This is a genomic window from Polaribacter sp. HaHaR_3_91, assembly GCF_019278525.1.
GTDB lineage: Bacteria > Bacteroidota > Bacteroidia > Flavobacteriales > Flavobacteriaceae > Polaribacter.
In genome coordinates this window covers 2,152,059-2,209,729 of sequence record NZ_CP058986.1, presented here as the reverse complement: position 1 = coordinate 2,209,729, position 57,671 = coordinate 2,152,059, and the positions used below count along the sequence as shown (strand labels likewise).

Sequence of the window (57,671 nt, the reverse complement as noted above, 5' to 3'; positions counted from 1 at the left end):
AGAAAAAAATGTATGTCCGTTAAATTATACTATGAATTTAATAGGTACCAAATGGAAACCTTTAATTTTATTCCATTTATTAGAAGGAGGTTTGCGTTCTGGAGTGTTGCAAAAACACATTATAGGTATTTCTAACAAAATGTTTACACAAACGGTAAGAGAGTTAGAAAAAGACGGGCTTATTTCAAGAAAAGTATATCCTGTTGTTCCGCCAAAAGTAGAGTATACGCTAACAGAAAGAGGGCAATCTTTAGAAGCAATTCTAAGAAGTTTAGATGCTTGGGGACTTAAAGATATTGAACAATAATTATAAAGATTTTGTTTTATTTATTTTAAAACGCAAAATACTTAAAGTAATTATTAATAGTCACTGTATGCAATCTGAGTTCAATAAAAAATTATGAAAATCATTACTTCACTTCTGTTATTTTACAAAAAACTAATAGTTCCTACATTTTTGATGTCTATTTTAATTGGGTTTCTTCAGAAATATATTTTAATTTTATTAGGAAATTCAGGTGATACAATCCCTATCTTTTCTTCTGAAGCCGCTGCTGGATCATGTTTTGTTTTTTCATTATTCTTTCAATACATTATTTACGAAACAAAAAATCCAAATGAATACTATTTTTATTACAACCTTGGGTTAAGTAAATATATATTATGGTTTAGTAATTTTATTTTTAGTTTAATATTGTCAATATTAATTGTTTTTTTATGAAGAAATTACATGTTGATAGTGTCTTAAAAACATACGGAAATAAACAAATATTAACGGATATTTTTATAACCTGTAAAAAAGGAGAAATTGTTGGATTGCTTGGTAGAAATGGAGTAGGGAAGTCAACATTATTAGAAATTATTTTTGGTTCCATAAAAGCAGATCATAAATTTGTAAGAGCAGATAGTAAATTAATAAAAGGAATCCTAGACACCCTAAATTTAATAAAATATTTACCTCAAGAAAATTTCCTCCCTAATCACATCAAAATTAGCACAATTATAAAACTGTTCTGCGATAAAGAAAATGCTTCTACAATATTTAATAATCATTTAATAAAACCACTTCTTAATAAGAAAAGCAAACAACTAGCTGGAGGAGAAAAGAGAGTTGTAGAAATATTTCTAATCGTTTTATCTAACGCTAAATATATTTTAATGGATGAACCTTTTAATGCAATTGCACCTATTTATAAAGAAGAAATAAAGAATTTGATAATTGAACAATCTAAATACAAAGCTTTTATTATTACAGACCATGATTATCGAAACATTTTAGATATTGCAACTAGAACAGTAATTATTAAAGATGGTTCTGTAAAAGAAATTAAGACAAATGAAGAGTTGATAACGTACGGATATATTCGTAATTTGAATTAAGATACGTATTAACTTAAAGCCGCTAATAAATACATTAAAAAATCAATGTACTTATTAGCGGAGAAAAATTATAGTGAACTATAAGACTTTATTTAAATTTCGTATTGTCTTAAATAATTTAGATAAACAATAAAATAAGTGTTAGGATAATTCCGCCAGCCGTAAAATACATTCCTTTTTTAAATACAGGCATTTTAGGTGTATACATCCAAAAAGCAGAAAAAACAAAAAACAATAAAGCTGCCCCAAAAAAGATGTTTAAAAAATACAGCGGACTGTTAGTGTTTGCTTTATGAAGATGTTCCATTTTATCAAGAATAAAAGGAAGCTCCATTTTTTTTATGATAGCAATACCTGTTTTTTTATTATAATTTCCATTTTTAAGATATACAACGTCACCTTCTTTTTTTAACACTTCTGCACCTTTCTTAAAAATAGGCTTTAATTGACGGTCGTTTAAGTTTGGAGCTAATTTTTTCTCGGTAACAACTTCGGTTTTTAAGAAGTCTGTGTTTCTGTACACCATTATAATTCCGCTTAAAGCATACACAAACATAATTCCGGATAAAAAATAACCTAAATATCTGTGAATAATTCTAACTTGAAGTGATGCTGGTGTCTTTCTTTTTGCCATGATTGTTTTATTTTAAAAATCTATTATATAGACTTTAATGTTAGTTAAAAGTTTAATGTTAATTGTGTGTTTTTTTTAAGTAATGTTATTTGCTTGGTTTCATGTGAATATCCATTTGTGGAAAAGGGATAGCAATATTATTTTCAACAAATTTACGCCTTATAACTCTACGTATATCACTTTTCATTCTATCGGATCTAAAAATGGTACTACTATAAAACAATACTTGAAAATTTAAAGACGATTCTCCAAAACTCAGTAATCTTGCTTCTACCTTTTTATTTATACTAACTTCCGCGTGTTCTCTAGCGCTTTCTTCTAGAATTTTAATTACAAATTCTACATCACAATTGTAAGAAACTCTAATATCAATTCTAAAACGATTCAAGTTAGCTTGATGACTCCAATTAATCACTTTATTAGCAGTGATTAAAGAGTTGGGGATAATAATAGAAATATCGTCTGTATTTAATCCTTTTGATGTTCGCAAACCAATCTCTTGTATTTTTACAGTATCTCCATCAATTTCTAGAACATCAGAAACTCTAATAGACCTTTCTGAAAGTAAAATAATACCAGAAATAACATCATTGAACGTTTGTTGCAAACCAAGTCCAACTCCAACTAATAATGCTGCAGAACCTGCAATTAGAAGAGTTACTTCAATACCTAAAGCCTCTAACATAAAACCAAATGAAAGAACCCAAATTATATATTTGATAATTTGAAATAAAGAATAAGTATTTCCTTTACTAAACTCATCTACACTTTTATTTCTAAATAAAGATTTTTTTAACAACCACAAAACTACTTTTGTTACTAAGTAAATTAGTAACACTAGGAATAAAGCACCTAACTTTAGGCTGTATTCTTCAAAACTAAAAAGTTCGAATTCTAAAATTGTCTTTAACAACTCCATTTAATTTTTATTAAAATTATAAAACATACTTTTCAAAAATATCCTTTAATTCTCCTTCAGGATTTTCGCACAAACCAGGATGCGTTTTAGAACTCTGTATAATGGTGCTTCTACAAGCCGCCAACCATCTAAAGCGATCTGATATTTCAAATTCACCAATTTTACCACCAGCAGCATTTCCTTCGCAAATTAATTTCCAAGCATTTAAATAATCATTTAAAAAATCTAACTCTAATTCTGGTGCTAGTGCTTTTAGTTTATCTTCATTTATCTTGTATTTTATCCCTAAGAATTTTTTACGTTTCGAAAACAGAATTACGCCCACGTTAAAGAATTCTTCACGTTCTACTTTTGGTACCAATCTAATAATGGCGTATTCGAATGTAACTTTATCTTGCATCTTCCGCTTCTTTAACTAATTGATCAATCATAGAAAGTTTTGCGTTTAAAAATTGAATATACGCTGCTCTAATTTCATTTGACGTTAAAACTTCTCCTTCATTTAATAACCAATCTTCTGGAATGTTTGCAACAATTTCATGTATTACATCTGCATTTATCACTTTTTTAATTGCTGATGAAGCTTCTTGTAAATTTGTTGCTTTAGGTAAAAGCACATGATCTTTAATTAAAGGAAAGGTTCTTGTTAAATGATTTTGCCAAGTTGCCCAATTATGATGAAAATAAAAACTAGCTCCATTATCAATAACCCAAAGTTCATTATTCCAATTTAAAAGATTGGTGTTTTTTGCAGTCCTATCTATATTACTAATTAAACTATCTAAAATAACAACTTTAGAAGCTGTTAATGTATCTACAGTAGAAACCAAAGGATCATACGTAATTGCGCTCGATAAGAAATGTAATCCTAAATTTAAACCTACACTAAATTTTAATAAATCCTGAATTTCTTCATCTGGTTCTGTTTTACTAAAAGAATCATCTAAATTCATAAAAACCAATTCTGGTACATGTAAGCCAATTGCTCTAGCAAGTTCTCCTCCAATAAATTCTGAGATTAATGCTTTTTTACCTTGGCCTGCACCTCTAAACTTAAGTACATATAAAAAACCATCATCTGCTTTTACGATTGCAGGCAAAGATCCGCCTTCTCTTAAAGGTTGTAAATATTGTACAACATTTACGGTTCTAATATCAATTGTATTCATAAATACTAAATTATACTAATTCTATAACTTGAAGTTTAATAAGGAAAATTTGTTTTAAACAATCTGTGTTTATTTTATCATTTCTGATATTCATCAAAAGTACCATCAGAATAAAAAACGACAATACGCTGTATTTTTTTTCCAACTGTTTCAGATGAAGTATCATTAAAAAAAGTTGGAGCAGTAGTTGCCTTCGGTTCTGCATTTATAGGAAAACTACCTTTTCCGTTTAACAACCAATACATATCTACATCATTAAATTCTGTAGTTACTTTTAGAATAAAATCTAAACTTGGTTTATTTCTTCCGGATAGGATATGGGAAATACTGGAACGCTGTACACCAACTTTATCTGCAAACATAGAGGCAGATAACTGGTGAAATTCCATCACTTGTTTTAATCGTGTAGTAAATTCAGATATGTTTACCATTGTAATAACGTTTCTTTATACAAATGTATACAATCTAATGATAGCAGCAAAAGATATAATTGTAAACAGTTTAAATAGCGATATTTATAGTAAAGTAAAACTTTATGTAAATCATATAAATACCTTAATTATAGTATTTTAAATTTAACATATAGAATTTTGCTATCTAGTTTTACTTGAGAACAACACGAATAGTACTGATTACATAATGCAATTTACAAAAGTAACATACGTGTCCCGAAACTCAATTTACATTTGTAACAAGTAATGAATTTACAATTGTAACTTGTAAACTATTAACAATTGTAAATGCATAAATGATCATCAATTACTTAATAAAAAAATATTTTAAAACGACAATTCATGTAATCCTTAAACCTTCTTTTTTTATAAATAATTATGGATATGATTAAATTTAAATGATAGTTAACTTTTAAAAATTCTTTATTTTTGAAAAAAATATCAGCATACCATGAATACTTTACCAATCGATTTTTTAGAAAATATTTATTCCGCAGAAAAAGAAAACACACTACAAGGAAAATGGATTACCTATAAAGACATCGAAAACTTGTTTTCTAAATACGATTCAAAATTTGAAGTTTCTCTAATTGGTACATCCGAAGAAGACAGACCTATTCATCAATTAAAAATTGGTACGGGTTCTAAAAAAATATTATTATGGTCTCAAATGCACGGAAACGAAAGCACAGGTACAAGAGCATTATTTGATCTTTTTAACTGTATCTTAAATTCATCTGAGCGTACTTTTCATAAAATACTAGAAGAATGTACGTTGGTTTTTATACCAATGTTAAATCCAGATGGTGCATTAGCATACACTAGAGTTAATGCTAATAATGTAGATCTTAATAGAGATGCAGTAAATAGAGAAGCAAAGGAAAGTAAACTTTTACGCAGTATTTTAGAAGATTTCAATCCGCAGTTTTGTTTTAACCTACACGATCAGAGAACTATTTTTAGCGTAGAGGGAACCAAAAACCCTGCAACGATTTCTTTTTTAGCTCCTTCGGAAGAAATTACAAGAGGACTTACAAAAGGGAGAATAGCTACCATGGATGTGATTGTGAGTATGAATGCGATGTTACAAAACGTGATTCCTAATTTTGTTGGTAGATATACGGATGAATTTTATCCAACAGCTACAGGAGATAATTTTCAAAAATTAGGATACAATACTATTTTAATTGAATCTGGTCATTATCCGGATGACTACGACAGGGAAGAGTCGAGAAAATATACTTTCTTTTCTATATTACAAGGATTGCATCACATTGCAAATTCAACTTCATTTATCAATTACGAGGAATATTTTAATATTCCGAATAATGATAAAATTTTCTACGATATCATTCATAGATATGCTGATCCAAAACAAGACGTTGCATATCAGTATGATGACAAAATAATAGAAGGTAAATTTGTCTCAAAATTAAACAAAGTAGATGAAAATAGTTTAATTTCTAAGATTGGACACTGCGAAATCGTTTTCGAAGGTAAAAAAGTTTAAGTATTTGTTAGTTTTATGTTAGTTTAATTAAATTAAAATCATAAATTTGCGTAGTAATTTGAATAATACGTAAAAAATGAAAAAATTTATATTAGACGAAATTGATCATCAGATTTTAGATGTGTTAATTGAAAACGCAAGGACTCCTTTTACCGATATTGCAAAACAACTATTAGTATCTGCAGGTACCATTCACGTACGTGTAAAAAAGATGGAAGATGAGGGTATTATTCAAGGATCTACGCTTACTTTAAACTATGAGAAAATGGGGTATTCTTTCATAGCACATGTAGGTGTGTATCTAGAAAAAACCTCTATGACTCAGAATGTTATTGCAGATTTAAGAAACATTCCTAATGTTACTGTAGCTTATGTAACTGCTGGCAAATACAATATTTTTTGTAAAGTAAGAGCAAAAGGTACTAACGATGCAAAAGATATTATTTACAGAATAGACGATATTCCTGGAGTAAATAGAACAGAAACAATGATTGCTTTAGAAGAAAGCATCAATGATAAAAAAAGAATGATGCACGAAATTTTTCAACAATTGTAAGCTTCTTTTTTTTTAATACCATTTAAAACCTTATCAGTAAAATGATAAGGTTTTTTTTATGGATTATCCCTTTATCTGTATGTTTGTTAGCATAACCATAAAATCTACAATTTATGTCTTCAAAAATTGATTTTATTAAACCTTCTTCCATTCATAACGATACATTATTAAGCCTTATAAAAACATGCTAAAACCTCGCGCTAAATCGAGGAGAAAATACTGATTCTTTTAAGGCAAGGAAAAATATCTAAATGGTTTTCTGGAATCGGTCAAGAAGACTCGTTGTTTGGTAGAATTTTGAGCGATATCTCAGCTTTAATCAATTAAAACTGTTTTGAACACTTAGATACTCCCGTAAAAAGAGTCGTTAGTTTAGGAACTCTAATTCCGTTTGATAAAAATTTAGAAAATCAATATTTAGGAAAAAATAGATTAGAAAAAGCGATTTTAAATTTGATAGATTATTAAAATTTGCTATTTTTAGATCTTAAATACCTTCTAATGAACAACAAACAAATCACTTTAAAAAACCGTCCGATAGGAACACCTGACAAAAATACTTGGCAATTTGAAGAAAATCCAATTCCGGCTTTAGAGGAAGGAGAAATTTTAATTCAGCAACATTATATTTCTCTAGACCCAGCAATGCGTGGTTGGATGAACGATACCAAATCTTACATTCCACCAGTAGCATTAGATAGTGTTATGAGAGCCGGTGCTATTGGTAAAGTAATCAACAACAATAACAATCCTAATTTTCAAATTGGCGATTGTGTTTCTGGTTGGGGAGGCGTACAGCAATATGTTGTTTCAAATGGTGAAGGCTGTTTTAAGGTAGATGAAAAATTAGCTCCAATGCCAGCGTATCTCGGTATCTTAGGTATGCCCGGAATGACTGCTTATTTTGGTATTTTAGAAGTAGCGAATGTAAAAGAAGGAGACATTGTATTAGTTTCAGGCGCTGCAGGTGCTGTTGGTAGTATTGTTGGGCAGATTGCAAAAATTAAAGGATGTAGAGTTATTGGTATTGCTGGTGGTAAAGAAAAATGTGATTATATTGTAAATGAACTAGGTTTTGATGCCGCAATCGACTATAAGTCCGAAAACATTTACACTGCTTTAAAACAAAAATGCCCAAAAGGAATTGATGTTTATTTTGACAACGTAGGCGGAAAAATTTTGGACGCCGCTTTAAGCAAGCTGCGCATGAAAGCAACCGTAGTAATTTGTGGAGCAATTTCTCAATACAACAACAAATCTAAAGTAGCCGGACCAAGTAATTATCTGTCTTTACTAGTTACACGTTCTACAATGAAAGGTATGGTTGTTATGGATTATACAAAAGATTTTGGCAAAGCAGCAAAGCAAATGGCACTTTGGTTAAAAGAAGGTAAATTAAAGTCTCGTGAAGATATCTATGAGGGTATTGAAAATTTTCAAGAAACCTATAACAGACTATTTTCTGGAGATAAAAAAGGTAAATTAGTGCTAAAAGTAATAGAATAGTGGAAGTAGAGCATTTTTTTCAATGTCCACATTGTTGGGAAGAAATATCAATGATTTTAGACCAAAGCGTCTACCAGCAAACCTACATAGAAGATTGCGAAGTTTGTTGTAATCCTATAGAAATTACACCAATTTTTGAAGAAGGAGAATTGACTAGTTTTAGTGCACAATCTATAGATCAATAATTATTACTCAGAGATTTATAAAGATATTTTTGAAAAAAACTCCGTAAAACGCTGTGCTTTTTCTCTATGAATCTCTGCGAAACAACTTTTTTACCCAATGGGATTTACCCAAGAAAAAGCTTTAAATAAGCTAATCCAATCTTCAGGAAAAGAGGCTTTTAAGATAAGTTCTTCTTCCGTAAAAGGATGTTTAAACTCTAGTTTTCCTGCATGTAAAAACATATTTTTCCAACCAAAATTTTCCTCAAACATTACATCATGATTCTTGTCTCCATATTTTGTATCACCAATTAATGGGTGACTTATTTTATTAGAGTGCACACGTAATTGATGCATTCTTCCTGTTTTAGGAGATAATTCTACCAAGCTATAACGAGAAGAATCATACGGTTTTACAGGAATATCTAAAGTGACTTGCTCTAGAGTTCTTAAATGTGTTAAAGCCTCTTTGTGCACATTCGCATCTCTTCCTTTTACTGGAGAATCAATAATTTTTGATTCCGGAGAAAAACCACGAACCACTCCATAATACGTTTTCTGAATTTCATTAGCAGTAAACAAATCTTGAAACTTAGAAACAAAGTGTGTTTCCTTTGCTAACAGAATAATTCCAGATGTTTTTCTATCCAACCGATGAATCGGATAAAACTTACCACCAACTTGTTCATCTAAAAGCTGTAAAAGAGATTTTTCATCAGCAACATTTCTAGAATGATGTGCATGATGTACAAGTACATTATTAGGTTTAGCAACGCAAATAATAAACTCATCTTGATAAATTATAGGAATTTCCATACTAAAATATTATAATAATTTTTAAAGTTGATAAGCTAATATTTGGTTATTTTTATCTGCTATTTTTATATAAATACACGTCTATTAAAATTAATTTCTCCTTAACTTTAGAAGTAGAATTAACAAAAGAGCAATAGTACCACAAACAAAAAAACCAATGAATAGAGGTAAAGCGGTGTCCGTAATATAACTACCAATAAAAGTTGCAATTGGTACTGCCATTATAGTAGAAACAAAACCATTAATAGCTGCTCCAACACCTGCAATATGTCCTATAGGCTCCATTGCCAAAGCTCTAGTATTACCAAATAAAAATCCGATTGAAAAGAACTGCAAGCCAAAAAATATCAATAAAACATAAATATTAGGATTTGCATCTCCATAAAAAAAGAGAATGTAGATTAGTGAAACTACCGTAAACATTATTGTAAAAAAGGAAACTAGTTTAAACATTCCCATTCTTACTACGAGCTTCCCATTTAAAAAAGTAGCCATTCCAATACTAATTGCCAAACAAGCAAAAATAAAAGGAAACTCTTCTTCTAACTGATATTGTTCTACAAAAATATGTTGACTAGCACTTAAATATACCATAAAAGATCCTGTAATAAAACCAGAGAATATGGTAAAAATTACAGCATATTTATACTTTACAAATTCTTTAAGACCTTCTACAAAAAGTGCTAACTTAAATTTCTTTCTTTTTTCTACCACTAAAGTTTCAGGTTGTCTTTTCCAAACCCAAAGCATAATGAAAACTCCAATAATTAACTGACTGTAAAAAATAGATTTCCATCCGTAGGCATCTAATAATATTTTACCTAAAGCAGGAGCAATAACAGGTACTAAAAGAAAGATTACCGTAATAAAAGACATAACTCTCGCCATGTAATTACCGCTAAAACGATCTCTAACCATAGCAATACTTATGGTTCTTGGGGCAGATAAGCCAATTCCTTGTAAAAACCGACCAACAATCATCATTTCTAAATTAGTAGCAAAAAGACAAATAAAACTAGCAAGTACAAAAACACTAAATCCAACATAGATAATAGGTTTTCTACCAAAACTATCAGATAATGGTCCTGAAATAAGTTGCCCAAAACCAATTCCTAAAAAAATCATTGTTATAAATAACTGATTGTTTTTTGGGTCTATAATATGAATTGTTTCACTAATATCTGAAATAGCAGGTAATAATGCGTCTATTGCAAAAGCAACTAAAGACATTAATGAGGCCATTACAATAATAAATTCCGATTCTGATTTTTGTCTAATTTTCACAAGGCAAAAGTAGTTTTATTTAGGGGTTAAAGTTGAGAAAAATAAACAAAAAAAAAGGTTGCTAAATAAGCAACCTTCTATTGTATTTTAATATTTGAAAGGGTTATTCTCTACCTATTTCATTTATAGAAGCATTATTTCCAATTCCCTTAGGGTTTTCTCCCCATTTATTTGCACCAGAAACACTATCAGTACATAATATTACCAATAACCATATAGCACCAATTAAAGGTATTAGTCCAATTAAAATGAACCAACCACTTTTTCCGGTGTCATGTAATCTTCTAACCAGAACAGCTAAACTTGGTACTAAAACAGCCAAAGTATAAATATAGCTTAGACCTGCTAATAAAGGTGATTCTAAAGCAATACCGATCCCTGCAAACACAACACTTATTACAATAGAAATTATTGCATTAAATAATGTAAACATCCAATACTCCTCTCTTCTTGCTCTACCGTTAAAATCTGCGTAATGTTCTTTTACTACTTTTAAATACCAATTCATTTTTTTAATTTTTAATAATTATACTATTCTTGACCTATTTGATTAATTTCTGAGCTATTTCCTTCACCTTTTGGGTTTTCTCCCCATTTATTTTCGCCATTCTCACTATTTGTGCAAGCTAGATAAAAATTATAAAATGGTATTAACATATACCAACCACTTTTTCCAACATCATGCATTCTTCTTACTGTAACTGCTATATATGGCACTAAAACAGCTAAACTATAGAACGTTTCAAGATATCCATCTTCACCAAATTCTCCGTAATTTGTACCAAAAATTTTGTCCATAAACATGAAACCGATAGAAATAATTGAATTTATTAAAATAAACATCCAATATTCCTGACGTCTTGCTCTTCCTTTAAAGTCTGAATACTGTTTTATTACTTTTATATACCAATTCACTCTAAAAAGTTTAGTTTTTTTAATAAGCTTACAAATATATTATTTATTCTTTACCAACAGCATTAATCTAATTATTTTTACACATGTTTTAAGTGTTAGTCCTTATTAATTATGCATAATTGTTTTCCATAATACAATCTGTAACTAAAATAAGACTCATAAAAGTGATGAATTTTAGAAGCAATAATTACTCGATTAACTTAATCTATATCTGTCCTACATTAACGTTTTTATTTATGATTTCTAACCTAAAATAACCCCCTAGATTTTAACTCTAAATACTTGTTAATGGTATCTCCTGTTAAGTTTTCTGGTTTTGTTAAAACAGCTTGAATTCCGTATTTTTTGAGTTCTTTAACAATACTTTTCTTTTCGTACATAAATTTTTCTGCAATAATACTATCATACACCCCTAAAACATCTTCACTTTGTGTTGTGGTTAAAGCTTCTAATGCTATATTTTCAAAAAAGACCACCAATACCAAATGATTTTTAGCCAACGCCCGTAAATAGGGGAGTTGTCTCTTTAAACCATCCATAGTTTCAAAATTTGTATAAAGAATCAGTAAACTTCTTTGTGTAATTTTTCTTTTAACAACGGCGTATAACGTACTAAAATCCGATTCTGAGAAATCTGTTTTGATATTATGTAATGCTTCCGAAATTAAACTCATTTGAGAGTTTCTTTTTTCTGCAACCACCCAATCTTCCAACTTTGTTGAAAACGATAACATACCTGCTTTGTCTTGTTTTCTTAAAATAACATTGCTAATTGCTAATGTAGAATTGATTGCATAATCTAACAGGCTTAAATTATTGAAATGCATTTGCATGGCACGACCTTTATCGATAATAGCATAAACAGGTTGCGATTTTTCTTCTACATACTGATTGATCATCAACTGATTTCTCTTTGCAGTGGCTTTCCAGTTTAAAGATCGAATATCATCACCAGAAACATATTCTTTAATTTGTTCAAATTCTAAAGAATGCCCAATTCTTCTTACTTTTTTTGTTCCGTAAGAAACAGCATCATTGTTAAATGCTTTAAAATCGAATTCTCTCAACTTTAAAAAAGATGGATAGCATTTTACTTCTTTTCCTTCTCCTAAAACGTGTTTTTTAGTTGCTAATTGCAACGGAGAACTGGCGTACACATTTATATTTCCAAATAAATAAACACCTCGTTCTGTTGGAATTAAATCGTAATGAATTGTTTTTTCTTCTTTTTTTGATAGGACAATATTGAATATAAAATCTCTTTTTTGAAATTGAAATGGAATTTCTTCTATAATAGAAAGATGTGCTTTAAAACCATATAAACTTTCCAGTTGCATCGATATTTTATTTATATCTCCATTAGATAATCGCTCTGGTAAATAGCGATTCACCTTAATTGCATTTTTTGTATTGTATAAAATAAAAACATCAACCAATAGTAACACCACTAAAACAAAAAGCAACATTTTAGAAACTTCAAAAAAGAAAGGAATGAAAAAACCAACCACAAAAAGAGCTGAGATACTTCCTAAAATATAGAAAAATCGATTGTTTAAGAATAAAGTGTTGTAAAAATGTTTCAATATTTTATGTAATTGTTTATTTGTATTCGTTTTTTTTGTCATTGCGAGGTACGAAGCAATCTCTACTTAACAAAGAACTAAATAACAAACAGATTACTTCGTTCCTTGTAATGACGCGTGTTTTTATCAATATCAGTCTGCGCTTTATCGAAGACTTTCTACTTTTTTTTTACGGATAATTGATTACTGGTCAACAAGCACTACCTAGGAATTTCCACCGCTTCAATAATTTGCTCTATAATTTGTTTACTTGTTAAACCTTCCATTTCTCTTTCTGGTGTAACAATAACCCTGTGTTGCAATACCGGTATAGTGGCTCTTTTAATATCTTCTGGCGTCACAAAATCACGTCCTTCAATAGCAGCAAACGCTTTTGATGCACCTAAAATTGCAATACTTGCTCTTGGTGAAGCTCCTAAATATAAAAAGGAATTCGTTCTAGTATTCACCACAATATTGGCAATGTATTTTAATAGGTTCTCTTCAATTTTAATCTGGTTAACTAAATTTCTAAATTCATTTATTTTAGCTCCGGAAATAACCGTTTCAATTTTACTTGCTTTTGTCGTATTCTCTAAAGCTTGCTCTTTTAAGAGAATTTGTAACTCCTCGTCTGCATTAGGATAATCGACATTAATCTTGAATAAAAAGCGATCTAATTGTGCTTCAGGTAATCTATACGTTCCTTCTTGTTCTATAGGGTTTTGCGTTGCTAAAACTACAAAAGGCTCTTGTAACTTAAATATTTGTCCGTCTATAGTAATTTGCTTTTCTTCCATGACTTCAAACAAAGCAGCTTGTGTTTTTGCAGGCGCTCTGTTTATTTCATCAATTAAAATCATGCTCGAAAAAATAGGACCTTTTTTAAACTCAAATTCAGATGTTTTTACATTAAAAACCGAAGTTCCTAAAATATCTGAAGGCATTAAATCTGGCGTAAACTGAATTCTACTAAAGCCAACATCTATAGTTCTTGCTAGTAATTTAGCAGTAATGGTTTTAGCAACTCCAGGTACACCTTCTATTAAAACATGACCATCTGCAAGCAGTGCAACGATCAATAAATCCATCATGTCTTTTTGACCTACAATTACTTTTTGTAGTTCTTTTTTTATCTTAAAAACACTCTCTTGTAATTCAGATAAATCAATTCTATTTTCAAAAGAGATACCTTGTTGTACTTCTTCGTTATTCGGTGTTTCCATATCTTATTTATTTAAGAAATTTTCTATCATTTTATGCAATACAATTAATTCTTCTTCAAGACATTCCATCTTCTTATTTAAAGTAATAATTGTGTTTACTAAATACTTTGTTCTTTGCAAATCATTACCAGATTTAGAAGCTAATTTTTCTATAAAATCAGTATTTAAATTGCTGGTATCTAAAAGGTATTTAGAACGAACCTTCTCTAAAAAGTAGGCTATTTTTTTATCAACTAAATTCTTATGATCTTGTTCTTTTAAATACAAATTGGCAATAGTTTGAGTAAATTCTACTGTCGAATTTTGTAAGGGTTTTATAATAGGAATCGGACGTTGTTTTCTTCTTGCATTGAAAAGCATAAACAGCAATAACCCTATTGAAGAAACAAATAAAAACCATGTTAACGTTGGATGCTCTAAAAAGAATTTAAACACATTATTATCATCCTCTTTTTTATCTTCATATTTACTAGATTTTATCTGCGGATCCCAAATAACGTCTGCATTTGGTAAATACGAAAATACATTGGCTGCATACTCCTCTTTATTATTTAACAAATAGTAATTGGTAAAAGCAATGGGCTGTGTGTGTAAGTAAAAAGCTCCTTCTCCATAATGGATTTTAATAAAATTAGGCACTTTTTCTCCATCAACCGCAAAGGTTCCTAAAACACTTGTAGTGTTCTCATTGTATTGTAAAAAGTAGTTTCTCCTAATGTTTCTATCAAAAGAAAAAGATGTTTTAGAAAAAGTTTTGTTGTTCAATTCAAAAGTTCCTTCTAACTTTTTTAAACCCTTTACATCATATACGTCTTTATCTAAATTATTCGTAGTAAATTTTAAAGAGGATTTTAAACTGTCTTTAAAACTATTAAATGCTAAAAACACGTTATTTCCTTTAGCTACAAAGTCTAAAAGCTCTGTAACACCTGTATTTGTCAATTTATAACCACTATGTTTTATGGCAACATAATTGTGTTTTTTAGTGTTATCAAAATCTGAATTAAAAACTAAATAATCATATATATTTTCCTTTAACAAGGTTACTTTTTGATTCTTAAACAGCGTTTCAGATTCATTATAAATAATATAATTGCCAAACGGACTTTTCTCTTTCTCTTTAAAATTCTCGTTCCAATCTGTTTTATTACAACCAATTAGTAGAAACAAGAGCAGGAGAGGAGCGTATTTTTTTAAATGTTGTAGTATCATTTTTTTAAAGTGTTTTTAAAAGATTGATACTTGCTTTCTGCCAATTTAAAATTGGTTTCGTCTATCGGAAAATCTCCATACCATACATAAGAATAGACATACGATAAATATGAAAAATCAGTTCTTGTAGCGGTATTTTCAATTTCAAAAAGGTATTCTGAATTTGTTTTATCTTTATGATAATCTATCAGTTTCTTGTCTGATAGTGTTTTTAAAACCGATAAATAATAATAACGAATAGCCAATCGATATTCTTTATCTTGAATAGCATTTTGTAACAATCCGTCAATATCTGTTTCATGAATATCTTCATCTTCATAAATCAGTTTTTTGGCCACTATCTTTTTAGATTTTTTAAAATTCCAAAAATTGGTTTCTGTACCTAATAAGGTTTTTAAAATAATAAATATGATAATACCCCCTAATAAAAAAGGAAAAATAGTACTGATAAAAAATAAAAAGGCTCCAACAAATGCAGATTCTCCTGCAGAAGGTTTTTCTGGCTCTGTCTCTTCAATTTCTTCTTCTGTATATTGAAACTCTTTGTCGTTATACTTTTCTTTTATATTTTCTGTAAACGCTCTTTTTTGGGCATACTCAATAGAATTGTCATAATGAACAGTGTCTTTTTCAAATAAAATAAGACGGTCATTATCAACCTGTCCAAAACTAATGGAAGTAAAAATTAAGACGAAAAGAAATACCTTTTTTTGCATTAACGTAATTGATGTTTATTAGCTACCTTAAAAGGTAAAATTAAGTAGTAATAACTAATAGTAGCTAAGCTAAAACCAATGATTGCAAAACACAAAACGGTAGGCATAATATTAGAATATCGGGTAATATAACCTTCTAAAAAAGCTGCTGCTAAGGTAAACGGAATGGTGCTTATAAAAATATAAAACGCTGCTTTCATACCTATTTTAAAGGATTCGAAACGTTTGTATGCTCCTGGAAACAAAATACTAGCGCCAATAATATATCCTGCTGCTGCTTCTATGATCATGCTAAAAATCTCATAGGTACCATGAATCCAAATTCCTTTTAAACTGTCGAACAAACTATTATTTTGATAAAAGAATGCTTGAAAAACAGCCACCATTATAGCATTATATACCACGTAAAAACCAGTACCAATACCTATAAATAACCCAGATAAGAACATTTTTAATCCAACACGTTGGTTATTATCGTAAATACCAATAAAAGTACCCCAATTGCTACCTCCTTTATAAATTGCCATGGCATCGCCACTTTCTATATTTTCTAAGGTTTGATCTATATAATTGTTTCCTAAAATCTGTCTTGCAAATGAAGTATCGTTTAATGTTGATAACAAACCGATGAAAAAACAAGCAAAAAAGACAATAAAAGAGAGATAAATATATTTTCTGTATTGGTAGGCGAGTAGTGGTACTTTATCAAAAAAGAAATACAATAAAACATTTTTGTTGCGTCTTTTTGAGTGATAAACCTTGTCAAAACTAGACTTTGCCAACTTATTTAAATACTGAGTAACTTTACTTTTAGGATAATAGGTTTGTGCATATACCAAATCGTTCATGATTTTTATATGCAAGTTTGCAATGTCATCTGGACTTTTTTTCTCTTTATTTGAAAAACCTTGTTCAAATTCGAGCCATTTTTCTTTATTTTGCTTTATAAAAGCGACCTCTCTCATACAGAGCGAATTTAACCATTGCATGAAAAGACTCCAAATAAAAACAGCACAAAATGTAAACATCAATTTTACCCTTGCAAATGTTGGCCAAAGGCTATTTGCATTTGGAGTAGATAATGTTATAAAATTTGCATATCTCTATTTTGCCATTGAAATTTTAGATTTTAGAATGTTTCAAACCGCATTGGAAGGAGATTCTTGGTCTTTACGTGCCATAGATGTACTCATTTTTCTGCCAGTTACCTTTTATTCTTTGTATTCAGAAATACTCTTAAACGGACAAACAGTAGGTAAAAAATTATTCCATTTAAAGGTAATTAATATTGATGGTTTTAAACCTTCTACAACAGATTTCATCATCCGTTGGTTTTTAAGAGTGGTAGATTTTAACCTTTTTACATTACTATTTGTTTATGTGGCTTCATTAGGATTAGATGATGAAGTAGCTTTATTAATGTTGCTTTTTTTCTTTGGAAAAATGATTGGTTTTTTATTGATATTATTCACAGATAATCAACAACGTTTTGGCGATATCATTGCTAATACGGTTGTTGTTTACCTAAAGGATGATGTACAGTTTTCTGAAACCATCTTAGAAAATATTTCAAATGCTTATGTACCAACGTATCCGAATGTTATTAAACTGTCTGACAATGATGTTCGTATTATTAAAAACACGTTTAATTCAGCAAAGAAATATAACGATTTTAAAACCTTAATAAAACTTCGCTCTAAAGTTTTAGAAGTCACCGGAATAAAATCTATTCACAAAACAGATAAAGAGTTCTTAGATGTTGTTTTAAAGGACTATAATTTCTACACACAGAATATGTAATCTTTTAGTTCTTAGTTTTATCAAATTTTACAAAAACAGCTGTTTTATACTTAATAGCTGTATTTATATAATTTACCAATTTAAAGAGAGGATTGTATGTTCTTTAAAAACCTATTTAACATAATATAAATTATAATACATATTTATTTAATGCAATTTTACGATAATATTTTAATATTTAAAGTTAATTGTGTTCTATGATTGTAGTATAAATGTTATGGATTCAATCCAACAATAAATAATATAAGAAATAACACCAAATCTGTTTTTCTAGTTGGCACTAGAATTGAATATTCGGTATAATGGTTAAATAATTTTCAAATATGCGATTCTACAGGAAGTAATAATTATTTAAGTTTATAAATTACGCAGTCATTCCTATAACAAATACATCAATAAATTTTTTCATTTTTGATATAATTCTTTCACCAATTTCCCGAGCCTTTAAAATACTTGATCTATTTTTTAAAACATTTAAAAACGTCTTGTCTAATTTTTAGAGGTATAAAAATAAGTATTTAACTGGTTTTAGATAAAAAAAAATCTAGTACAGAATAATTGAATATTGATGGTTAAAATGTTAAAAATAAGAAGTAATGTAAACGGTTTAATGCTGAAAATTAAGAAGGAATTTAATTCATTTTAAAGAGGAAAGTAATTGTGGGGAGAGCAGGATTCGAACCTGCGAAGACGTAGTCAACGGAGTTACAGTCCGTCCTCGTTGGCCGCTTGAGTATCTCCCCTTTTTACTTATTTTTTTCTTACAAATCTGTTGTAAAAGTAAACCAAATAACATCAGATTTTGTTGTAAAGAACTACCTTGTTTTCTTAAGGTGTGCGAATATACAAAGTTTTCATAAATGACCTAAAAATATTTTGTTTTTTTTTCAGTTTTATGCTTTAATTTAATGTTCAGAACTTGTTGCTTTGTTAGATTAGCAAACCTTTATAAGAGTAACAATCTGAAAATAAAGTATTTCGGGTTTGCAATGTTAATTACACCAAAATAGTAGTTCCTTTTGCAGTTTTATTTGCATCTTCATCAAAATAAAAATCAATACGTCCTAAGTTTACACCATAAGCTCCTACTTGGTTGACCAAAGTATTTTTTCCGTCTGCATTTTTTACAATGGTTGGTTTTGGTAAAAAAATATGGGTATGACCGCCAATAATTAAATCGATGTCTTTAGTAGCCTTCGCTAGTGTTAAATCTGAAACTTTATCTGGATTGCTTTTATAATAATATCCTAAATGCGATAAACAAATAATCAAATCGCATTGTTCTTCTTGCTTTAATTGACGTGTAATATCTTGTGTAATTTCAATCGGATTTAAATAACCGGTTTCTTTGTACATCTTCTTACCTACCAAACCTTCTAACTCAATCCCCAAACCAAAAACACCTATTTTAAGTCCGTCTTTATGCAGTATTTTATAAGGTTTCACATGCGTATCTAACACTGTATTTTTAAAATCGTAATTGGCAGAAACAAAATCGAACTTAGCGTTTGGTAATTGTTTGTACAATCCTTCTATAGAATTGTCAAAATCATGATTACCAATTGTAGCGACATCATATTTTAAGATACTCATCAACTTAAACTCCAATTCTCCTCCAAAATAATTAAAATAAGGCGTTCCTTGAAAAATATCACCAGCATCTAATAACAAGGTGTTTTCATTTTCTTTTCGTATTTGTTCTATCAAGGTAGCGCGTCTTGCTACTCCTCCTCCATTCGGAAATCTGTTGTGGTTGGCTTTAAAAGGTTCTATATGACTGTGCGTATCATTGGTGTGTAAAATAGTAATATGTCTTTGTTTTTTTGCAATAAAAGACGGTAATGTAATACCACCAACTAAGGCCATAGTAGAAAAGGCTCCTGTACGTTTTATAAAATCTCTTCTTTTCATTAGTTCAGTTTTACACGGTTATCAATGGTAGTTTGTAATGTATCTACTTTTTTAAAGTAATCTATAATAGCATCTCTCATTTTGTAATCTAATACAGTTAATGCTACAGGATTTTTAAAAAAGTTCATTTTATCGCCTCCATCTTGTAAATAATCTGAAGTTAATACAGTATAGGTATTCTTTTTATCCAATGGCTTGCCATTAATTAGTAATGTATACGTGTCTCCTGTAATGGTAAGTTCTATATTTTTAGACAAAGGATGTGCGGCGCTGTTTTTTATAAAATAGGTAACTAATTCTTTTATTTTATCACCTGTAAGGGTAGCAACAACCAATTCATTATCGAATGGCATTAATTTAAATGCGTGTTCTTTGGTGATGTTTCCTGCCGGAATGCTCGCACGAATTCCGCCACTATTAAACATCGAAAAATCGATAGAATTATTAGTTTTCTCTTTAAAAAGTGGGTTTGCCACTGCTACACACATATCTGCCAATAGGTTGCCTAAAGTACTTTGTCTGCCAATATTTTGCTTGGTTAACTTTATAGGTGTATACGTTAAGGTTTCTTGCATATCACCGGTAAGTTGTTCTTTATAAGGTGCTATGAGATTTGTTATTTTTGTAGATGGTACAAATGTAATGTCTATAGCAATGTTTTTAGCCGTTATTTTTGTGAGTTGCTGATCGGCTTTTTTGCAAGAAACTACAAGCAGTAGACCGCAAATAAAATGTAATAATTTCATGGTTTTCATATAAGGCCGAAAGCTAATAATTTAAAAAATAGTATCCTTTTTTTATTCTATTAATTTACCTGTACATTCTCTTAAAATATAATTAAAATGCTCCACATCGTCTCTATTTAACTTTAAAACACCTGTTACGGTTACAATTTTATCTGTTTTAAAATTTGGTTTGTTCTTAAAATAAAGTTCTACTGCAGTTTCTGGACCACCTTCTCCACAAAAAAAACAAGAAGACATAGGTCCTTTAGATAATATGTAAATATTTTCTTCTGGAGCAATATTTAAAAAATACCCTTTAATAGTAATTTGTTTTCCATCTAACGCCTTTACAGACGGTAAAAAAGTAGGATACATAAAAGTTTCATTATATTCTGTAAAAAATTTATCTGTATACGTTACTGCTGCTAAATCTTGCCAAGTAATTTCTTGTTGACTGTAACCATAAAAGCTACAGAAAAGCAAAACAAGAAGTAATTGTTTATTTTTCATTACTTAAAATTGTTGAAATATTCATTTTTATAATAGGATAAATAGCCAATACAACCGATACAATTATCATTGTAAAAATGAGGCTTGCTATTTGTAATAAATCTTTAAAAGGCAATGCTTGCAGTACATCTTGCTGATAATTAGTTTGCATGCTAATTAGTGTAAAAAAGAAGACTGTTTTAACAAACAGAAAACCCAATAAAAAGGCTGTAAATACAATAGTTAGTGCTTCATATAAAACCATTTGCACCAATTGAAAATTACTAGCTCCGTAGGTACGCAAAATAGCCAAATCAAAAGCACGTTCTTTTACCATTTTATACAAACTCGTAAAAATTGTGAGACAAGAAATTACTAAAATTAAATAAGCGATTCCTGAAATGGTTTTAAAACCAATGTTTGTATATTCCTGTAGTTTATTCAGTTCATAAGCAGGCAATGCAGATTGCATATTGGTGTCTTTATTTATTTTTCTAGGCATGCTTACAAGTGCTCTTTTACTTTTAAAACGAACTAATAAAGAGGTGATTTCTTTATTTTCCTCGTGGTGTACATCGTGTTCATCATGATGCCCTGCTGCATGTTCTTCATGTTTTTCCTCTTCATGATGATGTACATCCCAAATGCTTTCTAAATTAGTAATCAATAAACGATCAATAACTTTTTGTGTAGGCTTTAATATTCCAACTACAGTTATTGCATCTTGATGCACATCTAAACTATTTTCTACCAAACCGTGAGAACTTAAAAAAGTATCACCAATATTTAAATGTAATTGTGCTGCCACAGTAGCTCCTAAAACAACTTCCATAGAGGCTGATACAAATCTTCCTTTTTCTAATTCCGCCTTGTAAATACCAAAATAGTCTTTGGTAGTTCCTACAATTCTATATCCTTTGTAATTATCGCCATAAGAAATAGGTATGGCAGATTGTATCATTGGATGCTTGCCAATTTTTTTGGCTTCTTCATAAGAAATATTTCCAGTAGGATTGTCTAAATGCAATATCGAAGCCAGCACCAATTGTAACGGACTTCCCTTTGCTCCTATTACTAAATCGATATTTCCTACATTGTTTTCAATTTGGTTTTTAAAAGCGTTTTTTAATTGTTGAATTCCTATTAAAAGAGCAATACTTAGCGTCAAAATAAAGACACTTAAAAAAGTATATAAAGGTTTCGATTTTATATTATGTAGACTTATACTCCAGATTTTCATAATAAAACGGTTTTATTAAAGAACGGTTTTACTCTCTGATCATGTGTAATTACAATTAAATTCGCTCCAGTTTGCTTTGCTTGTTTCAGGAGTAAATTCATCACAATTTCACAATTTTCATCGTCTAAACTAGAAGTAGGTTCATCTGCTAAAATAATTTTAGGTTTATGAATCACTGCTAAAGCAATACCTAAACGTTGTAATTGGCCTTCACTAAGTGTTTTTATGCTACTTTTTTTAAATTCAGATAAACCTAATTGCGCTAATAAAACTTCTATTTCCTTATGATTAATCGGTTTTTTACTAAATAAAAGCCTCGCTTGTAGGTTTTGAAATACATTTAAAGCTTGAATTGCATATTTTTTCTGAAATACAAGTCCGATATTCTCCCCTCTAAAAGCATCTAATTTGTGGTTAGACAATGCATTAATATCGATATCATTAACTACAACAGTCCCATTTACAGGTTCTAATAATCCTGCCAATAAATGTAAAAAAGTAGTCTTACCAATACCCGATTTTCCTATAACGAGTAAGTTTTCGTTTTTATCTAAAGCGATATCAGGAAAACTAAAAATACGATCATTTTTATTATATTGAAAAGTAAGACTACTTGTTTTTAGCATTTTAATGTGTTTATGACACTTTTACTTTATATTTTTAATTGACATCATTATTGCATCAATACCATTCCTTTTCTTTTTAAATTGATGGTATAACTAAACATGGTAATGGCAATAACAACCACAGAAATTAGTAACAAACCAACAATGGCATAAAGTAAAGAATGATCTTTTTTAGGCGCATACGTAAATGTTGGTAATTCCTTATACATCGTTTTATTAAACGTTTTGTTGTTGTACAATAAAGGAACAAAATAATTACGCCAATCTGCAGCAAATTGATACACTTGATTTTGGTAATTGTTATAATCTTCTTTTGTAGTACCTGCCATAGTACCTAAGGCACTTTGCGTAATAATTGCTGGAGATATCCATTGAAATTTAGATACCCAAGATTGTTGTTTTTTTAATTTATCTTCATAATCAGAGAAAAGTGGTTCCAATTCTTCTTTAATTAATTGCTGAGAAGCAATATATCCGTGCCAAAACGAACGCGCTTGAGATGGATCATTTACAGCATATTCGGGGTGATCTCTTAAAAAGTTATCTAATATTTGATCTTGCTTTTTAGTAGCTGCTGCTTTGTGTTCGCGTATTTCACTAATCATTTCTGTTCTTGGCGGAATTGGATAAAAAATATCTCCGGTCTGACTGATAATAGAAGGCATTAGCAATACAAAAACAATCCATAATCCTAAAAGAGACAAAGCGTTTTTTGCAGATTTAGAGCTACTAATATTAATAGCAAAAGCCAAACTAAACCAAAATAGCATATAACAAAATACCAGGGCTAAAAACGAAAGGAAACTTATAAAAGGTACATTAGCGAAAAAACCAAATACAATGGCGGATACCACAATAATAATGACAAACAAACAAAACAAGCGCATGGCTAATTTTTGCAATACCCATTTTCTAATAGAGATCGGTTGTGATGCCAACAAACGTAAAGTACCTCTTTCTTTTTCTTCGGATAAAACATTGTAAGAAAATGCTATAATAAGCAACGGAAGTAAATAAACGATGACAAACATTAAATCGAAACTTCCAAAAAGCAACTGAATTGGACTGGTCATTTCGGTGAAATTCAGTGCAAAATCATCTCCAAATACGGTTGGCAATACATAATGCGTAAAAATATCACTTTGTCCTACAGCTAAAAAGCCCATATCATTAGGATCCATTGCAGCAACTCTAGGGTAGTAATTTCCAATAGAAATTGGGCTCGTCGGAATTTTATAACGAGACACATGCACATTCATTCCGTTTTCCAAAGAATCTAAAACAGCTAGCATGTTTTTATCTGAAGCTTGCACTTCAGTTCTTGCTTTCGAAATATTTACTTTCCTTTTTTCTACTTTATTTTCGCCATTAAAAGCAGCAAAAACAAATAAACCCAATAAAAGAATACTAATCAACTGTATCCAACGACTGCGCAGAAGTATTTTTAATTCATATTTAAAATTATAGTACAGCATGCGATAGTTAATTTTTTTTACGGTTAAAAACGAATAATAAAGAGGTGGTAAACAATACCCAAGCCAATAAAATAAGCATACTAATTTTCTGTTGTTTTAAAACAGTACTTAAGTTTACATGCTCGTACTCAAACTTCGGAAGGTTTTTCCAAGTATCTGATTTTGCTAAATAACCACGCTCCATATAACTTGTGTTATTCGCGTAATTATCATTTAAAAACTTTTGTGTTTCAATTCTATAACTTTCAGAAGCATCAGCAAAATCCCAATGAGATTGATAATCCGTACGAGCAATTCCCATAGATAAAAATCGAGCAGAAAGAAACGGTGAAATAACAGAAAGTGTATTGTACGTAGCTACTTGCTTTTGAAACTGTGCCTTTAAAACAGCATAATGCTTTTTATATATACTAGCTTGATACTCCTCTCCTTTTTGCATACGATACGCAATAAAATTAAAAGGAAGTTGGTTTAAACTATCCACACCATATTCTAATAACACGTCTTTTTCTAATTGTTTAGAAGCTTCACTCCAAGGGTTATGTCCGTCTAACCCTTCTTTTTTAGCATCAGAAATAGTAGTCGCAAATTCTTGATGAGTTGGATATGGATATTTTGATTCCGCAAAATTACTAGCAACTTTTGGCGCTACTAAGCAAGAGATAATCCAAACACCCAATGCGACAACAAGCGACACACTCGATTTTTTAACTTGAATAGAAATAAAAAGTACAATATTGATAAATACAGTATAATAAAATAAATAGATCAATAGCAATAAACCTAAAGAAAGCCAACTAAACGATGTATAGCCTTCTATAAATGAGAGTACCATACCCGAAAGCACAAATAATAAGGTTGTAAGAATAAAAATAGGCAGAAAAATAGAGACCCACTTTCCTAAAATCATTTTCCAATATACCATACCCTGACTCTTTAATAAAGCCATAGTTTCCATTTCTCTTTCTTTGGTAACACTATTATATCCTATTAAAATAATTAAAAGCGGTAAGATAAATAGTAAAATAAAATCTGGTGAAAGCACTCCAAAACGCGCCAAACCTGTTTGGTCTGCAACACTACTATATTGTGCTTCATTACGTTTGTGTGCTTCTAAAAAAATAGAAGTACCTGTGTATTTATTAACCCCTTGATCTAATAACGAAAGTGGATGTTTAGGTTTAAATACATAATTACCATAATGTGCCGCAGAATGCGGATTTTTCTCTCCCTGATTTTCCCAAACAGCACGTTCTTCTGTTTTTGCTGATGCTACTTCTCCAATCGATTTTTTATATTGATTTCTGCTTATCCAAACCGAAACAAGCAATAATAACAATACAATAATTCCAGAAAGTTTAACACGACCATCTCTAAAGAGCTCTTGGATTTCTTTTATAATTGTTTTTTTAATCATTTTTACGGCGTATTTACAATCATGGTTTTAAGATATACTTTCTCTAATTCTGATAAAGAAATGTCTTTAGAAACAAATTGTTCTAACAATTGTCCGTTTTTCATAATCCCTATATTTGTAGCGATTTCTTTTGCTCTAAAAAGATCGTGAGTAGCCATTAAAATAGCTACATTTTTCTTTTTAAGTTCTTGTAGTAATAAACCAAATTCGTTACTTGCTTTAGGATCTAAACCAGAGGTTGGTTCATCTAACAAAAGTACTTTTGCCTGTTTAGCAAGTGCAATAGCAATCCCTACTTTTTGTCGCATTCCCTTAGAAAAAGCATTGGTGCGTTTGTAAAAAGCATCCGATTGTAAACCAGCTTGTGTTAAAAGAGATTCTAACTGTTCCTTTTTTAAATTCTGACCACCGATACCAGAAAAGTAATCAAGATTTTCTACAGCGTTCAATGTTGGGTACAATATTAAGTTTTCGGGAATATAAGAGATGTCTTTTTTGGTTTCTAAATTGTTCTTTTCAACATCTATTCCATTAATCAATGATGTACCAGAAGTTGCTTTTAGAAAACCTAACAATAAATTTATAGTGGTAGATTTTCCCGCTCCATTAGCACCTAAAAGACAATATATTTCGCCTGGTTTTACCTGTAAGGATAATTCATTTAAGGCAACAAAATCTCCATATTTCTTTGTCAGTTTTTCTGTTTTAATCATGTGATTTATTTTAGTGATGTTTTTATTGTGTTATTGGCCATTGATCTTCTTGCGGAAATGATTTAGTTTTCCATGTTTCTATTTCTTTATCAGTTAATAAACAAGTGTTTAATTGAGCGATTATGGCTTCTTTCTCTAAATATTGACCAATAAAAACTAATTCTATTTTACGGTCTCCATATATGGCGTCCCAACCTTTTTCTATATCGTCTTTATTTTCTACAAAAACAGCAGAACTAATGCGTTCTCCAAAAGACATTGATGCCCACCAAACACCTGCAGAGTCTGCTTTACAAGATCCTCCTGCGGAACTCCAAAGTAAAGCTTGGTCAGACCTAGAGGCTAACCAAAAAAGCCCTTTACTTCTTATAATATTCTGAGGAAAATCTGTATTTAAATAGTTTAAAAATCGCGCTGGATGAAATGGTTTTTTACTCCTATAAACGAGAGAGTTAATTCCGTATTCTTCCGTTTCTGGCACGTGCTCATTTTCTAATTCTTTTAACCAACCTGCAGAAGCTTCTGCTTTTTCATAATCAAATAACCCCGTGTTTAAAACGCTTTCTATTACAACTTTAGAGTTTTGTGTGGTAATAATACTTGCTTCAGGATTTAATTTTTGAATAATTGCATGCAGCGTTGCTACTTGTTCTTCAGTAACTAAATCTATTTTATTCAAAATAATTACGTTTGCAAATTCAATTTGGTCTGTTAACAGGTTTACAATAGTTCTATCGTCTCCTTCTATATTCGTCAACTCTCTTGTGGCTAAATAATCTGCACTAGAAAAATCTTTTAAGAAATTAAAAGCATCTACCACCGTAACCATCGTATCTATATAGCTAAACTTGCTTAAATCTATTTTACCATCTTCACTTTCAAATGTAAAAGTTTGAGCAACAGGAATCGGTTCACTAATTCCGGTGCTTTCTATAAGTAAATAATCAAATTTATTTTGAGCAGCTAGTTTTTCAACCTCAATCATTAAATCTTCTCGTAAAGTACAGCAAATACATCCGTTAGACATTTCGACTAACTTTTCTTCGGTTCTAGAAAGTGTGTTTTCATTTTCTAGAAACTGAGCGTCTATATTCACCTCACTCATATCATTTACAATAACAGCTACTTTTAACCCTTCTTTGTTATGCAAAATATGATTTAATAATGTGGTTTTACCAGCTCCTAAAAATCCACTTAAAACAGTTACTGGTAATTTTTTAATTCCTTTTATCATTATTATTTTATATTTAGAATTGGGATTATTTATGAAGGTTATCGTAATTAATTGAAGATATTTAAGCTATTTGCAATCGCTTGTTCTAAAACAGCAGGTTCACTACCAGCACCAATAGTTAGTAATTTAGTTCCTGTTATTGGCACGCCTTTAAAAGGTCTTACAAATATTTTTCCGTCTGGAGTTCTTTCAAAATAAGTGTAATTTGTTTCTTTAGCTATTTGTACACAACCTTTAACTCTAAGTATACTCTTAGGCAACTGATTACATATAAGATCTATGCACTCTTTAGAAGGTAAAACAGGTAAATCTATAGAACAAGAAGACCAATGTGCTTTTTGATGCGCTAATTTATCAACCACATTTTTAGAAGGTAAAAGAATGGGTAACAACTCCACATCTAGCTTCTCCATAGCGATAATTTTAGCAAAAGGGTTGTGTTTTTTTAAGTCTTTAATTACCAATTCCTTCCTATGTTCTGAAGCTCCATCAAGATGTGTCAACACAATTAAAGAGGATACCTGTATTTGATTCGCTTCTAAATCATTGTGTTCACCACGTTTTTGCCAATTTAGTACATCTACCACAGAGATTTGTATAGGTGGTAAAAACCGATTGTTTACACCTACTCCTAAAAACTCCATAAGCGTACATGCATCTGATGTTCCGTTGGCTTCAATTAAAGTAATTCCGTTTTTTCTAATAGGAATTCCGTTTACATAATTTCTAAGTTCATGTATGCCACTGCAACAAATACAACTTCCGGTAAGCGCTTTTATATGTTTGTTATTTACTTTATCTAGAAACTGCTGTACATCCATATTGGCATTTTCATAATCATTTAAGATCACAAAAGGATTCCATTCTTTTTCAGTAAAACGATCTATTAAATAGTTTAATAAAGTAGTTTTCCCTGATCCCAAAAAGCCGACAATGGTAATAATTGCTTCCATATTGTAAAAACGCTTACGCTGATTTATACTTCTAGTAAATTTAATTTATTCATTTTTTCTATTAAATTTCCTGTAATTGCTACCACTGCTGGTTTCGGTATATCGTCTTTATCAAAAGGCCAAGTACTCGTTGGGTTGCTTAAATCTTTTGTTTGTTCACCAGGATGTTGAACACTTAAAAACAGTGTTTTACCATCAGGAGAAAACCAAGGACCTGTTAACTCTGCATCATTTGGTGCAGTGGCAACTCTAATTACTTTTCCAGCGTCTTTTCCGTATCTCGGAATTACAAATAAACTGTTATTTTTAAAAGGTAAATACGGTGTATCAGCTTTATTCATTGCGCTTCCAGACATGTCTGATGTCATCCAAAGATTCCCTGCTAAATCAAATGCTAAGTTATCCGGACAAGAAAACCCTGGTTCCTCTCCTCCTGCTTTGTATGTTTCTGCTTTAAAGGTTAGCGAATCAAAAGCACCATTTGTTTCTTCAATTTTTAAAATTGACCCATGGAAATCGCCTTTTGGTTTGTTATTTGTTAAGGAGACAAAAATGTTTCCGGTAATAGGATCTATTTCTATGTCTTCAGGTCTGTTTAATGCAGTAGCTCCAATTAGTTTTGCAGCTTCTCTAGCTCTAATTAAAACTTCTGTTTGGTCTTTGAATTTACTTTTTAAAATCGGTTGATTCTCCCAATCCATAGCCAACCATTTTCCGTTGATGGTATCAGCCACATAAAGTGCTCCTTCTTTTAAAGAACCTGGTTTAGAAGAGATAAATTTATACAGATGTTCATCGTTATGATCATCACCAGTATATGCAACAACACGTTTATCTTCTAGTTCGTAAAGTGTACAACATTCGTGTGCAAAACGCCCTAAGGCGATATGTTTTTGTGCAGTTCCGTCTTTTGGATTTACTTCAACTACCCAACCATAATGCTCCGGTGGATAGTTATAAAACGTTTCCCATCCGTATTCACTTGCTCGATGAGAAGGATTGTTATTTTCATCATATGCTGTTTCTCCAAAACAGGCATCATAGTTTTCTTCGCAGGTAATAAATGTTTTCCATGGTGTAATTCCTCCAGAACAATTACTATTTGTTCCAAATACGGTAGTCGCTTCTTTAATTGGAGTATCCCAATTTAGCGTCATGGGGGTTTGGGATGTAATACGTCTGTTATGAGGATCATTTTCAACAACTTTCCAAATGCCATTTTCCTCTTTTATTCGTACAATACTGCCACCAACATTGTACATTTCTTTATCTACTTGCTCTTTTGTTTTTGGTGTTTTATTTTCTTCGGATTTATTAAAATCAGAAACAAAAAACGGATTTATATATTCATGATTTACCCATAATAAACCGTCTTTAGGGTTGTTTTCATCCAAAGGGATAAAACAGATAAAATCATTATTGAATCCAAAAGTATCAGTATTATTAATGCTTTCTCCCCATTTAATGATGGAATGATACTCTAATCCATTGGCTAATAATAAATCGTCTTTATCCGAAGGCAATAATCCTTCTAAAACCAAATTTTTTAAAGTTTTAAATTGGTCATCAGACATAACATCAATTCCTTTTGCAGGAGTTGTTGTATTGCCACAACTTACTAAAAACTGAGGTGCAACCGCTAAACCTACTCCTGCTTTACCAATAAAAGATATAAATTTTCTTCGATTATATTCCATATTACATTCTTGCGTTAAATAATTATTAATTCGTAATTAATTAAAAGCTAAATTATATTTTTTCTTGAGCGATGATCTTTAAGAAATCGTTACGTTTTTCTGTTTCAGTAAAACAACCTCCATATTCTAAAGTGGTTGTAAAACTGCTTTGATCTTTGATACCTCTAGAAGAAACACAAAGGTGTTTTGCTGTCACCGAAACAATTACATCTTTAGTACCTAAAATAGTTTGTAAATCGTTCAAAATTTGAAGTACTAGTCTTTCTTGTACTTGCGGACGGCGTGCATAATAATCTACCAACCGATTTATCTTAGACAAACCGATTACTTTGTCTTTAGGAACATATGCCACATTTGCATACCCTATTATTGGCAAAAAGTGATGTTCGCAAGCAGAGTCTATCGTAATATTTTGTTCTACTAACATTTTATTATACCCATATTTATTTTCAAAAGTGGATAGTTTAGGTTTGTTTATAGGGTTTAAGCCATAAAACAACTCTTTTACATACATTTTAGCAACACGATATGGGGTGCCAGATAAACTATCATCAGTTAAATCTAACCCCATTTCTTCCATGATCTTTTTAAAATGATACTGGATGTTTTCTATTTTTTCTTCATCACTTTTATCAAAAGCATCTGCACGTAAAGGTGTTCTTATACTTGATGAGAAATGATTGTCACCTACAATTTCTATTTGTTTTTTATTTTTCATTTGTACAACATTTATCGGTTTTACACTGGCAATATTTTCTATTATAGGTATGTAAAATAATTAGTGCAATTGCTGGTATATAAATTGCGCTTTCTGGTATAGAAAGCAATGCTATTTTTTCATTGATAATCACAATAAACAGTAGCAACCAACTAAACCACAAAGCAGGTTTCATCCAGGTATTTGTAGTAGTTTCCGTAGATCTATAAATGGCAAAAAAGGAGATTACTAAAAAGAAATAATCTATAAATTTCCACCAAACAGGTGTCGTACTGCAACAAGCTGATGCGCCTGCTTGCACTATAAACAATAAGGGAGTAGCAGCACAATGTATAAGACAAAGAGAACTTGCTATAGCACCAATGCTATCGGATTTTTGTTTTGAAATAATCATTACTATTTTATTAATACAACTGAGTTGCAAATGTAAATAATAAATTTGTTATTACAACTAAGTTGCACTATATTTGTTATATGGGAATTATTAGAAAAACAAAGGCTGTAGAAGTATTACTTAATGAGTTTAAAAACAGTTCTGTAGCTATTTCTGCAAAAATGCTAATAAATCAATTAGATACTGAATTTAACAAAACAACGATATATCGTATTTTAGATAAGCTAGAAGATGATGGTGTTTTGCATTCTTTTCTTGGTAAAGATGGACTTAAGTGGTATGCTAAATGTACCGGATGTTCAGCTACAGAGCACAAAGATGTGCATCCGCATTTTCAATGTCTAAGTTGCGGTAAAGTAGAATGCTTACAAGTAAAAGTTGTTATTCCTAAAATAGAGAACAGACAAATAGCTTTTTCCCAGGTGCTTATACAAGGGAAATGTGAAGAATGTATTGGATAAAAAAACCAACTAAATAACTTGTAATTTATTTAATTGGTTTTATAATACGCTTAATTTTAATTTATGATCAAAAGATTTTATTAGTAAAAAGCAGATACTTATACTGTTTATTCGACTTAAAATTACCGTTATTTCCTATGCAAATAATGTTTCTGTAACTGTATATATTTTTTATAACGAATTTTAAGAAGCTCCAAAAAAAATACTTGTAGGTTCATTTATTCTATAATATCCTAAAAGTTTATATTACCGTAAAAATCTCACTTTCAGCCAATCTAGATTTTGGTGTTTTTTCTGTTGAATTAAAATCAGATTCAGTTCTATAGCCCAAAGAAACAGCTACTAAAGAAGTGAAACCTTTTTCTCTTAATCCGAATTCTTCATCTAATGCTTTTACATCAATACCCTCCATTGCTGTTGCATCTATTCCTAAACTTGCAACTCCTAATAAAAAGCTTCCAATGTTTAAGTATACTTGTTTTTCCATCCAATGTTGATAGTCTTTTAAGTCATATTTATGAATGTTTGCAAAAGCATTCATTGCTCCATACATACCATTTTTGACGTCTTCATTTGGGAATCTTCCATCTTTATTCTGTAACTCTAAAAGGTGTTTAAAATAAGCATCATCTGCACCTTCACTTGTTTTTGAACAGAATAAAACAACTGCAGAAGCGTTTACCACTTTTGGTTCGTTAAAATGAAAAAAACCTTTCGTTCCCTTTGCCATACGTGCTTTTCCTTCGGTAGTTTCTGCAATAATAAAATGCCAAGGTTGAAGGTTTACACTTGAAGGACTCATTCTTAGTAAATTTTTAACTTGCACCATATCTGCATCAGATATTTTCTTGGTTGGATCAAATTCCTTAGTGGTGTATCTCCAGTTTAATGTTTCTTGTAAGTTCATATTATATTTTTTTATTTTACTATCATTTTTACAGTGACAAAAGTATACAGAGCATTTGTATCTCACAAGAACGGTCAAAAAGGATAGTACCCAAACCCTCTTATAAAATACGCTTAAACAACTAAAATACAATTACTTAAATCAAATGTTAAATTTACTATAAAAAGTATAGTTGTATACCTTAGTATAGTATTATATCTTTGTTGGTTCAAAAAAAAATTACAGCCTTATGTACACATATAAAGGAAAAGAATATCCTTGTTGCGCAAGTTTAACTATGGGAATGATTGGTGGTAAATGGAAAACGGTTATTTTATTTCATTTACGAAACACTGCACTTCGCTACAATGAATTAAGAAAGGAAATGCCAACAGTTACAGAAAGAACCTTAAGTCTACAATTAAAAGCTTTGGAGGAGGATGGTATTATTAATAGAACCGTTTTTACCTCTAAAGCCCCTTTAAAAGTATCATATTCATTAACCTATTTTGGTAAAACTCTAATTCCGGTTGTACAATCTATAGCAGATTGGGGTTTTTCTGTGCTTGAAAAAGATAAAAGTGTTGGTGTTAATATATAAATGTTAAGACTTACAAACACACGTTAAATACATCATATTTTACCCCTATTTTGCAACTTTTCCAAAGTTAGAATTCTTAAAGCTGATGAATATATAATATTTTTAAATATTAAACTAAAACTTTAAATAAAGTTATATAAATTCTATATTATATGATGTTTATAAAATTTATTTTAATATAATTGATAAAAAATATTTGAGTTTTAATGAACTCTTTTACAATAAGAATTACTGTTTATTTGTTCTGTCAGAAAAGAAGTACGTTACAATACCAGTTAATACAAACAACAACCCGATGGCACTTTCTTTCGGTTTTTCCATTAACATATACCCTAATATCCATACACTAAAAACCACAAAAACAATTTGTAGAAATGGTTTTAACGGACTCTTAAAAGCTCCTTTTCTTCCTTTTAACCAAAATATAGAAGCAACGGTTAAGGTTCCCATTAATTGTAATAAGAAACTAGCATATAAAAGAACTTGCTCAAAAGTACCTGTAAGCGTTAATACAATACTTATTCCTGCTTGTAACCACAAAGCTCTTACTGGTATTCCGTTTTTGTTTTTAACGGCTATTTTCCTCCAAAAAGAATGATCTTTAGCCATTGCAAATGTTATTCTAGAACCAATCCAAAGATAACCGCTTACAGTTGCAATAAGTTGTATGGCAATTAAGTAACTCACCCAGTTCCCTCCTTCTGTGCCAAAGATGTTTTTAAAAGAAATAAAAGCGACTTCCACCTTACCAGAAAGTTGATCTACAGACGCATGTTTTAAAAATACAACTTGCAACAGTACGTAAATTATGGTGACTAATGCAGTTCCGAATAGTAAAGCTTTTGGTAAATTTCTTCTTGCATCATCAATTTCATCCACGATGTATGCGGCAGAATTCCAACCTGTATATGCATATGTTACATATAATAGTGAAACAGCAAAACCAGGTAATAATATTTCGTCTTGCCAAGAATTACTAAGATCTATAGCGGTTACATCTTGCGCAGGTACAAAACTAAAACCGAGTATGATTAATATTAGTACAAAACCAATTTTAACACCTGTAGAAATGTTTTGAAATTTTCCGCTTTGCCCAACGCTTATAGAGTGAATTGCAGTCAATATTAAAATCACCAAAATACCGAACCAATCGTTAAATATAGTTGGATTTATAGGATTTAAATAGCTTTTCATAGCCATTACAGAAATAGCAATCGGAGCCGAAAAACCAACAGTTAAGGAAACCCAAGCGTAAATATACCCAACAATTGGATGAATTAATTTAGATAGAAATACGTAATCTCCACCAGAATCATCAAAATTTGTACCTAATTCGGCATAAGTTAATGCACCAATTAAAGCAAATAAACCACCTAACAACCAAATTAGCACGATACTCCATGTATTTTGAATATCAGTTAATTGATACCCTAAACTGGTAAAAACTCCAGTACCAATCATATTGGAAATAACCAAAGCTGCTGCTGTCTTCCAACCTATTTTGTGTTTACCTTTCATGAACTTTGGTTATTTCCTTTTCAGAAATATCTAATTATATTTTGTAGTTTAATCTTGCAAAATAAAATGCTCCCGTTGTTCCCATTTGAACCGATGCATATTTAAATACACCAAAATAACTGTTGTCATAAATTTGTTCATCTGGCAATACATCAAATAAATTATTTGCTCCAACTGTTAAAGAAAGATTATCATTGATATTGTAAGAGCCTGTTAAGTCTGTAGTCACTTTTCCTGAATGTAATTGAGTGCCTCCAAAAGGAAAACCATTTCTAGTTATTTCTCCCCAATACGTGTTTCTTAACATTACGCCAAACTTATTTTTTGTTAAATCGACCGTAAATATTGCTTTGTCCTGAGGATTATTAGATTCAATTAAACTTTTTTCTTGAGCACCAAAATACACATCTTCTTGACCTACAAAAATGTCCGGAACATTATTAAGTGTATCGTCTACTTCCGTTTCATTATGGTTGTACAATAAAGAAAAGTTTAAAGCACCTTCATTTAAAGATACTTTATAATTCATTACCAAATCTACACCTGCAGTGGATGTATTAATTGCATTGGTAAAAAAACGTGCAGAAGAAACACCTAGTGGCTTAAGAATATCTTGTAATTCTGATATTTCATCACCATAAACATCATTACCTAAACTACCTGTATAAATAATTCTATCGTCAATATCAACTTTATAAGCATCTAAAGTAATTTGAAAATTATTGGTAACCTTAGCTGTTAAACCAAGACTTATACTTGTAGAAGTTTCTTCTTTTAATTCAGGAATACCTAAAGTCTGAGCAATTTCACTATCGTTTCTAAACGTACCTCCATTAATAAGGTTTCCGTCAACCAAATCGGTAGCGATATTATTAAAATATTGTTGTTGTAAAGATGGCGCTCTAAATCCAGTTCCAAATGCACCTCTTAAAACAACAGCATCTGTTAATTTATATCTTGCTGCTATTTTTCCGTTAATGGTGTTCCCAAAATCATTATAATTTTCGAATCTACCAGCTACATCAACTAAGAATTTGTCAGTAAAATTAAGCTCAACATCTGCATATATTCCTACAGAAGATCTTTGCTCATCTACTTCATTATTCGGTGCAAAACCTGGAAATGAATTTGCTCCATTGCCAATATACGAACCTTCTTCTCCTGCATAAATCGTATAATTCTCGTATCTGTATTCAGCACCAAAAGCCAAACCAAGTCCGCTCATGATAGTATCATCAAATTTAGAAAAGTCTAAGTTTACGGTATTTTGTAAAAAGGTATGTCCACCTGCATCAAAAGAAGTCGGACTATTAATGCCCAATGCATCATTTACAGTATTAGAAATGCCATAATCAAATTGATTGTAACCATTGGTATTACTCAAATCAAAATCCCATTCACCAAGTTTTGTTTTATAACCTGCAATTAAAGAAAGATCGACAACTGTAGATTCTAACATGGGTTGAAACCCGTTTGGATATAACTCTAAAACATGACCTTCTGAAGGTAATCTTCTAAAACCAAAACCATTACCCGTTCTATAGTTTCCACCACCTGCTGCGTAAAAAGTATCATTTTCATTCGTAGGAAGTTCAAGGTTTACAAAAACCTGGGTATTGGTTATAGCCGCATCTCCAATTTGAAAATTAAAATCATCACGAGTTAAACCAGCAGCATTAATCAATTCGTTATCACGTTCTCTGGCACCATCATTAGAAAAATCATACGCAAAGAAATTGCCTAAATCAGACTGGTCATAAATAACCAAATTATGATTTTGACTTCTACTTGTTTTACCTCTATCGTTAAATTCTGCCGTAAGGTTTATAAAACCACCTTTATTGCCAATTTTGGTACCATAATTTACATTTAAATTAAAAGTCTCTCCATCGCCTTCCGAAGTTAAACCATAAGTAGTACCAACCTCTAAACCTGTATTTTTCTTTAAAATAATATTGATGACCCCTGCAATAGCATCAGATCCGTATTGAGCAGCAGCTCCATCTCTAAGTACTTCAATTCTATCGATAGCAGCTGAAGGTATCGAAGATAAATCTGTACCAACAGATCCGTTACCAACCGTGTTTTGATTATTTAATAACGAGGTCGTGTGTCTTCTTTTTCCGTTGATAAGTACCAAAACTTGATCTGGACCTAAACCTCTTAAAGAAGCAGGATCTACATGTTCTGTTCCGTCCGAAGAAGATTGGCGATTAGAATTGAATGAAGGTACTAAATTCGCTAGCAAATCATTCGCCGTAGTTTGTGCACTTGTTAATTTAATTTTAGACACATCTACAATATCTACCGCTACTGGAGTTTCTAATTTCGTTTGTCTTGGATTTCTTGTTCCTACCAGTACAACTTCCGAAAGAATCTCTGATGATTCTTGTAAAACAATTGCTAAGTTTCGTCCTCCTTGTTGTTTCTGAGTTTTAAACCCTAATGCAGAAAAAACTAAAATTGCGTTTTCATTATTGCTAGAAACAGAAAAATTACCACTGTTATCTGTAATAGTTCCTGTTGATGTACCTTCGATAATAACATTTACGTCTTCTAGTGGTGAGTTATTGGTATCAATAACTTTTCCGTTGTATATTTTCTGAGCAGATAAACAGAGAGTTGTACTTAGAAATATAAATAATAAAAAGGACCTCATAAATTTTAATTTAAACTGATTTTGATTGAATTAAAGTATCTAATTAAAACCGTGCAAGATAATAAAAATCGAAATATTCGAACCCTTTTTATGATGTAAATGATTACCAACTAACACCCGCTCCACCACCACCAGAACTACCGCCTCCAAAACTTGATGACGAAGAAAAAGATGACGAAGAACCAGAAGATGAGGAAGTCTGTCTTACTTTTTTAGCGAGAACTACCTTCTTTTCATCTTGATAATTACAATTCCTACATTCATAAAAATCAACGCGCTCACCTGCAGATGCATAAGTTGCAGCTTTTATAAGTTTAGATGATTTTTTTCCGTACGTTTTATAACCACATTTTGTGCAATCACTATACTTCCTGCTATTAATTCCTTCGTATTCTAAAATTAAAATATCACTTTGGTCTTCCGTTACCCAAACATCGTAACGAGTAGATTTGAGGTTTTCTTCTAAAATTTGAGCAGCTTCTAAAAATTCATTTTCTGTCCATTCGTTTTTTAGATGTAATAATTCTCCATTCACTTTACTATAACGAGGAGCTGTACGATATTCTTGCAAGCGTTTTTTTACCAATTTAGAAATGAAAAGTATTGGAATTGGAAATAAATAGATAAGACAACCTAATTTAAATTCGTCCAATCGATTATACTTGTCATAAAAATCGTCTTTAGATACTTGTGTTTGAAATATTACACCGTAATACCACACAAAAAATAATATACAAACAAAAGCATAACCAATTAACAAATAATGATACCACTGATAACCTTCATCTTTTTGATGTACAATACTAGTACCGTAGACTTCCTGAATAACTTGTGGATTGTCTAAAAACTCACGTATTCTAACCACCGAATTTACCAACCCTTCACCATAATTTCCATTCTTAAAATTAGGCACAATTTCATTTACGCCAATGCGATAACAAACAGCATCCGTTAAAATTGGTTCTAGACCATAACCAACCTCAAACTCTGTTCTCCGCTGGTCCATTACCGTTAAAATTAGCAATCCGTTGTCTGTATCTGCTTTACCAATACCCCATAATTCGAAAAGATCTACAGCAAATTGTTTAGGTATTTCTTTACCAATGCTCGGAACCACAACTACTGCAACTTCTACAGATGATTTTTGTTCTAACTCAAATAATAATCGATTTATTTGAATTTCTGAAGAAGCATCAATATAATCATATGGATCAGATACATTTCCAATAATTCCTTTGCCTCTTGGACTCGGTACTTCCTTAATTGAATAACTTTCTTTTCCGCTATTATAAACTGGTGCTTTAAACCTTGGATAAGTAATTTCTAGTTGCTCAACCGTTTTTTGGTCTAAAGGATTTTTGACAGAAGTATCTATTACTTCTGTAGCATTGGTAACACCCTCCGTAATTACCTGACTCACAATTGATATTGGAGTAAAAAAACAGGCTAACAACAGGCTGTAGAGTACAAAATTTTTAGTCTGTTTATAATAGGTAGCATGGTGTACTTTCATCAGTTATTTTTATATTTTAAAACTAATAAACTAGGTTTTATCTATGTTCGATTAAACTTCTTTCCTCAACACTTCCAATGGCGGACTTTTTAAAACCGATTTTAAATTACTCAAACCAATTACAACTACTAAAAATGTAATTCCTGGGAGAAAAACTAAAAACGGAATTGCAGATGGTATAAACGGTTCTTTAAATATAAAGGTGGCTAATAATTGACTACCAATTAAAGACAATAAAATACCCGTTAAACTACCCAAAACTCCTAGATAGACATATTCTAAGGCCGTAATTTGTAAAATTTGTTTGCTTTTTGCACCTAATGTTCTTAACAGTACACTTTCTTTAATTCGTTGGTATTTACTATTTCTAACGGAACCAATCAACACAATAAAACCTGTTAAAATGCTAAAAAACGCCATAAAATTAATGATCCAAGAGATTTTATCTAAAATATCTTCTACAATGGTAAAAACCTGACGTAAATCTAAAATAGTAACATTCGGAAATTCTTGCACTAACGCTCTCTGTAATTCCGCAGAACCTTCTTTATTTGGCACATGGGTAGTCATTACATTAAATTGAGGTGCATTTTCTAAAACTCCCGTTGGAAACAAAATCATAAAATTGACTTTCATACTACTCCAATCTACTTTTCTGATGCTTCCCACGATGGTTTCCATCAACACACCTTGAATGTTGAAAACAATTGGATCTCCAATTTTTAAATTGGCATCTTCAGCAAAATTATCGGAAATAGAAATATTAATTGGTACTCCTTGAATCATTTTTCCTGTCCACTGACCTTCTATAATTTCTTCGGTTTCTGCTAATTCTTCTCTGTAGGTAACTCTAAATTCTCTGTTTAAGATCCATTTTTTCATTTTAATAATAGAATCTTTCCGAATCTCATTTACCGTTTTACCATGAATACTTTGCATACGCATGGTAATAATTGGTATGTTATCAATTACTTCCAATCCTTTGCTAGTAAAAGTTTCTAAAATAGCCGTTTCTTGCTTTTGTTGAACATCCATTAGAATAATATTCGCATCATTCTTTTTATTTTCTATGGATGTTTTTGCTAGTAAAATATCCTTCGTAAAGTATAACGTACTTATTAGAAAAGTCCCCAATCCAATCGCTAAAACAAGTACCATCGTTTGATTATTGGGTCTAAATAAATTCAATAGACTTTGACGTTTTGTATATCCCCAAGAACTTGGGAAGAATTTTTTAATCAATTTGATGAAAAGATTAGCAACACCTGCCATAATTGCAAAAGTGATAAAAATACCTGCGGTAAAAATCAATCCGTTTACGGCATCTTTTAACATCCAAAAAGAAAACAAATAAATGAAAAGTAAAATTGCCAATACTACTGCAATTCGTGCTTTTTTAGGTTTTTGTAAATTATCTTCAGAACCTCTTAAAACTTCTAAAGGAGATACGTACCAAGTACCTAACAAGGGTAATAATGCAAATAAAACGGACATTAAAACACCTAAAGCAACGCCCATTATTATAGGTTGAGCAGAAATTGAAATGGCAACATCAAAAGGTAAAAAATCTTGTAAGAGATACGGAAAAGCATATTGTAAACTAACTCCAATAACAGCACCAATTAAACCGCCAATCAACCCAATGCCAATAATTTGGGTTAAATAAATTAAAAAAGTTTGTTTTCTAGAAGCTCCTAAACATTTTAAAACAGCTACATTTTTTAGTTTTTCCTTAATATAAATATGTACAGAGCTCGCAATACCAATACACCCCAATAAAAGTGCAATAAAAGCAACTAAATTTAAAAATCGACTTACATTATCATACCTTCTACCCAATCGCTCACTGGTACTTGTATGCGTATCTAAATCAGCATTTTCTGCCTTAAGAATAGGATCTGTTTTGTTTTCTAAAGTGACTAAATCCATTGTAGGAGCTTCAAAAAAGTACTGATATTCTTTTCTACTTCCTAATTGTAACAATCCAGTTTCTTCAACAAAACGAAACGGAATTAAAACCGTTGGTGCCACAGAAGAAGAAATTGCTGTACTACCCGGAATTGATTTTAAAGCACCAATAATTTTAAACGTAGTTTTACCTAACTTAATAGAATCTCCAGGGTTTATGTTATATTGTAAAAGCAAGGTAGCATCTACCAAAGCACCTCCCAATTCTTGATATTTTTTACCAGCATTTTCAGGTTCCGTAGATAAATCTCCGTAAAACGGAAAATCACCTTCCATAGCTCTAACCTTTACTAATTTTGTCCCATTATTTTTAGGAAAAGCAGCCATAGACACAAAATTGACTTCAGATGCATCTGCGCCTAAAGAATCTATAATAGCTTGTACTTTTTTAGAAGGTATTTGTTTACTATCAATAATAAAATCGGCTCCCATTAAGGATTTCGACTGTAGCTTTATGTTTTGCTTTAAATTGTCACTAAATAACTGAATGGAAACTACAGCTGCAATACCTAAAATGATAGATGCCATAAAAAGCATCAACCTAGAAAGGCTTGCTTTTCCGTCTCTCCAAGCCATTTTTAATAGCCACTTAAAATTTACTTTTGATGTCATTTTACGCATTAATAGTGTTGGTTTTTTCGTTAGAAATAATCTTACCACCTTTTAATCGTAAAATCTGTTGTGTTCTGTTAGCTAAATCTAAATCGTGTGTAATAATAATTAAAGTCGTGCCCGCTTCTTTGTTCAATTCAAACAGTAATTGAATGACCTTTTCACCTGTTTCTTCATCTAAATTACCCGTTGGTTCATCTGCAAATAAAATAGAAGGTCTGTTAGAAAAAGCCCTTGCCAAAGCTACTCTTTGCTGCTCTCCTCCAGATAATTGCGATGGATAATGATGTAAACGATCTGATAAACCTACTTTTTCTAACAATGCGGTTCCAAATTTAGCTGCATTTTTTTCGCCTTGTAACTCTAAAGGAACAATCACGTTTTCTAAAGCTGTTAATGTAGGTAATAATTGAAAATTCTGAAAAATAAAGCCGACTTCTTTGTTCCGTAATGCAGCACGTTCATCTTCATTTAAATCTTGTAAAGAAGTGCCGCACAACTCAATAGTTCCAGCAGTTGGGTAATCTAAACCTGCACACAACCCCAATAAAGTCGTTTTTCCACTTCCAGAAGGCCCTACAATAGAAAAAATACTTCCTTTTTCTACTTCAAAAGAGATATTGCTAATTACTGTTAATTTTTTAGAACCACTGGTATAAGTTTTCTCTAAATCATTAATCTTTAATATATTTGACATTACTTTTATTTAATTTCTTACTAAAATATTCCGATGTTGAAAAATAATCAATTGCTCATACATATCAACAATTTATCTCAAAAGGTTTTCTTAAAATTTTGTTGCATTTTTTTACTGATATTCATATTCTCTTGCAAACAAGATGCTTCTAAAAAAACAACAAATGCAGAAACAACGACTCCTAATACTGAAATCAATCAGACCGAAAATAGTAATTTAAAAACAATTGTTTTTTTTGGTGATAGTTTAACTGCAGGCTATGGTTTAGATGATGTTAACGATGCTTTTCCAGGAATTATTCAACAGAAAATAGACTCTTTACAATTGAATTATAGCATTGTAAATTCTGGCGTGAGTGGAGAAACTACATCTGGTGGAAAAAATAGAATCGATTGGGTACTAAATCAAAAACCAACCATTTTTATATTAGAATTAGGTGCAAATGATGGTTTAAGAGGTGTGCCATTAAAGCAGTCTAAAGAAAATTTGCAAGATATTATAGATGCTGTAAAAAAGAAATATCCAGAAACAATTATTGTGTTAGCCGGAATGCAAATTCCACCAAATATGGGACAAGAATATACTACTGAATTTAAAAATATGTTTCCTGATTTGGCAACAAAAAACGATTTATATTTAGTTCCTTTCTTGTTAGAAAATGTAGGAGGTATTTCAGATTTAAATCAAAAAGATGGTATTCATCCTACAAAAGAAGGACATCAAATATTGGCTAAAAATGTTTGGACTGTTTTAAAACCAATTTTAAAATAAAGTGTTTCTAAAATATACATTTTAATATTTCTAAATATTTTTATGAAAAATATCCTTTTAATACTAATTACTTCACTTCTCTTTGTTTCCTGTTCAAATCAAACAGAAATTAGCAAGTACTTTAATTGTAACGCCACTACTTTTAACAATTTAGAAGAAGTAAAAGACGTTAAAAATTTGTTTTCTTTAGAGATACCAAATACATGGAAAACGAATTTGTATTATGACGATTTACAATCTTCTATTTACACAGCAGACACTACAAAACAATTAACAGAAACTTTGCTTTTAGATGTTACATTTATCAATAAAAACATTAATTTTGATACGTCTTTTAAACTAGAACGAGAGCAAGAAGATCTATCAAAAAATCTCATCAAAATAAAATCTGAAGAGACTACTTTTTTAGAAAAACCTTCTTATTACACCGTTTCAAAAGGAAAAAAAAGAAAGTTTGAATACCAAGTTTGCCACTTATTTATAAAAATAAACGACCAGAATTTTATACTTGCAAAGGCGGAAGTTTATGGCGATTCTTTAGTTAACAAAAGATTATGCGACGCACTTGCATTAATGAAAAAAATTAAAAATATTCAACAAAATGATTGAAAAACAACATATTACCGATAGATTTATAAAATACGTAACTATAGACACAGAGTCAGATCCTAACAATCCTGCTTTTCCGAGTACCGAAAAACAATGGGATTTAGCCAATGTATTAGTGGATGAGCTAAAACAAATTGGTATGAAAGAGGTAGATTTAGATGCCAATTGCTACATCATGGCAACTCTACCAAGTAATTTAGATTATGAAGTGCCAACCATTGGTTTTGTAGCACATATAGATACGAGTCCAGATTTTTCAGGTAAAAATGTAAAACCTCAAATTGTAGAAAACTATCAAGGCAATAATATTATTTTAAATGTAGAGGAAAACATCGTTTTATCGCCAGATTATTTTGATGATTTATTACAATATAAAGGTCAAACGATTATTACAACGGATGGTACTACCCTTTTAGGTGCAGATGATAAAGCCGGAGTTACAGAAATTGTAACCGCGATGGAATACCTAATTCAGCATCCAGAAATTAAACATGGTAAAATTAGAATTTGCTTTACTCCAGATGAAGAAGTTGGTAAAGGCGCACACATGTTTGATGTTGATAAATTTGGTGCAGAATGGGCATACACCATGGATGGAAGTCAGATTGGAGAATTAGAATATGAGAATTTTAATGCTGCCGGGGCAATAATAACCATTACTGGTAAAATTGTACATCCAGGATATGCAAAAGGTAAAATGATAAACTCTATGCTAATTGCTAATGAATTTATTACAGCACTTCCAACAAACGAGATTCCGCAAAGAACAGAAGGTTATGAAGGTTTTTTTCATTTACATGATATCAATGGAAATGTAGAAAAAACTGTTTTAGAATACATCGTAAGAGATCATGATTTAGATTTATTTGAAAAGAGAAAAAGTTTAATGCACAAAATTGCGTTAGATTTTAATACAAGATACAATCAAGACTTAATTGAAGTAACGATTAAAGATCAATACTTTAATATGAAAGAAAAAATTACTCCAGTAATGCATATTGTAGATATTGCAGAAGAAGTAATGACAGATTTGGGAATTACACCTTTAATTAAAGCGATTCGTGGTGGGACAGATGGTTCTCAATTATCATTTAAAGGTTTGCCTTGTCCTAATATTTTTGCTGGCGGACATAATTTTCATGGTAGATATGAGTATGTACCTGTAGAATCTATGGTGAAAGCAACAGAAGTAATTATAGGTATTGCAGAAAAAATTTCTGTGAAATTTGTATAAAAAAAAGAGTCTTCAGTATCCTGAAGACTCCATATCATAGCATGATACTATTTGCGTAACATATTTCTTAAAAATAAAGCCCCTAATCTCTATCAATAATTATATGTAACACACAAATATAAACTTTTTTATAAAACCAACCAAATAATTAAAATAATTCAGGGTTTTTCCCTTTTACGTCTTTAAAAAAAGAGTGAAACACCTCAAAATCAGCATCTATACTTGCTGTGGCATAATAAGGTTTAGATATTTTTATCTTCTTATTTTTAAAGTCTAAGGTTGCCATAACAATAGGAACATTCGCTCCTTTTGCAATATAGTAGAACCCTGTTTTCCATTTATCTACTTTTTTTCTTGTTCCTTCAGGCGAAATTCCTAACCTGAATTCTTCCTTATTGTTAAACACATCAATAACGGCATCTACCATATTTGTACTCTTACTTCTGTCTACAGGTGTGCCTCCTAAAGCTTTAAATATAAAACCAAACGGACCTTTAAAAAGTGAAGATTTACCTATAAAATGAACCATAGTACCCGAAGACATTCTAGATAATATTGCAATCGGAAAATCTAACCAACTGGTATGCGGTGCAGCAATAACAACGTATTTCTTAGGCTCTTTAGGAAAATCGTTTTCTAGTTTCCATCCTAATATGGTAAATAATATAAACCTTGCAATTGTTTTCATATATAAAGATAGCATTAAAAAATGCTGATTTAGAAGTTTTTTGTTAGCGTTTAAAATGATAAATTTATGAACTTAATTTGATATGATGAACGAAATGATAATTTACTTCTTAATTGCACTGATATCTAGCCCTGTAGGATTCTTAATAGGTAAACTATTAACCAAATTAAAATTTGAAAAAGCAAAAGGAGTTTCTGAAAAGGAAAAATCTGTATTAGAATTTGAAATTTCTAAACTAAATGAAACACTTAAAAATACAGAAATTACAATCGATGATTTGCAAGGTGAACTGAGATACGTGCAAAAAGAAAAAGAAACTTTAATTTCGGATAAAACACGTTTAGAAACAGAATTCAAAAATGTTGAGGAAAAACTAGCGCATAATAAAAACGAAGTCGAAAAATTACAGGATAAATTTACCAATAATTTTGAGGTTTTAGCGAATAAAATTTTAGAAGAAAAGTCAACCAAATTTACCCAACAAAATCAAGAAAACTTAAAAATTATCTTAAATCCACTGCAAGAAAAAATTAAAGTTTTTGAAGATAAAGTAGATAAAACACATAAGGAAAGTATCGATTATCATGCTGCTTTACGTCAGCAAATTTTAGGTTTAAAAGAGCTAAACCAACAAATGAGTAAAGAAACATTAAATCTTACCAAGGCCTTAAAAGGCGATAATAAAATGCAAGGTAATTGGGGGGAATTAGTATTAGAAAGAGTTTTAGAAAAATCTGGATTAGAGAAAGATAGAGAGTATTATGTACAGCAAAGCTTCACCAATGAAGATGGTAAGAGAATTCTACCCGATGTGGTGATTCATTTACCAGATAATAAAAAAATGATTGTAGATTCTAAGGTTTCTTTAACGGCTTATGAGCAGTTTATAAATGAAGAAGATGAAACCTTAAAAGCACAGTTTTTAAAAGAGCATGTGGCATCACTTCAAAGACATGTACATCAATTATCAGAAAAAAAATATGAAGATATTTATAAAATTGAATCTCCAGATTTTGTCTTACTTTTCATTCCCATAGAGCCTGCTTTTGCTGTTGCCATAAATTCTGATAATCACTTATACAATAAAGCATTTGAAAAAAATATTGTGATTGTTACTCCTACTACTCTTTTAGCAACTTTAAGAACCATAGATTCTATGTGGAATAATGAAAAACAACAAAGAAATGCTTTAGAAATTGCAAGACAAGCTGGTGCTTTATATGACAAGTTTAATGGTTTATTAGGTGATTTAGTTGGAATTGGTAAACGAATTGACGACAGTAAAAATGAATACTCAAATGCAATGAATAAGCTTTTTGAAGGTAGAGGAAACTTAATTACTTCTGTAGAAAAGTTAAAAAAAATGGGTGCTAAAGCTAAAAAGGCTATCCCAGAGAACATTATTAAACGTGCTAATGAAGTTGATGAATAGCTAATGCGTTATTATTTAACCGAATGTAGTTAAGCTGAAATTTACTTATTTTTTACTTTTGAAGTGAGTATTAACCTAAAAAACTAAAAAATATGTCAGTTATAAAACACGAAAGAGGTTTACATCCTTTAAAAGGAACCGTAAAAACAGATGAAAAGAATGAAAAAGATTCAGATAACAAAAAAGAAAGTATCGTAGCAGAAATTGATAAGAAAAAAGAGAAAGATGAATTAAAAAACCAAATACAGAGTGCTACTGATGATGCAGATGAAATTGCTGGAAAAATTAAAAGTTCAGAAAAAGAATAACTTTTATCTAATGAGTCAAAATTTTAATAGATAGCATTCATAAGCAATTATAAATCTTTCTAAATTTACACTATTATTAACCAGTACTATTGTAGTACATAAATGAAATGAATATGAACTCGGATACAACAAAAGGAAATTGGAAACAAATAAAAGGAGAATTTAAAGAAAAATATGGTCGTATTACCAATGATGAGAGTACGGAAGCAGAAGGTTCTTTTGATAAACTAGTTGGAGAAATCCAAGAAAAATATGGTGAAACTCGTGAAGCCATAGAAAAAGAAGTAAAAAGCTGGTAAAACAACTTTATAATATATTTAAAACTAAAAAAGCATCAAGAATTAACTTGATGCTTTTTTTATATGTATTCAAATAAGTTGTCGACACTATTTTGTTAAAAACAAAATCACTCGAACTAATATGATCATTATATACCTTATGTAAAGAAGGCATTGCCTTCTACATTACGAATAATCTTCTTGCACTCATCATGTGCGCAACACGCTCACCAATTTTGTGTAAAGCATCTTCATTTGCAGCGTTTATAATAGCTTCATCAATAAAATTAACAACAGCTTTCATATCCTCTTCTTCTAAACCACGAGTAGTAATTGCAGCAGTTCCAATACGGATCCCTGAAGTTACAAATGGGCTTTTATCATCAAAAGGAACCATGTTTTTGTTTACAGTAATATCTGCTTTTCCTAATGCAATTTCTGCATCTTTACCAGAAATGTTTTTATTACGTAAATCTATTAGCATACAGTGGTTGTCTGTTCCTCCAGAGATAATATCATATCCTTTTGCAACAAATTCTTTAGCCATTTCTGCAGCATTTGCTTTTACTTGTAATTGATATTCTAAAAACTCATCTGTTAAAGCCTCTCCAAAAGCAACTGCTTTAGCAGCAATAACGTGCTCTAAAGGTCCACCTTGGTTTCCAGGGAAAACAGAAGAATTAATTAAAGTAGACATCTTTTTAGGATTACCATTTTTTAAAGTTTCTCCAAAAGGATTGTCAAAATCTTTACCAATCATAATCATACCACCTCTTGGTCCACGTAACGTTTTGTGTGTAGTTGTAGTAACAATATGACAATGAGGAATTGGATCATTTAAAATTCCTTTAGCAATTAAACCAGCAGGATGAGAAATGTCTGCCATTAAAATAGCTCCAACACTATCCGCAACTTCTCTAAATTTCTTAAAATCGATATCTCTAGAATACGCAGAAGCACCAGCAATAATTAATTTTGGCTTGTGCTCTTTAGCTTGTGCAGCTAAATGATCGTAATCTATAATTCCAGTTTCTTTAACAACTCCGTAAAAAACAGGATTGTATAATTTTCCAGAAAAGTTTACCGGAGAACCATGAGTTAAATGCCCCCCATGAGATAAATCAAATCCTAAAACGGTATCACCTGGTTTTAAACAAGCAGCATAAACAGCTGTATTTGCTTGAGAACCTGAGTGTGGTTGAACATTTACATATTCTGCACCAAATAATTCCTTTGCTCTGTCTATAGCAATCTGCTCAATAACATCAACTACTTCACAACCTCCATAATATCTTTTACCAGGATATCCTTCAGCGTATTTATTAGTTAAAATAGAACCTTGGGCTCTCATAACATCATCACTTACAAAGTTTTCTGAAGCGATTAATTCTAATCCATTTAACTGTCTTTCTTTTTCTTCCTGTATAAGGTCAAAAATTTGATTGTCTATTTGCATTGTTGTTGTTGTTTTTAAAGAAGCATCAAAAATAATAAAATCAAATTTGTAAAAAACATGTTTTAACTATATTTTATCATTATTTATTATAATTGTATATTTATTAAAAATGTACTGTTAAAAATGCGTTTTTAATTGTTTTTTTATTTTAAAATAAAAAAAATTATGTAGGTTTGATGAAAAATAAATTTCAAAAGAATGATCATAACAGCAAATAATCCTAATAGAAAATCTTGGTTAAAAGTAGACAAAGATTCAGACTTCCCTATTCAAAACATTCCCTTTGGTGTTTTCATAACAAGAGATGATATTATTACTATTGGTAGTAGAATTGGAAATTTTGCTATAGATTTAGGTGCTTTTCATCAATTAGGTTATTTTGAAGGGATACCATTAACTGATGATATTTTTCTACAAGATAATTTAAATGATTTTATTGCGGATGGTCGTAAAACTTGGCGTTTGGTTAGAAACAGAATTGCTGAAGTTTTTGATGTTACCAATGGAACTTTAAGAGATAATGCCAATCATAAAGATAAAATAATCTTTAGAATGGACGAAGTAGAAATGTTAATACCTGTTGCTGTAGGTGATTATACAGATTTTTATGCAAGTAAAGAACACGCTACCAATGTAGGTTCTTTGTTTAGAGATCCAGAAAATGCATTGCTACCAAATTGGTTACACATACCTATAGGTTACCACGGTAGAAGTTCTTCGATAGTGCCATCAGGAACAAAAATTAGAAGACCTTACGGACAAACAAAACCTGAAGAAGGAAGTAATACTCCTGGTTTTGGTCCTTCTCAATTATTAGATTTTGAGCTAGAAATGGCATTTATAACCACAGATGCAAACGTTTTAGGTGATAGAATTCCGATTGAAGAAACGGAAGAATATATATTTGGATTGGTGCAATTTAACGATTGGTCTGCAAGAGACATTCAAGCTTGGGAATATGTACCATTAGGCCCATTTTTAGGAAAAAGTTTTGCATCTACCATATCTCCTTGGATTGTAACATTAGATGCTTTAGAGCCTTTTAGAGTAGAAAGCCCTAAACAAGTACATGAGCCATTACCGTATTTAAAACAAAAAGGAAAAGGAAGTTACGATATTCATTTACAAGTTGGTATACAACCAGAAAATGGAAAAGAAACCATCGTTTCTAATTCTAATTTTAAATACATGTATTGGACTATGGCACAGCAATTGGCACATCATACTGTGAATGGTTGTCCTGTAGAAGCTGGAGATTTAATGGGATCTGGTACTATTTCTGGTCCAACAAAAGATAGTTACGGTTCTATGTTAGAGTTAACTTGGCGAGGACAAAACCCAATTAAGTTAAACGATGGTACAGAGCGTAAATTTATAAATGATAACGATACTGTAATTATGCGTGCACATTGTAAAAATGATAAAGTACGTATTGGTTTTGGAGAATGTGTAGGTAAAATTCTACCTGCTAAATAGAATTTAAGTCTTTATATAAAATTAAAAAAGCTTCACAAATTGTGAAGCTTTTTTAATTTTATGCTATAATTTTTTTCAATAAGAGAAATACATTTCGTTCTAAAACATCTACAGAACCATCTGCAAAAAAGACATTTTTTATATCTTTTAAAAGATTTTCTTTTTCAATATCTGTATATTTATTTTCAGCTAAATACGTTTTAATTTTTTCCATAGATTGATAATCATTATCATGTACAATCTCTGTATGAATCCGATTAAATAAAGTTTCATTTACTTTCGATAAAATATATTCACTTTCAGATTCGGTTTCTATATAATTACTTTGTGCCGCGTACAACAATACATAAGTTTGAAATTCTTCTTTTGTCCAATTGATGTTCATAATGTTTATTTTAAATTTCTATTGGTAAATTCTCCGTACTTCCCCACTCTGTCCAAGAACCATCATAAACAGCATAGTTTTTAGATCCTGATATTTCTGCGCCCAAAGCCAACACAGATGCAGTGATTCCTGTTCCGCAAGAAAAAATAAAAGGTTTCTTTTTTGGGTTTATTTCATTAAAAATAACCTTTAATGCTTCTTCAGACTTAAAAGTCCCATTTTCTATTATCTCACTAAAAGGCAAACTTACAGAATTAGGAATATGACCTCCTTTTACATCACTTCTTGGTTCTGATTCAGTACTATTAAAACGACCTTTAGAGCGTGCATCTGCAATTAAAATAGTTTTATTATTAATTGCACTCAAAATATCGTTTGTAAATTTTATTTTTCCTGATTGATAATTAGTCTTAAAATTACCTTTTGAACGTGAATTATTTTGTTGTTTTTCAATAGGATATTTATGTTCTATCCATTTAGGTAAACCTCCATCTAAAACAGCAACGTTTGTAAATCCCATTAATTGAAACATCCACCAAACTCTTGGTGAAGAATATACTCCTAAATCGTCATAACAAACAATAAGACTATTATTATTAATACCTAATTCTTGTGCTTTATATTCAAATTCTTTTGGAGATAAAATGGTGTTCGGAAATTTTCCGTTTACATCTGAAAAAGTGTTTTTAATATCAAAAAAAATAGCGCCTTTAATCTGTAACTTTTCATCAGAATTAACGGCATTAGACTTTTCTGTAACTTTTGGAATCGTACAATCTAAAATAATCAGATTTTTATGATCTAAATGCTCTTGTAACCAAGCTACGGAAACTATCGGTTTTGATATTTTTAAGGACATCATCGTATTAAAGAATTAGAAAAGTTATATAAAACTACTTTACATCTTCATAATTATCATCCCAATCTTTCGGTTTAGGATCATCATGTAATTTATCTAACGACTTAGCAATTATCATAGCTACAGTAGCATCTCCCGTTACATTTACAGTGGTTCTCATCATATCTAAAGGCCTGTCTACAGCAAAAATAAGCGCCAATCCAATTGGTAATAATTCCGCTGGAAAACCTATAGATTCTAAAACAATAACCAACATAACCATACCTGCACTAGGTACAGCTGCAGAACCAATGGAAGCTAATAAAGCCGTGGCTACAATAACAAGCTGATTAGAAAATGTAAGTCCTTCTGGCCATATTACTTGCATAATAAAAACTGCTGCAATGGCTTGGTACAAACTTGTACCATCCATATTAATAGTGGCTCCTACTGGTAAAACAAAACCAGCTACTTCTGGATCTACACCTAAATGTTCTTCTACCCTTTCCATAGTTACTGGTAAGGTTGCAGCGCTAGAACTTGTTGAAAATGCTAATAATTGCGCCGGACTTATTTGTTTTAAAAACCAAAGAGGTGATTTTTTTGTATAAACACTCACTAAAATTAGATAGAATCCTATCATCAATAATAAACCTCCAACTACACAAAGTGCATAGACTAAAAGTTTTAAAAGGATTTCTGTATCATCAAAAGCAATAATAACATTTGATAATAGCGCAAATACTGCATACGGAGCAAAAAGCATAATTAAATCTACCATTTTCATGACAACTTCATTTAAGGAATCAAAGAAGTTCATTAATGGTTTTGCTTTTTTCTCTGGAATTAATAATAGAGAAACGCCGACAAATAGTGCAAAAAAGATAATTTGAAGCATACTTGCATCACTTAATGATGTAAAAATATTACTCGGAAAAATATCGACTAAAGACTGTAGTGGTCCTGTATTACTTTGTGCACTTGCTTTTGTTAATTTATCTACAACATCAGAAGATGTTTCATATTTAACCTTTATCTTCTCTATAGTGTCTGCAGACATACCTGCTCCTGGTTTTACCACATTAACAATACCTAAGCCAATTACAATAGCAACCAATGTGGTTAACATGTAGATAACCATAGTTCTAATTCCCATTTTTTTAATTTTAGAAATATCTTTTAAATCAGAAATTCCTTTAATTAAAGAGGCCAAAATTAGGGGTACTGCAATTAGTTTTAATAAGTTTATAAAAATGGTACCAAATGGTTTTATCCAATCTGTAACAAAACCTTTACCTCCTTCAACAGAGTTCATGATGAAACCGAAAAGAATTCCAAGAACCATACCAATTAAAATCTTCCAGTGTAATGCTAGTTTTTTCATTAAATAGTTTAAAAAATTAAGATTTTGAAAGGTAAAAAAAAAATTAAAGTATATGTGACTTTATTTGTATATTGTGTCATAATTTTTAGAAAAGATTCATATTAATTATTAAAAACATAAAATGGCAGGTATTTTAGACATATTAAATAGTGATTTAGGAAAACAAATAATCTCAGGAGTTTCTGGGTCAACAGGAAATGACACAAGTAAAACAAGTAGTGTTTTAACAATGGCTTTACCAGTGTTAATGAAAGCTATGGAGAGAAACTCCGCTACACCAGAAGGTGCTGCTGGATTAATGGGTGCTCTATCTGGTAAACATGATGGTAGTATTTTAGACAATCTTGGTGGTTTATTTGATGGAGGTGTAGACGAAAGTGTAAAACAAGATGGTGCTGGAATTTTAGGACATATTTTAGGAAGTAAACAACAAGGTGTTGAGCAAGTCATTGGTCAGAAATCTGGTTTAGATGCTGGTTCTGTTGCAAACATTTTAAAAGTAGCTGCACCAATATTAATGGGTGTTTTAGCAAAAAAATCTAAAGAAAACAACGTTACAGATTCTTCTGGATTAGGAGGTTTATTGGGCGGAATGTTAGGTGGTAGCGATGCAGCTAACGAACAAAGTTTCTTAGAAAAAATATTAGATGCAGACGGAGATGGTAGTGTTGTAGATGATGTTGCTGGAATGCTTTTAGGTGGTGATAATAAAAATTCTGGAGGAATTGGTAGTATGTTAGGTGGGCTTTTTGGAAAATAAGACTCATTAAATTATAAAAGATAAAAAGCTCAAACATTAATTGGTTTGAGCTTTTTCATTTTATTAAACTTTATTTTTATAACAAGATTTATAAATTTCTTCATAAACCGGTAGTATATTTTCTAATGAAAACCTTTTAGTATGTTCTCTTGCGTTATTTTTAAACTTTTCTAAGGTTTTATCATCTTTTAAAATAGATATTGCGTTTTTTGCCATATCCGTTACATCTCCTAAATTGCTTAAATAACCGGTAACTCCATGTATATTAACTTCTGGTAATCCTCCTGTATTAGTAGAAATTACAGGTGTTTTTGCTGCCATAGCTTCTAATGCTGCTAAACCAAAACTCTCTGTTTGAGATGGTAATAAAAAGATATCAGAATAACACAAAACTTTAGCTACTTCAGAACTATTTCCTAAGAAAAGTACATCCTTAGAAATTTTTAATTTATTTACTAAGTTCTCAGCATTTATTCTTTCTGGTCCTTCACCAACTAATAATAATTTAGAAGGAATTTCTTTCTGAACTTCGTGAAAAATCTTAATCACATCCTCTACTCTTTTTACAGGTCTAAAATTACTAATATGCGTTAAAATACGTTCGTGTGGTTTAGCAATTGCTATTCTATTACATTCAGTATCATGTGCATTATCATACTTTTCTACATCAATAAAATTATATATCACTTTTATATCTTTAGTGATATTAAATAATGTATTTGTGGTTTCTTTTAAATTGTTAGAAACCGCAGTAACTACATCAGAATTATTAATACTAAACTCTACAGCTGTTTTATATGTAGGGTGACTACCTACTAAAGTAATATCAGTTCCATGTAAAGTAGTAACAACTCTAACATCTAAACCTTTTTCCTTTAACATTTGCTTTGCCATATATGCAGCACACGCATGTGGTATTGCGTAATGTACATGTAAAACTTCTAAGTCATATTCTTGAACAACTTCTACCATTTTACTAGACAATGCTAATTCATAAGGTTGATATTCAAAAAGAGGATATTCTTCAATTACTACTTGGTGAAAATGTAAGTTATGGGTTAAAAAATCTAAACGAACCGGTTGGTTATATGTGATAAAATGAACTTCATGTCCTTTATCTGCTAAAGCCATTCCTAACTCTGTAGCTACTACTCCACTTCCCCCAAATGTTGGGTAACAAACAATTCCTATTTTCATATAATTTTTTGAAATATTAAATGATTTACAGTAAAAGATCCATAAATATTATTCATTAGTTGTAAATATACTTCTATTCTTACATTCGAAATCAAAATAAAAGCATAAAAAAAGCTTTTCAATTAGATCGAAAAGCTTTTTTAATATATTAATTTTAGAATCTAAAGATGCTAATTTTTTAGTAATCTCCTAAAGTTGCAGGATTTTGAGCTAATGCATTTTCTAACTGCTCATCACTTGGTGCTTTACCATGCCAAGCATGTGTATGCATCATAAAATCTACACCATTCCCCATTTCTGTATGTAATAAAATACAAACTGGTTTTCCTTTTCCTGTTAATGCTTTCGCTTCAGCTAAACCAGCTAAAATCGCCTCAATATCATTCCCTTTCTCAACATCAATAACGTCCCAATCAAAAGCTTCAAATTTAGCTCTAATGCTTCCCATTGCTAAAACTTCATCTGTAGTCCCGTCAATTTGTTTTTTGTTTAAATCGATTGTACAAATAATGTTGTCTACTTTTTTTGCTGATGCGTACATAATCGCTTCCCAGTTCTGTCCTTCTTGCAATTCACCATCACCATGTAAACTATATACTATTTTATCGTCTCCATTTAACTTTTTTGCTTGTGCAGCACCTAAAGCATTAGACATTCCTTGACCTAAAGATCCAGAAGCAATTCTTACACCAGGTAAACCTTCATGCGTAGTTGGGTGACCTTGTAAACGAGAATTCAACAATCTAAAAGTTGATAATTCTTCTACTGGGAAAAATCCACTATGCGCCAAAACACTATAAAATACTGGAGAAATATGTCCGTTTGAAAGGAAGAATAAATCTTCATTCTTTCCGTCCATTGTAAAATCTGTAGAATAGTCCATTACTTCTTGATATAAGCAAGTAATAAATTCTGCACATCCTAAAGAACCACCTGGGTGACCAGAGTTAACTTTATGAACCATGCGTAATATATCTCTACGAACTTGTTGCGTAAAATCTTGTAATTGTTGTGTTGTTGGCATTTTGTTATTTTAATTTGGACAAAAGTAATTTTTTTAATAGCAACTTACAAGATTAATTGTAAGCAAAAACAGCTTTATGATCAATTAAAATGATATTTTATGAAAAGAAGAATTTTAAAATGATAAAAATCTATGTTTTTTGTTTCTTTTTCTTTGCAGCAGGAAACAACACATTATTTAAAATTAAGCGATAACCTGGTGAAGTTGGGTGTAAATCTAATTCCGTTTTTGGATCGTTTACTCTGTGTGAATAATCTTCTGGATCATGACCTCCATAAAAAGTAAACATTCCTTTTCCTTTAGTTCCATGAATATAACGAGCTTCTCTATTGGTTTTATTTTCACCTAAAACCAATACATTAGATTTAATCGTATTTCTATTAAACGCCGTAGTTTGCCCCATAAACCCTTTTACTAAAACAGTATGATTTTGTGTTAACATCGTTGGCACTGGATCCCATTTTGCAGAAAACTCACCTAAAGAAAAATAATCTGAAGTTTTAGGAATTATTCGCTTATCAGTCGTATCTATATTAGAAAACTCGTACGTTCTTGGGTTTTTAACCAATTGAAAGTCTTTAAAAGCAAAGGTTTTATTATAATTTATTTTCGATTGATAGTTTAAGTCAGAAGCATCTCCATCAAACATTGCTTCGGCAATATCTACTCCTTCTGCAGATAAAGCAATATCAAAACTATCGGTTGCAGAACACATGGCAAACATAAAACCACCACCAATTACATAATCTCTTATTTTTTTTGCAACAGCTAATTTCTCTTCAGAAACCTTAGAAAACCCTAATTCTAAAGCTTTTTTTTCTGAATTTTTCTTAGCTTCTAAATACCAAGGGGCAGTTCTAAAAGAACCGTAAAACTTACCATATTGCCCCGTAAAATCTTCGTGATGTAAATGCAACCACTCATATAATAGTAGTTTATCTTCTAAAACTTCTTTATCATAAATCACATCAAACGGAATCTCAGCATACGTTAAAACCATTGTAACAGCATCGTCCCAAGGCATTTTATCTTCTGGGGAATAGACTACTATTTTTGGTGCTTTTTCTAAAATTATAGCATCTTGATTAGAAGATGGTGATGAAATTTCTTGTAATATTAATTGTGCTTTTGCATCCGAAATTATTTGATAAGAAACACCACGTATTTTACATTCATTTTCTGCAATTTTATTGTTTTCAATTAAAAAAGCACCTCCATCATAATTTAATAACCATTTAGATTTTAAACCTGCTTCTAAAGAAAAATAGACAATTCCGTATGATTTTAAGTGGTTTACTTGGTTATCATGGCTCATAGGGATATAAATAAATGATGCCCAAATTGAGTTTGATATTAAGAGAAATGTTAAGATTGTGAGGAGTTTTTTCATATCTAAAAACTAAAATACACAATTACTTTAAAGCAATTGTGTATTTCTATAATATTATAAATTCTTTATGTTTTAAAAAGGAACATCATCAGCACCTCCAAAAGCATCTTTTG

The 57,671-nt window shown here is 30.7% G+C and carries 59 protein-coding genes, 1 tRNA gene and 1 pseudogene (1 of these 61 only partly in view); 18 read left to right on the top strand and 43 right to left on the bottom strand.

Annotated elements, in window-relative coordinates; genetic code table 11:
* Positions 1-31: 31 nt before the first annotated feature.
* Both H0I27_RS09235 and H0I27_RS09230 read left to right on the top strand, forming a co-directional pair.
* Positions 32-307: a helix-turn-helix domain-containing protein gene (locus tag H0I27_RS09235; RefSeq protein WP_218733838.1), complete on the top strand. Its 276-nt coding sequence runs from the start codon at positions 32-34 to the stop codon at positions 305-307.
* 410 nt (positions 308-717) lie between these two features.
* Complete coding sequence (locus H0I27_RS09230) at positions 718-1,380, top strand: ATP-binding cassette domain-containing protein (RefSeq protein WP_218730429.1); 663 nt, start codon at positions 718-720, stop codon at positions 1,378-1,380.
* Positions 1,381-1,498: 118 nt separating this feature from the next.
* Here the strand turns inward: H0I27_RS09230 and H0I27_RS09225 are convergent, their stop codons facing one another.
* From H0I27_RS09225 to H0I27_RS09205, 5 genes are all read right to left on the bottom strand, one after another.
* Complete coding sequence (locus tag H0I27_RS09225; protein ID WP_218730428.1) at positions 1,499-2,014, bottom strand: hypothetical protein; 516 nt, start codon at positions 2,012-2,014, stop codon at positions 1,499-1,501.
* An 85-nt stretch (positions 2,015-2,099) separates the two neighbouring features.
* The gene (locus H0I27_RS09220) at positions 2,100-2,933 is read right to left on the bottom strand and encodes a mechanosensitive ion channel family protein (protein WP_218730427.1); all 834 of its coding nucleotides are present in this window, start codon (positions 2,931-2,933) and stop codon (positions 2,100-2,102) included.
* A 16-nt stretch (positions 2,934-2,949) separates the two neighbouring features.
* Complete coding sequence (locus tag H0I27_RS09215) at positions 2,950-3,333, bottom strand: DUF3037 domain-containing protein (protein WP_218730426.1); 384 nt, start codon at positions 3,331-3,333, stop codon at positions 2,950-2,952.
* A complete protein-coding gene (locus tag H0I27_RS09210) occupies positions 3,323-4,102 on the bottom strand; it encodes a HipA family kinase (RefSeq protein WP_218730425.1) in 780 nt (259 codons plus the stop codon). Before H0I27_RS09210 ends, H0I27_RS09215 begins: the two co-directional genes overlap by 11 nt.
* A 77-nt stretch (positions 4,103-4,179) precedes the next feature.
* The gene (locus tag H0I27_RS09205; protein ID WP_218730424.1) at positions 4,180-4,533 is read right to left on the bottom strand and encodes a helix-turn-helix domain-containing protein; all 354 of its coding nucleotides are present in this window, start codon (positions 4,531-4,533) and stop codon (positions 4,180-4,182) included.
* Positions 4,534-5,005: 472 nt separating this feature from the next.
* Between H0I27_RS09205 and H0I27_RS09200 the strand changes: the two genes are divergently transcribed.
* The 5 genes and pseudogenes from H0I27_RS09200 to H0I27_RS09185 all read left to right on the top strand — a co-directional run bounded on the left by H0I27_RS09200 (position 5,006) and on the right by H0I27_RS09185 (position 8,311).
* Positions 5,006-6,064: a M14 family zinc carboxypeptidase gene (locus H0I27_RS09200; RefSeq protein WP_218730423.1), complete on the top strand. Its 1,059-nt coding sequence runs from the start codon at positions 5,006-5,008 to the stop codon at positions 6,062-6,064.
* 76 nt (positions 6,065-6,140) lie between these two features.
* On the top strand, positions 6,141-6,620 hold the full coding sequence (locus H0I27_RS09195; protein WP_068452778.1) for an Lrp/AsnC family transcriptional regulator: 480 nt from the start codon (positions 6,141-6,143) through the stop codon (positions 6,618-6,620).
* Positions 6,621-6,890: 270 nt separating this feature from the next.
* Positions 6,891-7,088 (top strand): annotated as a pseudogene (locus tag H0I27_RS17635) (hypothetical protein); the annotation flags it as partial.
* Positions 7,089-7,121: 33 nt separating this feature from the next.
* Entirely contained in the window at positions 7,122-8,126 is a 1,005-nt protein-coding gene (locus tag H0I27_RS09190) for an NADP-dependent oxidoreductase (protein ID WP_218730422.1), read from the top strand.
* Positions 8,126-8,311, top strand: a complete 186-nt coding sequence (locus H0I27_RS09185; RefSeq protein ID WP_254713066.1) for a CPXCG motif-containing cysteine-rich protein — start codon at positions 8,126-8,128, stop codon at positions 8,309-8,311. Before H0I27_RS09190 ends, H0I27_RS09185 begins: the two co-directional genes overlap by 1 nt.
* A gap of 90 nt (positions 8,312-8,401) precedes the next feature.
* Here H0I27_RS09185 and H0I27_RS09180 read toward each other — a convergent pair whose 3' ends face one another.
* From H0I27_RS09180 to H0I27_RS09140, 9 genes are all read right to left on the bottom strand, one after another.
* The gene (locus H0I27_RS09180; protein WP_218730421.1) at positions 8,402-9,106 is read right to left on the bottom strand and encodes a pseudouridine synthase; all 705 of its coding nucleotides are present in this window, start codon (positions 9,104-9,106) and stop codon (positions 8,402-8,404) included.
* A 90-nt stretch (positions 9,107-9,196) separates the two neighbouring features.
* Positions 9,197-10,390 (bottom strand): multidrug effflux MFS transporter, encoded by a 1,194-nt coding sequence (locus tag H0I27_RS09175; RefSeq protein ID WP_218730420.1) that lies wholly within the window; start codon positions 10,388-10,390, stop codon positions 9,197-9,199.
* A gap of 103 nt (positions 10,391-10,493) precedes the next feature.
* Positions 10,494-10,898: a DUF805 domain-containing protein gene (locus tag H0I27_RS09170; protein ID WP_218730419.1), complete on the bottom strand. Its 405-nt coding sequence runs from the start codon at positions 10,896-10,898 to the stop codon at positions 10,494-10,496.
* Positions 10,899-10,921: 23 nt separating this feature from the next.
* The gene (locus tag H0I27_RS09165) at positions 10,922-11,305 is read right to left on the bottom strand and encodes a DUF805 domain-containing protein (protein ID WP_218730418.1); all 384 of its coding nucleotides are present in this window, start codon (positions 11,303-11,305) and stop codon (positions 10,922-10,924) included.
* A 248-nt stretch (positions 11,306-11,553) separates the two neighbouring features.
* Complete coding sequence (locus H0I27_RS09160) at positions 11,554-12,888, bottom strand: DUF58 domain-containing protein (protein ID WP_254713065.1); 1,335 nt, start codon at positions 12,886-12,888, stop codon at positions 11,554-11,556.
* Between the two features lie 200 nt (positions 12,889-13,088).
* Complete coding sequence (locus H0I27_RS09155) at positions 13,089-14,093, bottom strand: MoxR family ATPase (RefSeq protein ID WP_218730416.1); 1,005 nt, start codon at positions 14,091-14,093, stop codon at positions 13,089-13,091.
* 3 nt (positions 14,094-14,096) lie between these two features.
* Positions 14,097-15,305 carry a DUF4350 domain-containing protein gene (locus H0I27_RS09150; RefSeq protein ID WP_218730415.1) on the bottom strand — a complete coding sequence of 403 codons (1,209 nt, stop codon included), beginning with the start codon at positions 15,303-15,305 and terminating at the stop codon, positions 14,097-14,099.
* Complete coding sequence (locus tag H0I27_RS09145) at positions 15,302-16,021, bottom strand: DUF4129 domain-containing protein (RefSeq protein ID WP_218730414.1); 720 nt, start codon at positions 16,019-16,021, stop codon at positions 15,302-15,304. Before H0I27_RS09145 ends, H0I27_RS09150 begins: the two co-directional genes overlap by 4 nt.
* Entirely contained in the window at positions 16,021-16,986 is a 966-nt protein-coding gene (locus tag H0I27_RS09140) for a stage II sporulation protein M (protein WP_218730413.1), read from the bottom strand. Before H0I27_RS09140 ends, H0I27_RS09145 begins: the two co-directional genes overlap by 1 nt.
* A 22-nt stretch (positions 16,987-17,008) precedes the next feature.
* On the opposite strand from H0I27_RS09140, the gene H0I27_RS09135 reads away from it, so the two are divergent.
* A complete protein-coding gene (locus H0I27_RS09135; RefSeq protein WP_218730412.1) occupies positions 17,009-17,821 on the top strand; it encodes an RDD family protein in 813 nt (270 codons plus the stop codon).
* A 661-nt stretch (positions 17,822-18,482) separates the two neighbouring features.
* Here H0I27_RS09135 and H0I27_RS09130 read toward each other — a convergent pair.
* The 14 genes from H0I27_RS09130 to H0I27_RS09065 all read right to left on the bottom strand — a co-directional run bounded on the left by H0I27_RS09130 (position 18,483) and on the right by H0I27_RS09065 (position 31,413).
* Positions 18,483-18,564 (bottom strand) — tRNA-Tyr (locus H0I27_RS09130).
* Between the two features lie 253 nt (positions 18,565-18,817).
* Complete coding sequence (locus tag H0I27_RS09125) at positions 18,818-19,732, bottom strand: bifunctional UDP-sugar hydrolase/5'-nucleotidase (protein WP_218730411.1); 915 nt, start codon at positions 19,730-19,732, stop codon at positions 18,818-18,820.
* The gene (locus tag H0I27_RS09120; protein ID WP_218730410.1) at positions 19,732-20,478 is read right to left on the bottom strand and encodes a 5'-nucleotidase C-terminal domain-containing protein; all 747 of its coding nucleotides are present in this window, start codon (positions 20,476-20,478) and stop codon (positions 19,732-19,734) included. Before H0I27_RS09120 ends, H0I27_RS09125 begins: the two co-directional genes overlap by 1 nt.
* Before the next feature lie 51 nt (positions 20,479-20,529).
* Positions 20,530-20,967, bottom strand: a complete 438-nt coding sequence (locus H0I27_RS09115; RefSeq protein WP_218730409.1) for a hypothetical protein — start codon at positions 20,965-20,967, stop codon at positions 20,530-20,532.
* Positions 20,957-22,186: an ABC transporter permease gene (locus tag H0I27_RS09110; protein WP_218730408.1), complete on the bottom strand. Its 1,230-nt coding sequence runs from the start codon at positions 22,184-22,186 to the stop codon at positions 20,957-20,959. Before H0I27_RS09110 ends, H0I27_RS09115 begins: the two co-directional genes overlap by 11 nt.
* On the bottom strand, positions 22,183-22,812 hold the full coding sequence (locus H0I27_RS09105; protein WP_218730407.1) for an ABC transporter ATP-binding protein: 630 nt from the start codon (positions 22,810-22,812) through the stop codon (positions 22,183-22,185). Before H0I27_RS09105 ends, H0I27_RS09110 begins: the two co-directional genes overlap by 4 nt.
* A 47-nt stretch (positions 22,813-22,859) precedes the next feature.
* Complete coding sequence (locus H0I27_RS09100; protein WP_254712833.1) at positions 22,860-24,227, bottom strand: DUF3526 domain-containing protein; 1,368 nt, start codon at positions 24,225-24,227, stop codon at positions 22,860-22,862.
* Between the two features lie 67 nt (positions 24,228-24,294).
* Positions 24,295-25,704, bottom strand: coding sequence for a DUF3526 domain-containing protein (locus H0I27_RS09095; RefSeq protein WP_218730405.1), 1,410 nt, complete (start codon positions 25,702-25,704; stop codon positions 24,295-24,297).
* A gap of 2 nt (positions 25,705-25,706) precedes the next feature.
* Positions 25,707-26,417 (bottom strand): ABC transporter ATP-binding protein, encoded by a 711-nt coding sequence (locus tag H0I27_RS09090; RefSeq protein ID WP_218730404.1) that lies wholly within the window; start codon positions 26,415-26,417, stop codon positions 25,707-25,709.
* A gap of 22 nt (positions 26,418-26,439) precedes the next feature.
* The gene (locus tag H0I27_RS09085) at positions 26,440-27,651 is read right to left on the bottom strand and encodes a GTP-binding protein (protein ID WP_302849945.1); all 1,212 of its coding nucleotides are present in this window, start codon (positions 27,649-27,651) and stop codon (positions 26,440-26,442) included.
* 47 nt (positions 27,652-27,698) lie between these two features.
* Positions 27,699-28,604 (bottom strand): GTP-binding protein, encoded by a 906-nt coding sequence (locus H0I27_RS09080; RefSeq protein WP_218730403.1) that lies wholly within the window; start codon positions 28,602-28,604, stop codon positions 27,699-27,701.
* A gap of 23 nt (positions 28,605-28,627) precedes the next feature.
* A complete protein-coding gene (locus H0I27_RS09075) occupies positions 28,628-30,301 on the bottom strand; it encodes a PhoX family phosphatase (protein WP_218730402.1) in 1,674 nt (557 codons plus the stop codon).
* A gap of 52 nt (positions 30,302-30,353) precedes the next feature.
* Positions 30,354-31,019, bottom strand: a complete 666-nt coding sequence (gene folE, locus H0I27_RS09070) for a GTP cyclohydrolase I FolE (RefSeq protein WP_218730401.1) — start codon at positions 31,017-31,019, stop codon at positions 30,354-30,356.
* A complete protein-coding gene (locus H0I27_RS09065) occupies positions 31,009-31,413 on the bottom strand; it encodes a MerC domain-containing protein (protein WP_218730400.1) in 405 nt (134 codons plus the stop codon). Before H0I27_RS09065 ends, folE begins: the two co-directional genes overlap by 11 nt.
* A gap of 80 nt (positions 31,414-31,493) precedes the next feature.
* On the opposite strand from H0I27_RS09065, the gene H0I27_RS09060 reads away from it, so the two are divergent.
* Complete coding sequence (locus tag H0I27_RS09060; RefSeq protein ID WP_218730399.1) at positions 31,494-31,874, top strand: Fur family transcriptional regulator; 381 nt, start codon at positions 31,494-31,496, stop codon at positions 31,872-31,874.
* Between the two features lie 241 nt (positions 31,875-32,115).
* On the opposite strand, the gene nfsB is transcribed toward H0I27_RS09060, so the two are convergent.
* Positions 32,116-32,781: an oxygen-insensitive NAD(P)H nitroreductase gene (gene nfsB, locus H0I27_RS09055; RefSeq protein WP_218730398.1), complete on the bottom strand. Its 666-nt coding sequence runs from the start codon at positions 32,779-32,781 to the stop codon at positions 32,116-32,118.
* A gap of 229 nt (positions 32,782-33,010) precedes the next feature.
* On the opposite strand from nfsB, the gene H0I27_RS09050 reads away from it, so the two are divergent.
* Positions 33,011-33,361 carry a helix-turn-helix domain-containing protein gene (locus H0I27_RS09050; protein WP_218730397.1) on the top strand — a complete coding sequence of 117 codons (351 nt, stop codon included), beginning with the start codon at positions 33,011-33,013 and terminating at the stop codon, positions 33,359-33,361.
* A 228-nt stretch (positions 33,362-33,589) separates the two neighbouring features.
* On the opposite strand, the gene H0I27_RS09045 is transcribed toward H0I27_RS09050, so the two are convergent.
* From H0I27_RS09045 to H0I27_RS09025, 5 genes are all read right to left on the bottom strand, one after another.
* Positions 33,590-34,879, bottom strand: a complete 1,290-nt coding sequence (locus tag H0I27_RS09045; protein WP_218730396.1) for an APC family permease — start codon at positions 34,877-34,879, stop codon at positions 33,590-33,592.
* 34 nt (positions 34,880-34,913) lie between these two features.
* On the bottom strand, positions 34,914-37,538 hold the full coding sequence (locus H0I27_RS09040; RefSeq protein WP_218730395.1) for a TonB-dependent receptor: 2,625 nt from the start codon (positions 37,536-37,538) through the stop codon (positions 34,914-34,916).
* A gap of 103 nt (positions 37,539-37,641) precedes the next feature.
* The gene (locus H0I27_RS09035) at positions 37,642-39,051 is read right to left on the bottom strand and encodes a YgcG family protein (protein ID WP_218730394.1); all 1,410 of its coding nucleotides are present in this window, start codon (positions 39,049-39,051) and stop codon (positions 37,642-37,644) included.
* Positions 39,052-39,102: 51 nt separating this feature from the next.
* On the bottom strand, positions 39,103-41,595 hold the full coding sequence (locus tag H0I27_RS09030) for an ABC transporter permease (protein WP_218733832.1): 2,493 nt from the start codon (positions 41,593-41,595) through the stop codon (positions 39,103-39,105).
* A gap of 37 nt (positions 41,596-41,632) precedes the next feature.
* Positions 41,633-42,328 (bottom strand): ABC transporter ATP-binding protein, encoded by a 696-nt coding sequence (locus tag H0I27_RS09025; RefSeq protein WP_218730393.1) that lies wholly within the window; start codon positions 42,326-42,328, stop codon positions 41,633-41,635.
* Between the two features lie 33 nt (positions 42,329-42,361).
* On the opposite strand from H0I27_RS09025, the gene H0I27_RS09020 reads away from it, so the two are divergent.
* The 3 genes from H0I27_RS09020 to pepT are packed head-to-tail and all read left to right on the top strand — an operon-like array spanning position 42,362 to position 44,942.
* On the top strand, positions 42,362-43,099 hold the full coding sequence (locus H0I27_RS09020; protein WP_218730392.1) for an arylesterase: 738 nt from the start codon (positions 42,362-42,364) through the stop codon (positions 43,097-43,099).
* 42 nt (positions 43,100-43,141) lie between these two features.
* Positions 43,142-43,708, top strand: coding sequence for a hypothetical protein (locus H0I27_RS09015; RefSeq protein ID WP_218730391.1), 567 nt, complete (start codon positions 43,142-43,144; stop codon positions 43,706-43,708).
* The gene (gene pepT / locus H0I27_RS09010; protein ID WP_218730390.1) at positions 43,701-44,942 is read left to right on the top strand and encodes a peptidase T; all 1,242 of its coding nucleotides are present in this window, start codon (positions 43,701-43,703) and stop codon (positions 44,940-44,942) included. The genes H0I27_RS09015 and pepT overlap by 8 nt, the downstream gene beginning before the upstream one ends.
* Positions 44,943-45,090: 148 nt before the next feature.
* On the opposite strand, the gene H0I27_RS09005 is transcribed toward pepT, so the two are convergent.
* Positions 45,091-45,630, bottom strand: a complete 540-nt coding sequence (locus H0I27_RS09005; protein WP_218730389.1) for a 1-acyl-sn-glycerol-3-phosphate acyltransferase — start codon at positions 45,628-45,630, stop codon at positions 45,091-45,093.
* An 85-nt stretch (positions 45,631-45,715) separates the two neighbouring features.
* Here H0I27_RS09005 and rmuC point away from each other — a divergent pair, with 85 nt between their 5' ends.
* The 3 genes from rmuC to H0I27_RS08990 all read left to right on the top strand — a co-directional run bounded on the left by rmuC (position 45,716) and on the right by H0I27_RS08990 (position 47,669).
* The gene (gene rmuC / locus H0I27_RS09000) at positions 45,716-47,062 is read left to right on the top strand and encodes a DNA recombination protein RmuC (protein ID WP_218733830.1); all 1,347 of its coding nucleotides are present in this window, start codon (positions 45,716-45,718) and stop codon (positions 47,060-47,062) included.
* Positions 47,063-47,154: 92 nt separating this feature from the next.
* Complete coding sequence (locus tag H0I27_RS08995; protein WP_218730388.1) at positions 47,155-47,370, top strand: hypothetical protein; 216 nt, start codon at positions 47,155-47,157, stop codon at positions 47,368-47,370.
* A 113-nt stretch (positions 47,371-47,483) separates the two neighbouring features.
* Positions 47,484-47,669 carry a CsbD family protein gene (locus H0I27_RS08990; RefSeq protein WP_165731176.1) on the top strand — a complete coding sequence of 62 codons (186 nt, stop codon included), beginning with the start codon at positions 47,484-47,486 and terminating at the stop codon, positions 47,667-47,669.
* A gap of 160 nt (positions 47,670-47,829) precedes the next feature.
* Here the strand turns inward: H0I27_RS08990 and glyA are convergent, their stop codons facing one another.
* Entirely contained in the window at positions 47,830-49,104 is a 1,275-nt protein-coding gene (gene glyA, locus H0I27_RS08985; protein ID WP_218730387.1) for a serine hydroxymethyltransferase, read from the bottom strand.
* Between the two features lie 198 nt (positions 49,105-49,302).
* Here glyA and fahA point away from each other — a divergent pair, with 198 nt between their 5' ends.
* Positions 49,303-50,580 carry a fumarylacetoacetase gene (fahA, locus tag H0I27_RS08980; protein ID WP_218730386.1) on the top strand — a complete coding sequence of 426 codons (1,278 nt, stop codon included), beginning with the start codon at positions 49,303-49,305 and terminating at the stop codon, positions 50,578-50,580.
* A 58-nt stretch (positions 50,581-50,638) separates the two neighbouring features.
* On the opposite strand, the gene H0I27_RS08975 is transcribed toward fahA, so the two are convergent.
* Genes H0I27_RS08975 through H0I27_RS08965 form a run of 3 tightly spaced genes read right to left on the bottom strand, consistent with a single transcriptional unit; the run spans position 50,639 to position 53,187 of the window.
* Complete coding sequence (locus H0I27_RS08975) at positions 50,639-50,965, bottom strand: hypothetical protein (protein ID WP_218730385.1); 327 nt, start codon at positions 50,963-50,965, stop codon at positions 50,639-50,641.
* Between the two features lie 10 nt (positions 50,966-50,975).
* Complete coding sequence (locus H0I27_RS08970) at positions 50,976-51,827, bottom strand: sulfurtransferase (protein ID WP_218730384.1); 852 nt, start codon at positions 51,825-51,827, stop codon at positions 50,976-50,978.
* Positions 51,828-51,858: 31 nt separating this feature from the next.
* Complete coding sequence (locus tag H0I27_RS08965; protein ID WP_218730383.1) at positions 51,859-53,187, bottom strand: dicarboxylate/amino acid:cation symporter; 1,329 nt, start codon at positions 53,185-53,187, stop codon at positions 51,859-51,861.
* Between the two features lie 121 nt (positions 53,188-53,308).
* Here H0I27_RS08965 and H0I27_RS08960 point away from each other — a divergent pair, with 121 nt between their 5' ends.
* Positions 53,309-53,947: a DUF937 domain-containing protein gene (locus tag H0I27_RS08960; RefSeq protein WP_218730382.1), complete on the top strand. Its 639-nt coding sequence runs from the start codon at positions 53,309-53,311 to the stop codon at positions 53,945-53,947.
* A 63-nt stretch (positions 53,948-54,010) separates the two neighbouring features.
* Here the strand turns inward: H0I27_RS08960 and bshA are convergent, their stop codons facing one another.
* The 4 genes from bshA to dnaB form a co-directional block, all read right to left on the bottom strand.
* Positions 54,011-55,144, bottom strand: a complete 1,134-nt coding sequence (bshA, locus tag H0I27_RS08955) for an N-acetyl-alpha-D-glucosaminyl L-malate synthase BshA (protein WP_218730381.1) — start codon at positions 55,142-55,144, stop codon at positions 54,011-54,013.
* Between the two features lie 178 nt (positions 55,145-55,322).
* Positions 55,323-56,168, bottom strand: a complete 846-nt coding sequence (locus H0I27_RS08950; RefSeq protein ID WP_218730380.1) for a transketolase — start codon at positions 56,166-56,168, stop codon at positions 55,323-55,325.
* 130 nt (positions 56,169-56,298) lie between these two features.
* The gene (locus tag H0I27_RS08945) at positions 56,299-57,558 is read right to left on the bottom strand and encodes an asparagine synthetase B (protein ID WP_254713064.1); all 1,260 of its coding nucleotides are present in this window, start codon (positions 57,556-57,558) and stop codon (positions 56,299-56,301) included.
* Between the two features lie 72 nt (positions 57,559-57,630).
* Positions 57,631-57,671 carry the 3' portion of a replicative DNA helicase gene (gene dnaB / locus H0I27_RS08940; RefSeq protein ID WP_218733826.1) on the bottom strand. 1,477 nt of this gene lie beyond the right edge of the window, so the window shows 41 of its 1,518 coding nt (coding positions 1,478-1,518); its start codon lies beyond the right edge, outside the window; the stop codon is at positions 57,631-57,633.

Coding starts and splice junctions, on each gene's coding strand:
- H0I27_RS09205 (WP_218730424.1), bottom strand. CDS start 4,533: ATGGTAAACATATCTGAATTTACTACACGATTAAAACAAGTGATGGAA.
- H0I27_RS08995 (WP_218730388.1), top strand. CDS start 47,155: ATGTCAGTTATAAAACACGAAAGAGGTTTACATCCTTTAAAAGGAACC.
- H0I27_RS09095 (WP_218730405.1), bottom strand. CDS start 25,704: ATGATTAAAAAAACAATTATAAAAGAAATCCAAGAGCTCTTTAGAGAT.
- nfsB (WP_218730398.1), bottom strand. CDS start 32,781: ATGAACTTACAAGAAACATTAAACTGGAGATACACCACTAAGGAATTT.
- H0I27_RS08975 (WP_218730385.1), bottom strand. CDS start 50,965: ATGAACATCAATTGGACAAAAGAAGAATTTCAAACTTATGTATTGTTG.
- folE (WP_218730401.1), bottom strand. CDS start 31,019: ATGAAAAATAAAAAACAAATAGAAATTGTAGGTGACAATCATTTCTCA.
- H0I27_RS09080 (WP_218730403.1), bottom strand. CDS start 28,604: ATGGAAGCAATTATTACCATTGTCGGCTTTTTGGGATCAGGGAAAACT.
- H0I27_RS09085 (WP_302849945.1), bottom strand. CDS start 27,651: ATGATAAAAGGAATTAAAAAATTACCAGTAACTGTTTTAAGTGGATTT.
- H0I27_RS09230 (WP_218730429.1), top strand. CDS start 718: ATGAAGAAATTACATGTTGATAGTGTCTTAAAAACATACGGAAATAAA.
- H0I27_RS09195 (WP_068452778.1), top strand. CDS start 6,141: ATGAAAAAATTTATATTAGACGAAATTGATCATCAGATTTTAGATGTG.
- H0I27_RS09190 (WP_218730422.1), top strand. CDS start 7,122: ATGAACAACAAACAAATCACTTTAAAAAACCGTCCGATAGGAACACCT.
- H0I27_RS09220 (WP_218730427.1), bottom strand. CDS start 2,933: ATGGAGTTGTTAAAGACAATTTTAGAATTCGAACTTTTTAGTTTTGAA.
- glyA (WP_218730387.1), bottom strand. CDS start 49,104: ATGCAAATAGACAATCAAATTTTTGACCTTATACAGGAAGAAAAAGAA.
- H0I27_RS09120 (WP_218730410.1), bottom strand. CDS start 20,478: ATGAAATTATTACATTTTATTTGCGGTCTACTGCTTGTAGTTTCTTGC.
- H0I27_RS09045 (WP_218730396.1), bottom strand. CDS start 34,879: ATGAAAGGTAAACACAAAATAGGTTGGAAGACAGCAGCAGCTTTGGTT.
- H0I27_RS08945 (WP_254713064.1), bottom strand. CDS start 57,558: ATGAAAAAACTCCTCACAATCTTAACATTTCTCTTAATATCAAACTCA.
- H0I27_RS09210 (WP_218730425.1), bottom strand. CDS start 4,102: ATGAATACAATTGATATTAGAACCGTAAATGTTGTACAATATTTACAA.
- H0I27_RS09150 (WP_218730415.1), bottom strand. CDS start 15,305: ATGATACTACAACATTTAAAAAAATACGCTCCTCTCCTGCTCTTGTTT.
- H0I27_RS08990 (WP_165731176.1), top strand. CDS start 47,484: ATGAACTCGGATACAACAAAAGGAAATTGGAAACAAATAAAAGGAGAA.
- H0I27_RS09040 (WP_218730395.1), bottom strand. CDS start 37,538: ATGAGGTCCTTTTTATTATTTATATTTCTAAGTACAACTCTCTGTTTA.
- H0I27_RS09050 (WP_218730397.1), top strand. CDS start 33,011: ATGTACACATATAAAGGAAAAGAATATCCTTGTTGCGCAAGTTTAACT.
- rmuC (WP_218733830.1), top strand. CDS start 45,716: ATGAACGAAATGATAATTTACTTCTTAATTGCACTGATATCTAGCCCT.
- pepT (WP_218730390.1), top strand. CDS start 43,701: ATGATTGAAAAACAACATATTACCGATAGATTTATAAAATACGTAACT.
- H0I27_RS09005 (WP_218730389.1), bottom strand. CDS start 45,630: ATGAAAACAATTGCAAGGTTTATATTATTTACCATATTAGGATGGAAA.
- H0I27_RS09065 (WP_218730400.1), bottom strand. CDS start 31,413: ATGATTATTTCAAAACAAAAATCCGATAGCATTGGTGCTATAGCAAGT.
- H0I27_RS09060 (WP_218730399.1), top strand. CDS start 31,494: ATGGGAATTATTAGAAAAACAAAGGCTGTAGAAGTATTACTTAATGAG.
- H0I27_RS08970 (WP_218730384.1), bottom strand. CDS start 51,827: ATGATGTCCTTAAAAATATCAAAACCGATAGTTTCCGTAGCTTGGTTA.
- H0I27_RS09200 (WP_218730423.1), top strand. CDS start 5,006: ATGAATACTTTACCAATCGATTTTTTAGAAAATATTTATTCCGCAGAA.
- H0I27_RS09125 (WP_218730411.1), bottom strand. CDS start 19,732: ATGAAAAGAAGAGATTTTATAAAACGTACAGGAGCCTTTTCTACTATG.
- fahA (WP_218730386.1), top strand. CDS start 49,303: ATGATCATAACAGCAAATAATCCTAATAGAAAATCTTGGTTAAAAGTA.
- H0I27_RS09035 (WP_218730394.1), bottom strand. CDS start 39,051: ATGAAAGTACACCATGCTACCTATTATAAACAGACTAAAAATTTTGTA.
- H0I27_RS09020 (WP_218730392.1), top strand. CDS start 42,362: ATGTTGAAAAATAATCAATTGCTCATACATATCAACAATTTATCTCAA.
- H0I27_RS09180 (WP_218730421.1), bottom strand. CDS start 9,106: ATGGAAATTCCTATAATTTATCAAGATGAGTTTATTATTTGCGTTGCT.
- H0I27_RS09140 (WP_218730413.1), bottom strand. CDS start 16,986: ATGAGAGAGGTCGCTTTTATAAAGCAAAATAAAGAAAAATGGCTCGAA.
- H0I27_RS09235 (WP_218733838.1), top strand. CDS start 32: ATGAATTTAATAGGTACCAAATGGAAACCTTTAATTTTATTCCATTTA.
- H0I27_RS09110 (WP_218730408.1), bottom strand. CDS start 22,186: ATGAAAATCTGGAGTATAAGTCTACATAATATAAAATCGAAACCTTTA.
- H0I27_RS09090 (WP_218730404.1), bottom strand. CDS start 26,417: ATGATTAAAACAGAAAAACTGACAAAGAAATATGGAGATTTTGTTGCC.
- H0I27_RS08960 (WP_218730382.1), top strand. CDS start 53,309: ATGGCAGGTATTTTAGACATATTAAATAGTGATTTAGGAAAACAAATA.
- H0I27_RS09025 (WP_218730393.1), bottom strand. CDS start 42,328: ATGTCAAATATATTAAAGATTAATGATTTAGAGAAAACTTATACCAGT.
- H0I27_RS09135 (WP_218730412.1), top strand. CDS start 17,009: ATGAAAAGACTCCAAATAAAAACAGCACAAAATGTAAACATCAATTTT.
- H0I27_RS09155 (WP_218730416.1), bottom strand. CDS start 14,093: ATGGAAACACCGAATAACGAAGAAGTACAACAAGGTATCTCTTTTGAA.
- H0I27_RS09105 (WP_218730407.1), bottom strand. CDS start 22,812: ATGCTAAAAACAAGTAGTCTTACTTTTCAATATAATAAAAATGATCGT.
- H0I27_RS09145 (WP_218730414.1), bottom strand. CDS start 16,021: ATGCAAAAAAAGGTATTTCTTTTCGTCTTAATTTTTACTTCCATTAGT.
- H0I27_RS09215 (WP_218730426.1), bottom strand. CDS start 3,333: ATGCAAGATAAAGTTACATTCGAATACGCCATTATTAGATTGGTACCA.
- bshA (WP_218730381.1), bottom strand. CDS start 55,144: ATGAAAATAGGAATTGTTTGTTACCCAACATTTGGGGGAAGTGGAGTA.
- H0I27_RS09225 (WP_218730428.1), bottom strand. CDS start 2,014: ATGGCAAAAAGAAAGACACCAGCATCACTTCAAGTTAGAATTATTCAC.
- H0I27_RS09075 (WP_218730402.1), bottom strand. CDS start 30,301: ATGGAATATAATCGAAGAAAATTTATATCTTTTATTGGTAAAGCAGGA.
- H0I27_RS08950 (WP_218730380.1), bottom strand. CDS start 56,168: ATGCCAACAACACAACAATTACAAGATTTTACGCAACAAGTTCGTAGA.
- H0I27_RS09170 (WP_218730419.1), bottom strand. CDS start 10,898: ATGAATTGGTATTTAAAAGTAGTAAAAGAACATTACGCAGATTTTAAC.
- H0I27_RS09015 (WP_218730391.1), top strand. CDS start 43,142: ATGAAAAATATCCTTTTAATACTAATTACTTCACTTCTCTTTGTTTCC.
- H0I27_RS09030 (WP_218733832.1), bottom strand. CDS start 41,595: ATGGCTTGGAGAGACGGAAAAGCAAGCCTTTCTAGGTTGATGCTTTTT.
- H0I27_RS08965 (WP_218730383.1), bottom strand. CDS start 53,187: ATGAAAAAACTAGCATTACACTGGAAGATTTTAATTGGTATGGTTCTT.
- H0I27_RS09115 (WP_218730409.1), bottom strand. CDS start 20,967: ATGAAAAATAAACAATTACTTCTTGTTTTGCTTTTCTGTAGCTTTTAT.